58 protein-coding genes and 2 pseudogenes are annotated in these 54,878 nt (G+C 69.3%); 40 read left to right on the plus strand and 20 right to left on the minus strand.

Going from position 1 to position 54,878, the window contains the following annotated elements; all coding sequences use genetic code 11:
- Positions 1-905: MFS transporter (locus BGN97_RS06055; RefSeq protein ID WP_292699037.1), on the minus strand; the 905-nt coding region annotated here is incomplete at its 3' end.
- Between the two features lie 73 nt (positions 906-978).
- Here BGN97_RS06055 and BGN97_RS06060 point away from each other — a divergent pair.
- Positions 979-1,563, plus strand: coding sequence for a helix-turn-helix domain-containing protein (locus BGN97_RS06060; protein ID WP_292698917.1), 585 nt, complete (start codon positions 979-981; stop codon positions 1,561-1,563).
- A gap of 7 nt (positions 1,564-1,570) precedes the next feature.
- On the opposite strand, the gene BGN97_RS06065 is transcribed toward BGN97_RS06060, so the two are convergent.
- Positions 1,571-2,032, minus strand: a complete 462-nt coding sequence (locus tag BGN97_RS06065) for an SRPBCC family protein (protein WP_292698919.1) — start codon at positions 2,030-2,032, stop codon at positions 1,571-1,573.
- Positions 2,033-2,048: 16 nt separating this feature from the next.
- Here BGN97_RS06065 and BGN97_RS06070 point away from each other — a divergent pair, with 16 nt between their 5' ends.
- A complete protein-coding gene (locus BGN97_RS06070; protein ID WP_292698921.1) occupies positions 2,049-2,372 on the plus strand; it encodes a metalloregulator ArsR/SmtB family transcription factor in 324 nt (107 codons plus the stop codon).
- 175 nt (positions 2,373-2,547) lie between these two features.
- Here the strand turns inward: BGN97_RS06070 and BGN97_RS06075 are convergent, their stop codons facing one another.
- On the minus strand, positions 2,548-4,443 hold the full coding sequence (locus tag BGN97_RS06075; RefSeq protein ID WP_292698923.1) for a DUF5107 domain-containing protein: 1,896 nt from the start codon (positions 4,441-4,443) through the stop codon (positions 2,548-2,550).
- Between the two features lie 163 nt (positions 4,444-4,606).
- Between BGN97_RS06075 and BGN97_RS06080 the strand changes: the two genes are divergently transcribed.
- From BGN97_RS06080 to BGN97_RS06105, 6 genes are all read left to right on the plus strand, one after another.
- On the plus strand, positions 4,607-4,858 hold the full coding sequence (locus tag BGN97_RS06080; RefSeq protein WP_285631246.1) for a DUF4242 domain-containing protein: 252 nt from the start codon (positions 4,607-4,609) through the stop codon (positions 4,856-4,858).
- A 22-nt stretch (positions 4,859-4,880) separates the two neighbouring features.
- Positions 4,881-6,089 carry a methyltransferase gene (locus tag BGN97_RS06085; protein ID WP_292698925.1) on the plus strand — a complete coding sequence of 403 codons (1,209 nt, stop codon included), beginning with the start codon at positions 4,881-4,883 and terminating at the stop codon, positions 6,087-6,089.
- Between the two features lie 351 nt (positions 6,090-6,440).
- Positions 6,441-7,751, plus strand: a complete 1,311-nt coding sequence (locus tag BGN97_RS06090) for a glycine betaine/L-proline ABC transporter ATP-binding protein (RefSeq protein ID WP_292698927.1) — start codon at positions 6,441-6,443, stop codon at positions 7,749-7,751.
- Positions 7,751-8,674: an ABC transporter permease subunit gene (locus tag BGN97_RS06095; protein ID WP_285631254.1), complete on the plus strand. Its 924-nt coding sequence runs from the start codon at positions 7,751-7,753 to the stop codon at positions 8,672-8,674. Before BGN97_RS06090 ends, BGN97_RS06095 begins: the two co-directional genes overlap by 1 nt.
- 52 nt (positions 8,675-8,726) lie before the next feature.
- The gene (locus BGN97_RS06100; RefSeq protein ID WP_292698930.1) at positions 8,727-9,644 is read left to right on the plus strand and encodes a glycine betaine ABC transporter substrate-binding protein; all 918 of its coding nucleotides are present in this window, start codon (positions 8,727-8,729) and stop codon (positions 9,642-9,644) included.
- A 142-nt stretch (positions 9,645-9,786) separates the two neighbouring features.
- Positions 9,787-11,250, plus strand: a complete 1,464-nt coding sequence (locus BGN97_RS06105) for a lipase maturation factor family protein (protein WP_292698932.1) — start codon at positions 9,787-9,789, stop codon at positions 11,248-11,250.
- A gap of 66 nt (positions 11,251-11,316) precedes the next feature.
- Here the strand turns inward: BGN97_RS06105 and BGN97_RS06110 are convergent, their stop codons facing one another.
- Positions 11,317-12,642, minus strand: coding sequence for an FAD-binding oxidoreductase (locus BGN97_RS06110; RefSeq protein ID WP_292698934.1), 1,326 nt, complete (start codon positions 12,640-12,642; stop codon positions 11,317-11,319).
- Between the two features lie 70 nt (positions 12,643-12,712).
- On the opposite strand from BGN97_RS06110, the gene BGN97_RS06115 reads away from it, so the two are divergent.
- Positions 12,713-13,627: a LysR family transcriptional regulator gene (locus tag BGN97_RS06115; RefSeq protein WP_292698936.1), complete on the plus strand. Its 915-nt coding sequence runs from the start codon at positions 12,713-12,715 to the stop codon at positions 13,625-13,627.
- Here BGN97_RS06115 and BGN97_RS06120 read toward each other — a convergent pair.
- From BGN97_RS06120 to BGN97_RS06140, 5 genes are all read right to left on the minus strand, one after another.
- The gene (locus tag BGN97_RS06120; RefSeq protein WP_292698938.1) at positions 13,552-13,749 is read right to left on the minus strand and encodes a hypothetical protein; all 198 of its coding nucleotides are present in this window, start codon (positions 13,747-13,749) and stop codon (positions 13,552-13,554) included. The genes BGN97_RS06115 and BGN97_RS06120 overlap by 76 nt on opposite strands.
- A 59-nt stretch (positions 13,750-13,808) precedes the next feature.
- Complete coding sequence (locus BGN97_RS06125; protein WP_292698940.1) at positions 13,809-14,750, minus strand: Gfo/Idh/MocA family oxidoreductase; 942 nt, start codon at positions 14,748-14,750, stop codon at positions 13,809-13,811.
- Positions 14,751-14,780: 30 nt separating this feature from the next.
- Positions 14,781-14,996, minus strand: a complete 216-nt coding sequence (locus BGN97_RS06130) for a hypothetical protein (protein ID WP_292698942.1) — start codon at positions 14,994-14,996, stop codon at positions 14,781-14,783.
- On the minus strand, positions 14,997-15,317 hold the full coding sequence (locus BGN97_RS06135) for a winged helix-turn-helix domain-containing protein (protein ID WP_292698944.1): 321 nt from the start codon (positions 15,315-15,317) through the stop codon (positions 14,997-14,999).
- Positions 15,318-15,394: 77 nt separating this feature from the next.
- Positions 15,395-16,150, minus strand: coding sequence for a hypothetical protein (locus BGN97_RS06140; RefSeq protein WP_292698946.1), 756 nt, complete (start codon positions 16,148-16,150; stop codon positions 15,395-15,397).
- A 142-nt stretch (positions 16,151-16,292) separates the two neighbouring features.
- Here BGN97_RS06140 and BGN97_RS06145 point away from each other — a divergent pair, with 142 nt between their 5' ends.
- The 7 genes from BGN97_RS06145 to BGN97_RS06175 all read left to right on the plus strand — a co-directional run bounded on the left by BGN97_RS06145 (position 16,293) and on the right by BGN97_RS06175 (position 23,124).
- Positions 16,293-18,491 (plus strand): MMPL family transporter, encoded by a 2,199-nt coding sequence (locus BGN97_RS06145; RefSeq protein ID WP_292698948.1) that lies wholly within the window; start codon positions 16,293-16,295, stop codon positions 18,489-18,491.
- Positions 18,457-19,764 carry a sensor histidine kinase gene (locus BGN97_RS06150; protein ID WP_292698950.1) on the plus strand — a complete coding sequence of 436 codons (1,308 nt, stop codon included), beginning with the start codon at positions 18,457-18,459 and terminating at the stop codon, positions 19,762-19,764. Before BGN97_RS06145 ends, BGN97_RS06150 begins: the two co-directional genes overlap by 35 nt.
- A complete protein-coding gene (locus tag BGN97_RS06155) occupies positions 19,761-20,378 on the plus strand; it encodes a response regulator transcription factor (protein WP_292698952.1) in 618 nt (205 codons plus the stop codon). Before BGN97_RS06150 ends, BGN97_RS06155 begins: the two co-directional genes overlap by 4 nt.
- A gap of 20 nt (positions 20,379-20,398) precedes the next feature.
- A complete protein-coding gene (locus BGN97_RS06160) occupies positions 20,399-20,854 on the plus strand; it encodes a DUF2871 domain-containing protein (protein WP_292698954.1) in 456 nt (151 codons plus the stop codon).
- A 140-nt stretch (positions 20,855-20,994) separates the two neighbouring features.
- A complete protein-coding gene (locus BGN97_RS06165; protein ID WP_292698957.1) occupies positions 20,995-21,159 on the plus strand; it encodes a hypothetical protein in 165 nt (54 codons plus the stop codon).
- 4 nt (positions 21,160-21,163) lie between these two features.
- Positions 21,164-22,855: an FAD-dependent oxidoreductase gene (locus BGN97_RS06170; protein WP_292698959.1), complete on the plus strand. Its 1,692-nt coding sequence runs from the start codon at positions 21,164-21,166 to the stop codon at positions 22,853-22,855.
- Positions 22,852-23,124, plus strand: a complete 273-nt coding sequence (locus BGN97_RS06175; RefSeq protein ID WP_292698961.1) for a metal-sensitive transcriptional regulator — start codon at positions 22,852-22,854, stop codon at positions 23,122-23,124. The genes BGN97_RS06170 and BGN97_RS06175 overlap by 4 nt, the downstream gene beginning before the upstream one ends.
- 7 nt (positions 23,125-23,131) lie before the next feature.
- On the opposite strand, the gene BGN97_RS06180 is transcribed toward BGN97_RS06175, so the two are convergent.
- The 4 genes and pseudogenes from BGN97_RS06180 to BGN97_RS06195 form a co-directional block, all read right to left on the minus strand.
- Complete coding sequence (locus tag BGN97_RS06180) at positions 23,132-23,833, minus strand: SGNH/GDSL hydrolase family protein (protein WP_292698963.1); 702 nt, start codon at positions 23,831-23,833, stop codon at positions 23,132-23,134.
- 178 nt (positions 23,834-24,011) lie between these two features.
- Positions 24,012-24,239 (minus strand): annotated as a pseudogene (locus BGN97_RS06185) (NAD(P)-dependent oxidoreductase); the annotation flags it as partial.
- 148 nt (positions 24,240-24,387) lie between these two features.
- A complete protein-coding gene (locus tag BGN97_RS06190) occupies positions 24,388-25,434 on the minus strand; it encodes a LacI family DNA-binding transcriptional regulator (protein ID WP_292698965.1) in 1,047 nt (348 codons plus the stop codon).
- 2 nt (positions 25,435-25,436) lie between these two features.
- Positions 25,437-25,769: a hypothetical protein gene (locus BGN97_RS06195; protein ID WP_292698967.1), complete on the minus strand. Its 333-nt coding sequence runs from the start codon at positions 25,767-25,769 to the stop codon at positions 25,437-25,439.
- Between BGN97_RS06195 and BGN97_RS06200 the strand changes: the two are divergent.
- A pseudogene (locus BGN97_RS06200) lies at positions 25,735-25,923 on the plus strand (glucuronate isomerase); the annotation flags it as partial. The gene BGN97_RS06195 and the pseudogene BGN97_RS06200 overlap by 35 nt on opposite strands.
- A 149-nt stretch (positions 25,924-26,072) precedes the next feature.
- On the opposite strand, the gene BGN97_RS06205 reads toward BGN97_RS06200, so the two are convergent.
- Positions 26,073-26,423, minus strand: a complete 351-nt coding sequence (locus BGN97_RS06205; RefSeq protein ID WP_292698968.1) for a TraR/DksA C4-type zinc finger protein — start codon at positions 26,421-26,423, stop codon at positions 26,073-26,075.
- Positions 26,424-26,444: 21 nt separating this feature from the next.
- On the opposite strand from BGN97_RS06205, the gene BGN97_RS06210 reads away from it, so the two are divergent.
- From BGN97_RS06210 to gnd, 3 genes are all read left to right on the plus strand, one after another.
- The gene (locus BGN97_RS06210; RefSeq protein ID WP_292698969.1) at positions 26,445-26,624 is read left to right on the plus strand and encodes a hypothetical protein; all 180 of its coding nucleotides are present in this window, start codon (positions 26,445-26,447) and stop codon (positions 26,622-26,624) included.
- A gap of 4 nt (positions 26,625-26,628) precedes the next feature.
- Complete coding sequence (locus BGN97_RS06215) at positions 26,629-26,883, plus strand: hypothetical protein (RefSeq protein WP_292698970.1); 255 nt, start codon at positions 26,629-26,631, stop codon at positions 26,881-26,883.
- An 84-nt stretch (positions 26,884-26,967) separates the two neighbouring features.
- A complete protein-coding gene (gnd, locus tag BGN97_RS06220; protein ID WP_292698971.1) occupies positions 26,968-28,023 on the plus strand; it encodes a phosphogluconate dehydrogenase (NAD(+)-dependent, decarboxylating) in 1,056 nt (351 codons plus the stop codon).
- A gap of 112 nt (positions 28,024-28,135) precedes the next feature.
- Here gnd and BGN97_RS06225 read toward each other — a convergent pair whose 3' ends face one another.
- From BGN97_RS06225 to purL, 3 genes are read right to left on the minus strand one after another with little or no spacing between them, the layout of a single operon-like run.
- A complete protein-coding gene (locus tag BGN97_RS06225; RefSeq protein WP_292698972.1) occupies positions 28,136-28,372 on the minus strand; it encodes a hypothetical protein in 237 nt (78 codons plus the stop codon).
- A 7-nt stretch (positions 28,373-28,379) separates the two neighbouring features.
- Positions 28,380-28,517 (minus strand): hypothetical protein, encoded by a 138-nt coding sequence (locus BGN97_RS06230; RefSeq protein ID WP_292698973.1) that lies wholly within the window; start codon positions 28,515-28,517, stop codon positions 28,380-28,382.
- Between the two features lie 8 nt (positions 28,518-28,525).
- Positions 28,526-30,850, minus strand: coding sequence for a phosphoribosylformylglycinamidine synthase subunit PurL (purL, locus tag BGN97_RS06235; protein WP_292698974.1), 2,325 nt, complete (start codon positions 30,848-30,850; stop codon positions 28,526-28,528).
- 134 nt (positions 30,851-30,984) lie between these two features.
- Between purL and BGN97_RS06240 the strand changes: the two genes are divergently transcribed.
- The gene (locus BGN97_RS06240; RefSeq protein ID WP_292698975.1) at positions 30,985-31,155 is read left to right on the plus strand and encodes a hypothetical protein; all 171 of its coding nucleotides are present in this window, start codon (positions 30,985-30,987) and stop codon (positions 31,153-31,155) included.
- 28 nt (positions 31,156-31,183) lie between these two features.
- Here the strand turns inward: BGN97_RS06240 and BGN97_RS06245 are convergent, their stop codons facing one another.
- Positions 31,184-32,023 carry a CoA ester lyase gene (locus BGN97_RS06245; RefSeq protein ID WP_292698976.1) on the minus strand — a complete coding sequence of 280 codons (840 nt, stop codon included), beginning with the start codon at positions 32,021-32,023 and terminating at the stop codon, positions 31,184-31,186.
- A gap of 104 nt (positions 32,024-32,127) precedes the next feature.
- Between BGN97_RS06245 and BGN97_RS06250 the strand changes: the two genes are divergently transcribed.
- Genes BGN97_RS06250 through BGN97_RS06270 form a run of 5 tightly spaced genes read left to right on the plus strand, consistent with a single transcriptional unit; the run spans position 32,128 to position 36,864 of the window.
- Complete coding sequence (locus tag BGN97_RS06250) at positions 32,128-32,826, plus strand: GntR family transcriptional regulator (protein WP_292698977.1); 699 nt, start codon at positions 32,128-32,130, stop codon at positions 32,824-32,826.
- Positions 32,827-32,844: 18 nt separating this feature from the next.
- Positions 32,845-33,540: a creatininase family protein gene (locus BGN97_RS06255; protein ID WP_292699039.1), complete on the plus strand. Its 696-nt coding sequence runs from the start codon at positions 32,845-32,847 to the stop codon at positions 33,538-33,540.
- Positions 33,528-34,277, plus strand: a complete 750-nt coding sequence (locus tag BGN97_RS06260; protein ID WP_292698978.1) for an SDR family NAD(P)-dependent oxidoreductase — start codon at positions 33,528-33,530, stop codon at positions 34,275-34,277. The genes BGN97_RS06255 and BGN97_RS06260 overlap by 13 nt, the downstream gene beginning before the upstream one ends.
- Before the next feature lie 8 nt (positions 34,278-34,285).
- Entirely contained in the window at positions 34,286-35,689 is a 1,404-nt protein-coding gene (locus tag BGN97_RS06265) for a M20/M25/M40 family metallo-hydrolase (protein ID WP_292698979.1), read from the plus strand.
- On the plus strand, positions 35,689-36,864 hold the full coding sequence (locus BGN97_RS06270; RefSeq protein ID WP_292698980.1) for a membrane dipeptidase: 1,176 nt from the start codon (positions 35,689-35,691) through the stop codon (positions 36,862-36,864). The genes BGN97_RS06265 and BGN97_RS06270 overlap by 1 nt, the downstream gene beginning before the upstream one ends.
- A gap of 98 nt (positions 36,865-36,962) precedes the next feature.
- Here the strand turns inward: BGN97_RS06270 and BGN97_RS06275 are convergent, their stop codons facing one another.
- Positions 36,963-38,261, minus strand: coding sequence for an amidase (locus tag BGN97_RS06275; protein ID WP_292698981.1), 1,299 nt, complete (start codon positions 38,259-38,261; stop codon positions 36,963-36,965).
- 131 nt (positions 38,262-38,392) lie between these two features.
- On the opposite strand from BGN97_RS06275, the gene BGN97_RS06280 reads away from it, so the two are divergent.
- The 14 genes from BGN97_RS06280 to BGN97_RS06345 all read left to right on the plus strand — a co-directional run bounded on the left by BGN97_RS06280 (position 38,393) and on the right by BGN97_RS06345 (position 53,650).
- Complete coding sequence (locus tag BGN97_RS06280; RefSeq protein ID WP_292698982.1) at positions 38,393-39,643, plus strand: methylaspartate ammonia-lyase; 1,251 nt, start codon at positions 38,393-38,395, stop codon at positions 39,641-39,643.
- Positions 39,644-39,686: 43 nt separating this feature from the next.
- Positions 39,687-41,357 carry a DUF885 domain-containing protein gene (locus BGN97_RS06285; RefSeq protein ID WP_292698983.1) on the plus strand — a complete coding sequence of 557 codons (1,671 nt, stop codon included), beginning with the start codon at positions 39,687-39,689 and terminating at the stop codon, positions 41,355-41,357.
- A 61-nt stretch (positions 41,358-41,418) separates the two neighbouring features.
- Positions 41,419-42,618, plus strand: coding sequence for an MFS transporter (locus BGN97_RS06290; RefSeq protein ID WP_292698984.1), 1,200 nt, complete (start codon positions 41,419-41,421; stop codon positions 42,616-42,618).
- A 105-nt stretch (positions 42,619-42,723) separates the two neighbouring features.
- Positions 42,724-44,286 (plus strand): ABC transporter substrate-binding protein, encoded by a 1,563-nt coding sequence (locus tag BGN97_RS06295; RefSeq protein WP_292698986.1) that lies wholly within the window; start codon positions 42,724-42,726, stop codon positions 44,284-44,286.
- A 96-nt stretch (positions 44,287-44,382) separates the two neighbouring features.
- Positions 44,383-45,336 carry an ABC transporter permease gene (locus BGN97_RS06300; RefSeq protein WP_292698988.1) on the plus strand — a complete coding sequence of 318 codons (954 nt, stop codon included), beginning with the start codon at positions 44,383-44,385 and terminating at the stop codon, positions 45,334-45,336.
- Positions 45,333-46,217, plus strand: a complete 885-nt coding sequence (locus BGN97_RS06305; protein WP_292698990.1) for an ABC transporter permease — start codon at positions 45,333-45,335, stop codon at positions 46,215-46,217. Before BGN97_RS06300 ends, BGN97_RS06305 begins: the two co-directional genes overlap by 4 nt.
- Positions 46,217-47,209 carry an ABC transporter ATP-binding protein gene (locus tag BGN97_RS06310; protein ID WP_292698992.1) on the plus strand — a complete coding sequence of 331 codons (993 nt, stop codon included), beginning with the start codon at positions 46,217-46,219 and terminating at the stop codon, positions 47,207-47,209. The genes BGN97_RS06305 and BGN97_RS06310 overlap by 1 nt, the downstream gene beginning before the upstream one ends.
- On the plus strand, positions 47,206-48,267 hold the full coding sequence (locus BGN97_RS06315) for an ABC transporter ATP-binding protein (protein ID WP_292698994.1): 1,062 nt from the start codon (positions 47,206-47,208) through the stop codon (positions 48,265-48,267). The genes BGN97_RS06310 and BGN97_RS06315 overlap by 4 nt, the downstream gene beginning before the upstream one ends.
- Positions 48,264-49,172 carry an isoaspartyl peptidase/L-asparaginase gene (locus BGN97_RS06320; protein WP_292698996.1) on the plus strand — a complete coding sequence of 303 codons (909 nt, stop codon included), beginning with the start codon at positions 48,264-48,266 and terminating at the stop codon, positions 49,170-49,172. Before BGN97_RS06315 ends, BGN97_RS06320 begins: the two co-directional genes overlap by 4 nt.
- A gap of 4 nt (positions 49,173-49,176) precedes the next feature.
- Complete coding sequence (locus BGN97_RS06325; RefSeq protein WP_292698998.1) at positions 49,177-50,070, plus strand: MurR/RpiR family transcriptional regulator; 894 nt, start codon at positions 49,177-49,179, stop codon at positions 50,068-50,070.
- A gap of 31 nt (positions 50,071-50,101) precedes the next feature.
- Complete coding sequence (locus BGN97_RS06330; RefSeq protein ID WP_292699000.1) at positions 50,102-50,959, plus strand: alpha/beta hydrolase; 858 nt, start codon at positions 50,102-50,104, stop codon at positions 50,957-50,959.
- Positions 50,956-51,924, plus strand: a complete 969-nt coding sequence (locus tag BGN97_RS06335) for a 2-dehydropantoate 2-reductase N-terminal domain-containing protein (protein ID WP_292699002.1) — start codon at positions 50,956-50,958, stop codon at positions 51,922-51,924. Before BGN97_RS06330 ends, BGN97_RS06335 begins: the two co-directional genes overlap by 4 nt.
- The gene (locus BGN97_RS06340; RefSeq protein ID WP_292699004.1) at positions 51,921-53,114 is read left to right on the plus strand and encodes a CoA transferase; all 1,194 of its coding nucleotides are present in this window, start codon (positions 51,921-51,923) and stop codon (positions 53,112-53,114) included. Before BGN97_RS06335 ends, BGN97_RS06340 begins: the two co-directional genes overlap by 4 nt.
- Positions 53,111-53,650: a MaoC family dehydratase gene (locus BGN97_RS06345; protein WP_292699006.1), complete on the plus strand. Its 540-nt coding sequence runs from the start codon at positions 53,111-53,113 to the stop codon at positions 53,648-53,650. Before BGN97_RS06340 ends, BGN97_RS06345 begins: the two co-directional genes overlap by 4 nt.
- A gap of 147 nt (positions 53,651-53,797) precedes the next feature.
- Here BGN97_RS06345 and BGN97_RS06350 read toward each other — a convergent pair whose 3' ends face one another.
- The gene (locus BGN97_RS06350) at positions 53,798-54,793 is read right to left on the minus strand and encodes an SDR family NAD(P)-dependent oxidoreductase (protein ID WP_292699008.1); all 996 of its coding nucleotides are present in this window, start codon (positions 54,791-54,793) and stop codon (positions 53,798-53,800) included.
- Positions 54,794-54,878 lie beyond the last annotated feature (85 nt).

Below are 54,878 nucleotides of genomic sequence, written 5' to 3' on the forward strand. Positions count from 1 at the left end.
GCGCCGATGCGCGAGACGAGGGGAGTGGCGAGCAGGGCGCCAGTGAGCATCGTCACGCCAATCCCGGCGCTGATCAGGCCGATCACCGCGGGGGAGTGCCCGGTCTGCTGCAGCGAATAGACGATCGTGGTCATCACCGTGTTGATCCCGAGGTTGATGATGGTCAGGATCAGCAGCACGCCGCGCAGGTCGGGCCGCGAGAACAGCCAGGCGAATCCCTCCCGGATCTCGCGGAGGGCGTTCGGCTTGGAGGAGGATGCCGCATCCCCATCGGGCTCCGCGCCCGTCGCCCTGCCTTCGGTCGGCTCAGCCGGCCCGGTGGCGGCATCCGCCCCGCGCAACCGAGGGATGGTCGCGGCCGACACGGCCGAGACCAGATGGCAGAGCGTCATGACGGCGCCCACGAGCCACCCGCCGGCCACGAGCAATGCACCGCCGATCGGGCCGCCGGCCAGTTGCAGCGCGGCATCCCTGGCCTGGTTCGCGGCCTGGGCGCGGCCCATGGTGTCGGGGGCCACGATGTCCTTCAGCGCGCTCTCGCCGGCGACGTCGAACAGCCCGGAGCGCGCCGCCAGCAGCACGTCGATCACCAGCAGCGTGGAGAACGTGAGCGCGTCCCCGAGGGCGAGCACGGTGAAGGCGGCGGAGAGCGCGACGCCGATCGACCCGCCCAGCACCATGAGCGTGATGCGGCGGTGACGGTCGGCCAGCACACCGCCGAACAGGATCAGCGCCACACGCACAGCGGTTCCGGCGGCGCCGATGATCCCGGCCTGAGCGGGGTCGTTGGTGACGATCAGGGCGATGAGAGGGATCGCGAAGCCGAACAGCGCGCCGGCGAGGCCCTTGCTCGTGTCGCTGACGAGCCAGGACACGTACTGAAGGTTGCGCCACAACGAGGTCATGACACTCAATCTAACCACGCAACTAAACTTGCGCAAGTAAAGTCGCGCAAATTCATCTGGATATACTGCGGGCATGACCGAGCAGCAGGAGGAGCGTCCTTCGCGGACCATGACCACCGCGATGCTCAAGGCATTCGCCAACCCCCTGCGGCGCGACATGATGCGGGTGTTCGCGAAGCGCGAGTTCCTCCGCGCGGCCGATCTCGCCGAGGAGCTCGGTCAGCCCGCCAACAAGATCAGCTTCCATCTGAGGGTCATGGCGGATGCCGGGCTCATCGTCGAAGCGCCGGAACACGCCCGGGACGGTCGGGACCGGGTATGGACGCCCATCCGGGAGTCGCTGAACGTCGGCTGTCCCGAAGCGCCTGTCGCCGACGTCGCGCTCGGGAACGTCGTGATCGCGGCACTCGCCGAGGACCATCAGAAGCTCGTCCAGCGGGTCGTGTCCTATGCCCTGGAGAACCTCGCAGGCGGGCGCGACGACGTCGAGCACGGCACGCTCGCCATCCACAATCTTCGCCTCACCGACGCGGAGTACGAGCAGCTCACCAAGAAGCTGGGGCGCGTGATCTCGGAGGCCGAGGCGGCGCACGACCGCTCCGCGCCGGACTCGCGGTTCTGGCAGATCGACATCGTCGCCGCCGACGAGGCGATCTGAGGCGGGCTTACTTGTAGAAGCCCTCGCGCAGGTTGATGCCGTGCTCGACCCACGCCTTCAGTGCGGCGAGCATGCCGGTCCAGCCCTCGCAGTTGCCGAAGGCGCTCTTCGCGCCGGCATCCGTCGCGCGCCACGAGCTCTCGGTGATCGTCACCAGCGTGCGCGTGCCATCGTCGATCGGCGCGAACTCGAAGACGACGCGGGTGCGATCGTCGACGGTCTCGTTGCCGTCCCACTCGATCACGATCCGTCGCGGGGCCTCGGCCTCGACGACCCTCACCGGGAATCGGCCAGGGAAGTCCGCGAAGTCCCAGCTGACCTCGGCGCCGGGCTCGAGCCGGCCACGGGCGCCGCCGGTGGTGAAGTACTTCGAGAGGCGATCCGGATCGGCGACCGCCTCGTAGACCTCCGCGACGGGGCGGGAGATGCGGCCCGACACGGTGAACGACAGTTCGGTGAGCTCAGACATGTTATAAGATTACAACATGTCATCGAGAGATCAAGCCCCCGACGATGACGACCTCGTGTTCAAGGCGCTCGCCGCCCCCGTGAGAAGGCGGATGCTCGACGCGCTGCGCCCCGCGGAGCTGACCACCGGCGAACTGTGCGGCCGCTTCCCCGAGCTGGACCGCACGACCGTGCTGCAGCATCTGCGCGTGCTCGAGCGCGCCGACCTGGTGATCGGACGTCGCGTCGGGCGGGAGCGGCGGCTGTCGCTGGCGCCCCTGCCCATCAAGCGCATCCACGACCGCTGGATCGGCGACTACGCCCGCGCTGCGGTGGAGCTGCTCGACGACCTCGACGGCTGAGTCGGCCAGCATCCGCTCGCCGACCTCCAGGTCGCATTTCGTGATGGAACCGACGGTCACCCGCTGTCCAGGTCGCGCTTCGTGCCGGAAAGACCGCCGGAAAGCGGGACGAACTGCGACCCGAAACGCCGGTGGAGCCGAGGAACGGGACGAACTGCGACCCGAGCGACCGCGCTCAGCTCATCGAGAAGTCGTACCGCGGCGGCACCGGGCGGTCGGGGAACGCCTGCCGCCACAGCTCCGACATGCTCAGCTCGCCCTCTCGGATATCGGGCACCTCGATGCCGTCCTCGAGCAGTCGGCCGGCCTCCGCGAGGTCGTCGGATGCCAGCGCTGCGCGCACGGCCAGCACGCGGAACCGCCCCAGCTCCCGCATCGACAGGGGCAGCGAGGAGACCAGGTCGCGGGCATCCTCTGCCCGCCCCGCGGCGAGCAGAGCTTCGCCGAGCTCCAGCGCGAGAGGTGCGACCTCGGGGGCCAGCATCCGGGCATCCACGAGGTCGGCGAGACCGGCATCCGTCTCGCCCGACGCGAGCTTCACCAGACCGAGTCCGCGCAGCGCCCACGCCGAGCGGCGCAGCCGCAGCGACGCCTCGTATCCGGCCGCGGCAGCCCGGAGCTCGCCGCGCGCGTGCGCCATCACGGCCCGGTGGTAGTGCGTGAGCCAGCTCGCCGGCACCTCGGCCAGCAGTCGTTCCCAGAGCTCGCCCGCCACGTATGACGACGGCGGCGCGGACGGGTCGTCAGTCGCGTCCGCCGACCCGAGCAGTGAGCGCCAGTACGCGGCCTCCGCTCCGGCATCCGCGTCGAAACGCACGCCGGGAAGACCCTCGAACGTGACGCCGTACCGGGTCGACAGGGCCTCCTCCAGCGCTCCCCACGGCGACCCCGCCTGCAGAACGCGCCGCGGTGCGAGATCGGCGACGGCCTCCAGCCGAGCGGGGCCGTCGGACGCCCGCGATGCCGCCGTGCGCACTGCCGAAGCGACCCGATCACTCGCCGCGGCCCACGCTCCGGACGGATCACCGGCGTGCACAGGAAGGAAGGTCTCCTGCCACTCCCACGTCGCACCGCCCGGCATCCGCAGGTGCTCGTACTGCGTGGTCGCCAGCCCGCCCTGGATCTCGAAGTAGTCGCCGCCCAGCCAGTCCTGCCAGTGGCGCCCGCCCGCGTTGTCGCCCCAGACGAACAGCTTGCGCCCCTTCAGCCGGGCGGTCGAGACGTGACCGAGGCCGGACCCGTCCGCCTCCAGCGCCGCGATCCACGGCAGCTCGCCCGCCGGGAGCACGTGGAACCAGTCGGCGGCCACGGGGGCGGACGCCGGGTACGACACGTCGTCGCTGACGAGGTCGACCAGCGACAGGCGGCCGTCGTAGTCGGTGCGGTACGCCTGCGTCGCGCTGGTGAACACCCGCGACTCCGCGGTCTGCGCCACGGCGATGTTCGTCCACCAGTACATGCCCGTCTCAGCCGGGTGGGGGTTGCGCACCCGCACCTGCACGTGCAGCGCGGGAGCGTGTGCGTCCAGGGTCGCATCGAGCTGCACGATCAGTCCCCGGACGCGCTCGTACTCCCACATCCGAAGCACCGGCTCGCCGTCAGGCCCGGTCACGTCGGCCGCGTACAGCGGATCGCAGGTGAGGGGCCAGTGGCCGCGCATCCCGATGTTCCACTCCACGCCGCCCGAGAACCAGGCGTTGCGCAGCGCGAGGTTCGCCGGCTGGAACACGTCGTTGCGGTAGACGAGGTCGCGTCCGTCCGCCTTGTCCAGCAGGCGCACCAGCCGGCCGCCGAGATCGAGCGCGAACTCCGCCCGCATGTGCCCGTTCTCCAGCACGGCCACCCGCATCGGGGCGGTACGGCGCTCGCGACCGTACCGGTCCTGCAGGAGGTACGGGTGGATGCTGTCGACCCGTCCGTACGCGATGTTCGACGCGATCTCGGCCGGAAGCCCCTCGGTCGACGCCTCGTACGGAGCCTGCGGCATCGTCGCCACCGCGGGCAGCGGATTCACCTCGCCGACGGGTGCGGAGGGAAGCGAGACCGAGGCGATCGTGAGCGTTGCAGTCATGATGATGCTCACGCTAGCCAATGCGCGCGCCCGCGCCCAGCATCCGGTGCAAGCGGCTCTGTCGCGGCGGCCCGCACCGGCGTAGCATCGCTTCTCACAAGCCGTTGGGGGCGCACCCCGACCACCGGCCGAGGCGGCGGCGATCACAGATGGGGATTCGATCATGCCGCTCTACATGGATGTCCATTCGCTCGGCGACGCCGTCAGTCTCGACGATGTCGCCAAAGCGCATGCCGCCGACCTGGCTCTGCAGGACCAGCACGGCGTGCAGTACCTGCGCTACTGGGTCGACGAGGCGGGCGGGAAGATCTTCTGCCTGGTCGACGCGCCCGACCCCGAGGCCGCGAACACGGTGCACCGCGAGGCGCACGGCCTGGTGGCCGACGAGATCCACCTGGTCAGGGAGGGCGCCTAGCCGGTGTCGGTAGGGTGAGCGGGTGCCCGACTTCGACTTCCGCGCGCTGCGCCGATTCCCCGACGTCGAGGCGCCGAATCTGCAGGCCTGGGACGCCACCGACGAACTGCTCGTGCGATGGGCGCTCGACTCCGGTGTCCCGGGCGCTGAGGTCGCCGTCATCGGCGACGAGTACGGGGCGATCGCGCTCGCCCTGGCGGATGCCGGGATCTCCGGCATCCGCGTGCATCAGGACCTGGTCACCGGCCGCAGGGCGCTGGCGCACAACGCCGCCGCGCTGGGCCTCTCCGGCTGGACGTCGCACGAACTCGGCGCCGATCTGCTGGCCGGCGCTCGCCTGGTGCTGCTGCAGCTGCCGAAGGCGCTCGCCGAGCTCGAGGAGATCGCGGATGCCGTCGCCCGCTGGGCCGCGCCCGATGCGACGCTGGTCGCCGGCGGACGCGTGAAGCACATGACGCTCGTGCAGAACGAGGTGCTCGCGCGGCGCTTCGGCGTCGTCCAGCCGCAGCGCGCGGAGCGCAAGTCGCGGCTGATCGTGGCATCCGAGCCCCTCGCCGTCCCGACGGAGCCGCCCTTCCCTGTCCGACAGGTGCATGACGGCCTCACGCTGTGCGCGTTCGGCGGTGCGTTCGCCGGCGCGCGGCTCGACATCGGCACGCGCGCGCTGCTCGACGCGATGCCCGGTCTCTCGGCGCACTTCGCGCCACAACTCCGGAGAAACGGGGCAGATCGGGTGGAATCAGCCGGAGGCGGGCAGGGCAGTGGGCAGATCTCCGGAGTTGTGGCCGGAGATGCCATGCAGGTCGTCGACCTGGGCTGCGGGACGGGTGCACTCGCCGCGGCATTCGCCCTGAGCCATCCGGATGCCGTGGTCATCGCGACCGACCGGTCCGCCGCGGCCGTCCGCTCCGCCCGCGAGACCATGGCCGCCAACGGCATCGACGGCCGCGTTCAGGTCACGCTGGACGACGCCGGCTCCGAACTGCCGGACGCCTCAGCCGACCTGGTCCTGCTGAACCCGCCCTTCCACCTCGGCGCGAGCGTGCACGAGGGAGCCGGACAGCGCCTCATCCAGGCCGCCGCGCGGCTGCTGAAGCCCGGCGGCGAGGTGTGGACGGTGTTCAACTCGCACCTCGACCATCGTCGTGCCCTCGGCCGCGACGTCGGGGCGACGGAGCAGGTCGCGCGTACCCCCAAGTTCACCGTCACCCGCAGCGTCCGCCGGGGTTGAAATCCGTCGAATCACCACCGGAAACCTCACAGCGATCGACTTTCCGACACGCGCATAACCCCCGGTGAGGCCGCGAAACCCGAGCGCGGATTTGCCACCCGACCAGCCATTCGTTAGCGTGGAAAGGTGGTCGAGGGGCCACAAACACCAGTCCGCGGCCGCGTCCTTCTTTCGACTCGAGCTGTACACGAAGAGGCGCGGGCGTACGGTCGATGTTCTTTGCGGGGATCCGAAATCCCCGACCGCGCCGCCAGTACAGCGATTGTCGAAACGGCCCTGTGATCATCACCCGGGCGTTACCGAAGCCGGCTCACACGCACCCTGGCGACAGGTGAGCCGCGCGGGGGAAACGTGTCCGAAATCGCTCTTGAAGCGCACCATCTCTACAAGGTCTTCGGCCGCAATCCGCAGCAGGCGGTCAAGCGGCTCAAGACCGGGGAATCCCGAACCGACGTGCTGGACGCCGGCACCGCGGCCGTGATCGACGCGAGCTTCACCGTGAACCGCGGTGAGATCTTCGTGATCATGGGACTGTCCGGATCCGGCAAGTCCACCATCATCCGCATGCTCAACGGCCTGCACGACATCACCTCCGGCGAGGTGGTCATCGGCGGCGACGACATCGCCAAGGCGAACCCGGCCGCCCTGCGCGAGATCCGCCGCGACCGCGTCTCGATGGTCTTCCAGCACTTCGCGCTGCTGCCGCACCGCACGGTGGCCGCCAACGTGGCATACCCGCTCGAGCTCAAGGGCGTCGGCAGGGCCGAACGGCTCGCCAAGGCCGAGGAGATCCTCGCTCTGGTCGGGCTGGAGGGCTGGGGCGACAAGCTGCCCAGCGAGCTGTCCGGCGGCATGCAGCAGCGCGTCGGCATCGCCCGCGCGCTCGCCGCGGACACCGACATCCTGCTGATGGACGAGGCCTTCAGTGCGCTCGATCCCCTGATCCGCCGCGAGATGCAGGAGCAGCTCGTCGAGCTGCAGGCCAAGCTGCAGAAGACCATCGTGTTCATCACGCACGACCTCAACGAGGCCATGTTCCTGGGCGACCGGATCGCCGTGATGCGCGACGGACGCATCGTGCAGATCGGCACGCCCGAGGACATCCTCACCGACCCGGCCAACGACTATGTCGAGCAGTTCGTGCAGGACGTCGACCGCGCCCGCGTGCTCACCGCGTCCAACGTCATGGAGCGTCCGCGTCCCGTGGTCGCCGAGACCGCCGGCCCGCGCACGGCGCTGCGCCAGATGCGCGACGCCTACATGTCGGCCACCTACGTGGTCGGCCGCGACCGCAAGCTGATCGGGATCGTCACCGACCGGGATGCCGTGAAGCTGGTCCGCAAGGGCGAGACGTCGCTGTCGAGCATCCTCAAGCCGGTGCCGCAGGCGGTGGACGTGGACGAGGTGCTGATGAACCTGTTCATCCCCTCGGTCGAGTCGCCGCTGCCCCTCGCGGTGACGGATGCTGCGGGCCGCCTGGTCGGCGTCATCCCGCGCGTGACCCTGCTCGCCGCGCTCGGCCCCGGCCCGGGCGCCACCGGTGAGCTGACCCTTCCGCTGAACCCGATGCCGCAGGCGGTGATCGACGAGGTGCTGGCCGAGGCTCAGGACGCCGTGGAGTCGGCCGCCTCGGAGACCGACCACACCGAGGAGGTGCGCTGATGCCCCGCATTCCACTCGGCGACTGGGTCGAGACCGTCGTCTCATGGATCCAGATCAACCTCGAGGGCGTCCTCGACTTCATCTCGATGGTCGTCGGTGCTCTGGTGAACGGCTTGATCGGCGCTCTGCTGTCGGTGCACTTCGTCGGCATCATCGCGATCCTCGCGCTGATCGCCTGGCTGCTGCGCTCCTGGCAGCTCGCCGTCGGCACGATCGTGTCGTTCGTGCTGATCCTGGGCCTCGGTCTGTGGGTGCCGACCATGCAGACGCTCGCCCTGGTGCTGGTCGCCGCCGTCCTGGCCGTGCTGATCGCGGTGCCGCTGGGCATCTGGTCGGCTCGCAATCCCACTGTCCGTGCCGTGCTCAAGCCGGTGCTCGACTTCATGCAGACCATGCCGGCGTTCGTGTACCTGATCCCGGCGATCGTGTTCTTCAGCATCGGCTACGTTCCCGGCCTCATCGCGACCGTGATCTTCGCGCTGCCCCCGGGAGTGCGGCTCACCGAGCTCGGCATCCGCGGAGTCGACTCCGAGACGGTCGAGGCCGGCCACGCCTTCGGTGCGACGCCGGGGCAGATCCTGCGCGGCGTGCAGCTGCCTCTGGCGATGCCGACCATCATGGCCGGCGTTAACCAGGTGATCATGCTCGCCCTGTCGATGGCGGTCATCGCCGGTATGGCGGGCGCCGACGGGCTGGGCAAGATCGTCGTCGAGGCGATCGCCAACGTGCAGATCGGCAAGGGCGTCGAGGCGGGCCTCGCCGTGGTGCTGATCGCCATGTTCCTCGACCGCGTCACCGCGGCACTGGGCGCGCCCGCGGGCAGCCGCTCTTCGCTGCTCGGCATCATCGCGCGTCGTCGGGATCAGCGGCGCCGCGCCGCGGCATCCGCTGTACCGGCGGATGCCGCCCTGCAGCCCGCCTGATCCACCTGCGTCACACCTGCATTCACACATACGGAACCGGAGAAGCATCATCATGAAGAAGAAGTTCACAGCACTCGCGGCGCTCGGCGTCGCATCCGCACTCGCCCTGACCGGGTGCGCGGGCGACGCCTCCGGCGGCACCGGCGCACCCGGCGCGGACGGCCCCTCGTCGGGCGGCGGCAAGGGCACGATCACGCTCGGCTTCCTGCCGTCGTGGACCGACGGTCTGAGCACCGCCTACCTGCTCGAGAACAAGCTCGAGGAGATGGGCTACAACGTCGAGATGAAGACGCTCACCGAGGCGGGCCCGCTTTACGCCGGCCTGGCCAAGGGCGACGTCGACATCTACCCCTCGGCGTGGCCCGAGCTCACGCACAAGTCCTACATGGACAAGTACGGCGACAAGATCGAGGACCTCGGCGCCTACTACGACAACGCCAAGCTCACGATCGCGGTGCCGGAGTACTCCGAGCTCACCTCGATCGAGGACCTCAAGGGCAAGGCCGCGCAGTTCGACGGCAAGATCATCGGCATCGAGCCGGGCGCGGGGCTCACCGAGCAGACGAAGAAGATGCTGCCGGAGTACGGGCTCGACAGCGAGTACGAGCTCGTCACGTCGTCGACCGCCGCGATGCTCACCGAGCTGAAGAAGGCGACCGAGGCTCAGAAGGACATCGTCGTCACGCTGTGGCGTCCGTTCTGGGCCAACGACGCGTTCCCCGTCAAGGACCTCGAGGACCCGAAGGGCGCGATGGGTGAGCCCGAGGGACTGCACTTCCTGGCCACCGAGGGCTTCACCGAGAAGTACCCCGAGGCCGCGGAGTTCATCGAGAAGATCAAGCTGGACGACGAGCAGTACGGCGCCCTCGAGGGCCTGGTCACCTCCGACGAGTACAAGGACAAGTCCGCCGAGGCCGTGAAGAAGTGGATCTCGGAGTACTCCGACAAGATCGACTGGCTGAAGAAGTAATTCTCCGCAGAGACCCGTCTGCCTGTCGAGGCCTCCTCCGTGTGACACCGCTCGGAGGGGGCCTCGATGCGAATGCGGGCGCTGTCGCAGCGGGCTGTCAAGGCCTCTGCCGCGTCAGGCCGCCGCGGCCTAGCCTGGTCGCATGGACGGGTTCGCGGCCATCGACTTCGGGTTCGCGCGCGAGATCGTGCAGCGCGGCATCGCGGCGCTGTACCTCGTCGCGTTCCTGTCGAGCCTGAACCAGTTCCGTGTGCTGCTGGGTGAGCGCGGGCTGCTCCCCGCCCCCGAACTGCTGAGCTGGGCGACCTCGTCGAAGGCGAGGAGGCGGATGCTGCGCCCGACGCTGTTCACGCGGATCCGCTACACGGACCGGCGCCTGGCGGCGCTGTGCTGGACGGGCATGGCGATCTCGGCGCTGCTGGTGATCGGCATCCCGCAGTTCGGGCCGCCCTGGGTGCCGATGATCGCCTTCCTGCTGCTGTGGGGCGGGTACATGACGGTGGTGAACATCGGCCAGACCTTCTACGGCTTCGGCTGGGAGATGCTGCTGCTCGAGGCGGGGTTCCTCGCGGCGTTCCTCGGATCCCGCGACCAGCCGCCGCCGACCGTGGTGATCGTGCTGCTGTGGTGGCTGGTGTTCCGGCTGGAGTTCGGTGCGGGGATGATCAAGATCCGCGGTGGACGGGAGTGGCGCGACCTCACCGCGCTGACCTATCACCATGAGACGCAGCCGATGCCGGGGCCGCTCAGCCGACAGGCGCACCTGCTGCCCCGCTGGTTCCATAAGGGCGAGGTGCTGGGCAATCACTTCGCGCAGCTGGTGGTGCCGTTCTTCCTGTTCGCGCCGATCCTCGGGCTGTGGACACCCGGGCCGATCCCCGCTCTCGTCGGCACGATCGCTGCGGCGATCGTCATCCTCACCCAGCTGTGGCTGATCGTGACCGGCAACTTCGCCTGGCTGAACTGGGCGACGGTCGTGATCGCGTTCTCGGCGGTGTCCTGGCCTGGCCTGCGCAACCCGGTCGTTGAGCGAGCGCAGCGAGACGAAACGCCGCTGTACTGGCTCGTCGTCACCTCGGCGGTCGGCATCCTGTACCTCGCGATCAGCTGGCCGGCGCTGCGCAACCTGTTCGCGCGCCGTCAGCTGATGAACGCGAGCTTCAACCGCTGGCAGCTCGCCAACGCCTACGGCGCCTTCGGCACGGTCACGAAGCAGCGCATCGAGTTCGTCGTCGAGGGCACGACGGATGCCGATCCGGATGCCGCCCGCTGGCGCGAGTACGAGTTCAGGGGCAAGCCCGGTGACCTGCGCCGCATCCCGCGGCAGTTCGCCCCGTATCACCTGCGACTGGACTGGCTGATGTGGTTCCTGCCGCTCGGGCGCTCGCTGGAGGACTGGTTCGCGATGTTCCTCGTGCGGCTGCTGGAGGCGGACGCGCCGACTCTGCGGATGCTGCGGCACGATCCGTTCGCGGGCGAAAGCCCCCGCTGGGTGCGCGTGGTGGCGTACCGCTACCGGTTCACCACGCGCACCGAGCACCGGGCATCCGGCGACGTCTGGACGCGCGAGCGGCAGGGGCTGGTGGTGCGCCCGCTGGGTGGGTGATCCCCCACGATCAGTGCCGTCGATCAGTGCTGTCGAGCGGCAGGTGCAGTCGCTTCGCGCGGTCTGTCACGCCAGTCCGTGGTGCGTGCGGAACAGGTTCTCCGGGTCGTACGCGCGCTTGATCCGCGCGAGCCGCTCGACGTCGTCCGTCAGGTACCCGGTCGCGAGCTCCTCGGCCGTGACGTCCGGGCCGGAGAGGAAGTTCACGCACACTCCGCCCGTCGCCCACGGCTCCATCGCGGCGAACAGCTCCGCGAACCGCCTCTGCAGCGCCGGAGCCTCGTCCGGTCCCGCAGCCCCGCCGACGTAGAGCACGAACTCGCCGTCGCGACGTCCGAGCGCGCTGGGCCGCTCCGTCGGTCGCGCCAGTGCCCCGCCGGCGTGACGGAGTTCCAGCAGGAACGGTGCCGCGGCATCCGGTCCGGCGTACCGGAGCACGGTCTGCACCGCGCCGGCGTCGAGCGTCCGCAGCATCCGATTCCGCGCATGGAAGGCGACCGGGATCGTGGGCTCGGCGTGGATCGAACCGACAGCCGAGTACGGCATCTCGGTCACCGTGTCGGTGACCGAGCCGAGCGCGCGGAACGGCGCGATGAGCCGCTCGCCCTGTTCGGTGGACCCGGTGAACAGGATGCGCAGGTGCATGACGTACTGGCCGCGCAGCGGCTCGGGGAGCACGGCGATGTCGGGCATCCGGATCAGCAGAACGGAGGAGGCCATCGTCTCCGGCACGGTGCGCGTCCACTCCGCCCAGAGCGTGAGCGCCTCTTCGACGCGATCGGCGGCGAAGTGCAGGCCGCCGCCGTAGAGGCGGGCGATCGGATGCAGGTCGATCTCGATCGCGGTCACGACGCCGAGCGTTCCCTTGCCGCCGCCGCGGAGCGCCCAGAACAGGTCGGACTCGCTGTCGGGTGTGGCGCGGCGCAGCACGCCGTCGGCGGTGACGACCTCGATCGCCCGCACGTGGTCGACGGCCCAGCCGAGGCTGCGGCCGAGCAGGCCCAGGCCGCCGCCGAGGTGGTACGAGACGACGCCGACCTCGGGCGACGAGCCCGAGAGCGGGGCGAGTCCGTTGATCGCGGCGGCCTGCACGAGGTCGCCGCCGCGCACGCCGGCCTCGACGCGGGCCCAGCGCGCGGCCGGATCGATCGTGATGCCCTTCATGGCGGAGGTGTTGATGAGCAGCTGCCCATCGGCCGGGCGCGACGGGCCGTGGCCGGTGGCGAGCACGGCGATGCCGAGCCCGCGACGGCGGGCCTCCCGCACGGCGTGCACGACGTCGTCCGCGGTCCGGGCGACAGCGATGGCCGTGGGGTGGTGCTCGACAGCGAGGTTGTAGCCGCCGCGCGCGGAGTCGTAGGCGGCATCCATTTCGGTGAGGTAATCGGTCATGTGTCCATCGTCAGCGGCACGGAATGGCCGAACAAGGACGGATCGCAGATAGATCGTTAATGTAGAGCGCATGGAACGTCGTGAGATCGAGATCTTCCTCACGCTCGCCGAGGAGCTGCATTTCGGGCGGACGGCCGACCGTCTGCTGATCTCGCCGTCGCGGGTGAGTCAGACGATCGCGAACCTCGAGCGCCGATTCGGTGTGACGCTGTTCGACCGCACGAGCCGACGAGTGGAGCTTTCAGCGGTGGGTGCGGCGCTGTATGCCGACGTGCGTGCGGGGCACGACCGCATTCAGCGCGGGATCACCGGGGCGCTGGCGGCCGGGCGGGGAGTGGTGGGCACGTTGCGGATCGGGTTGGAGGCTCCCGCGATCGCCGAGTTGGCGGCGCCGGTGTTCGATCGGTTCCGGGCGGAGAACCCCGAGGTGGAGCTGATGTTCCGTGAGGCAGGCTTCTCCGATCCGCTCGACCTGCTGCGTGCCGGCGAGGTCGACGTCACGGTCACGAACGGGCCTGTCGACGAGGAGGGCTTCCAGGAGGGGCCGCTGGTGCACTCCGAGCCGATGGTGCTGGCGGTGGGGCGGAAGCATCCGCTGGCCGCGCGCTCGACGGTGTCGGTCGGGGATCTGGCCGGCGAGACCGTGTTCCGGGCCGGGCGCCGAGCCGCGCCGTACCGGCCCGAGCCCGACCGCACGGCGCCGACGTTCCTCGACCTGCTGACGCTGATCGCGGCCGGCGAGGGCGTCGTGCCGCTCGCCACTCACGCCGCGGACTACTTCGCGCGGCCGAGCCTGGTGATGGTGCCGTTCGAGGTGGGCTCCCCGCCGGTGCGCTGGGTGCTGTGCTGGCGCCGCGGTCACGCGACGGCGCGGGTGGCCGCTCTCGCCGGTGCGGCGCGCTCGGTCGCTCAGGGGGCCTCGGCCGTGACCAGCGGATCCGGCGCCGGGCGCGTCACCGTCCCGTCGGCGGTCTCGGTCGCGTAGCCGTTGCGCACCCAGAACTCGTACCCGCCGAGCAGCTCGCGGAGGGCCGTCTCGCGGCGGCGTATCTTGTCGAGTCGATCGCCGGTGCCGGCTCGGCCCGAGACCATCACCAGCGGTTGCATACCGTTCTTCTTGTGCGGGAGTCAACTGGTCCTGCGCCGAATCGCTGAGCGATTCGAAGTCAGATGAGCACCGGATGCCCGGTCGCGAGCGACGCGTACGCGGCCTCCACCAGTGCGACGGCGGCGACGCCGTCGGCGGGCGTGACGCGTGCGTCGCGACCGGTGCGGATGGCGTCGAGGAAGTCGGCGAGCTGCGCCCGGTACGGATCCACGGCGGATGCCGGTGGCAGGTACCCCTCCCGTGCGCCGGACAGCTCGTCGGTGTCCACCGACAGCTCGCCGGCCGATCCGACCACGGACGCGCTCGAACGGAACCGGGTGTCCGGCCCGAACCAGTCCGCGCGAACGTGGCTGATGGCGCCGTTCGCGTGGGTGAGTGCGACGTGCGCCGACACCGGTGGCTGCACGACTCCGTCGATCGCCGGCGGATCCTGCGTCGCGGACACCTCGACCACGGGACCCGCGAGCCACAGCGCCTGATCCAGGTCGTGGATCATGAGGTCGCGGATGAGGCCGCCTCCGGCATCCTGCGAGTAGAACCAGGCGGATGCCGGGGCCGCGACCGTCCGGCGGAACGTCAGCTCCAGCAGGGTGCCGACCTCGCCGACCTCCTCGTGAACCTGCTCGTATCCGGAGAAGTAGCGCACCACGTGCGCGGGGAACACGCGAACGCCCGCCTCGTCCGCGGCATCCGAGATGGCCTGTGCGTCGACGACGGTGACGGCCAGCGGCTTCTCGCACACGACGTGCCTGCCGCGGGCGAATGCGGCCTTCGCGATGTCGAGGTGCGTCGCGGTGGGGCTGACGATGTCGATGATCCCGCAGGCGTCGATCAGCTCATCGAGGGTGTCGACGACGCGGAGACCGTAGCGCTCGGCGGGGGCGTCAGCGCCGGTGCGGCCCAGGATGTCGACCTCGGCGCCGAGCGCGAGCCATCCCTCGATGTGCGGCGGGGCGATGCCGCCGGCGCCGACGATCCCGATCCGCGGAGTGTCATCCATACGGCCGAGCCTACGTCGCGGGGCCCAGGACTACTCGGGGATCTCGTTGAGCGTCTTCTCGACCGAGGTGAGGCGCAGGTCCATGCCGTCGAGCCGGGCGACCAACTTCTCGTTTGCCTCGGCGTTCTGCTTGAGTGCCTGGGCGAGCTCGTTCCTGCCGGTGCCGCGGCTGGTGGACACGGTGACGATGGTGCCTGCGATGATCGCGGCGATCACGATCCAGACGAACCAGGGAATGTATTCCATCTACTCTTCTCCGTCAGTGGGGTCGGCCGCTATCGCGTCGACGATGGTCTCGGTGCTGATGACGAGCTCGAAGGGCAGCAACTCGAAGTACTTGTGCGCCTTGCCCTCCTCGCTCAGTTCGAGCCGGCCGGCTACGAATCCGGCCTCCTCGAGCTTGGTGAGGTGCATGTACAGCAACGGGCGGGACATGCCGATCCGGCGGGCCAGCTCGCTCACATGCAGTCGCTCCTCCGCCAGAAGTGCGATGATGCGCATCCGCTGGTGGCTCGCGATGGCGGCGAGTCTGCTGGTGAGTTCCGCCCCCGTGGTGGGTTCCTGCACGTCCGATCCGCCTCCTCTCGACTGCCTGTAAGAAGATTGTTTCAGGTGTCAGAGTCGTATGTCAATGACGGGTTGTGTCAGGCCTGCGTTCCCCGCGGCAGTTCGCCGGCGACCTTGGTCTCCAGCACCTGCACGGCCTCGTCGGAGAGCAGGATGAGGCCCTCGAGCTCGTCGCGCACGCGCTTGTAGGCGACCTGGCGCTCGGCCTGGGTCGCCGACTCGTCGAGGGCGACCTTCAGCATGTGCTGCGCGCGATCGAGGCGCTTGCGCTCGTCCTCGCTGAAGGTCGAATCGCGCAGGCGGCGGGCGTCGCGCTCGGCGACCTCGAAGGCCACGGCGTAGTTGCCGACGGCGTCGAGGTACTCGGTGACGCGCTGCTCGCTCACCTTCGCATCGGCGGATGCCGGACGCAGGGCGTCGGCGGTCTTCTTGGCGCGCAGGAACGCGGCGGTCAGTGGCTGGCGGCCGTCGCTCATGGCGGGGAAGGCGATGAGCTTGGCGACGTCGAGCTCGTAATCCAGCCAGCGCGCCGTGATCTCGTCGTGCTCCTTGAACAGGCGCTCCAGGAGCTCGTTCGGAGGGACGGATGCCGCCTCCGGCGCCGGCTGCGCGCCGCGCTTCGTGCGCACGGGACCGGTGAGCGCGCGGGCCTGCAGCTCCGCGGTCTTGAGCTCGCTCTTCAGACGCAGGGTCTCCAGGCGGCGCTCGTGGCGCTCGCGGGAAGCGATCTGCCAGCGACGGCCGATCCCGCCGGCGACGCCCATGATGGGGAAGATCAGCCACCAGTAGCTGCCGACGGCGTGCCAGAAGCCGGTCCAGAACGTAGGGTCCATGATGTCGCCAGCCTAATCTCGTCGCCTTGGATCCGCTGTGACGGATGTCATGCACGTCCCCGGCTTCTCATCCTTTCGATTGACACCGGGTTCACTCCCGTTCGCGATGTGCGCGGAAGCCGCCGCTGGTGGACTCGATGTCATGGCAGAACTCCGCTCTCGGTATCCGCTCTCCGACCGACTCACCTCGCGCCGCGGCGCATGGGTGTCGCTGGGACTCGTCCTGCTGGTGATGGTCCTGCTGTTCGGGGCGTTCGGCTCCGCGAAGGCGCCCGCGGGCAACGCGCAGGCGCCGGCGGCATCCGAGTCCGCCCGCGTGAGCGAGCTGCTCGCGAAGTTCCCCGACGCCGACCGGCAGTCGGTGCTCGTGGTCGCATCCCGCGACGACGGGGCGAAGCTCACCGACGCGCAGGTCGGCGAGCTGAAGGACCTGCTGCCCGTTCTCGACGAGAGTGCGGACGCCGATTCCACCGGCCCTCTGATCAGCGAGGACGGCGAGGCCGCCGTGCTGATCACCCCGATCAGGGTCGGCGAGACCAATGCCGGCACCGCCGAGGTGATCACGGCGCTGCGCGCGGACATCGCGGGCCCCGCGCCGGACGGCGTCACGCTGCAGGTGACCGGCGGTCCCGCGTTCGGCGCCGACGTCGCCTCGTCGTTCGAGGGCGCCGACTTCACGCTGCTGCTGGTGACGATCCTGATCGTCGCGCTGCTGCTGATCGTCACCTACCGCTCACCCGTGCTGTGGCTGATCCCGCTCGTGGTGGTCGCGCTCGCCGACGGTCTGGCCGGGCGTCTCACCGCCGCCGCCGGATCGCTGTGGAACCTGCAGTTCGACGCCGGGATCATCAGCGTGCTGGTCTTCGGCGCCGGCACGAACTACGCCCTGCTGCTGATCTCGCGCTACCGCGAGGAGCTGCAGCAGACGGAGGACCACCGTGCCGCGCTCAGCGACGCCTGGCGCAGCACGGCGCCGGCGATCGTCGCCTCGAACGTCACCGTGGTGCTGGCGCTGCTCACCCTGGTGCTGGCCGTGATCCCCGGCACGCACGGCCTGGGCGTCTCGTCGGCGATCGGCCTGCTGATCGCGCTGTTCTCCGTGCTGTTCCTGCTGCCGCCGCTGCTGGCGGTGTGCGGCCGGAAGGTGTTCTGGCCGTTCGTCCCCCGTCCGGGCGAGGCGTCCCCGGGTGAGGCGCCGCGGCAGGGCCGTGCCTGGCGGCGGGTGGCCTCCGGCGTGGTGCGTCGTCCGCTCGCGAGCCTGCTGGCCGGAGCGGCACTGCTCGCGGTGATGGCGGCGGGGGTGCTCGGCACCTCGGTCGGGCTCGACCAGCTGGAGAAGTTCCGCGTGCAGTCCGAGTCGGCCGCGGGCCTCGAGACGCTCTCCGCGCACTTCCCGCCCGGGGAGGCGCAGCCGATCCTCATCGTCGCAGACAGTGCGGCATCCGACGCCGTCGTCGCCGCGGCCGAGGGCGTCGAGGGCGTGGTCCGGGTGAGCCCGATCGGGCGGACCGACGACGGCGAGCTCACCCAGATCATGGTGACCAGCGAGTACGCGCCCAGCACGCCGCGGAGCCTGGATCAGATCACCGCGCTGCGCGACGCCGTGCACGCCGTCCCGGAGGCGGACGCCGTGGTCGGCGGCGCCGTCGCCACCGATCTGGATGCCAGAGCGGGGAATCAGCGCGACCTGCTGCTCGTCGCACCGCTCGTGCTGGGTGTGAGCCTGCTGGTGCTGATCGTGCTGCTGCGCTCGCTCGTCGCGCCGGTGCTGCTGCTGATCGTGAACCTCGCCAGCGCGCTCGCCGCGATCGGCGCCGGGGCATGGCTGAGCCGGATGCTGTTCGGCCAGCACGCCCTCGACCTGCAGGTGCCGCTGCTGTCCTTCCTGTTCCTGGTGGCGCTCGGCATCGACTACACGATCTTCCTGGTGCATCGTGCCCGCAGCGAGGCGGCCGCCCGTGGCACGCGGGCGGGGATGGTCGAGGCGATCGCGCACACCGGCGGCGTGATCACCAGCGCGGGCATCGTGCTCGCGGCGGTGTTCGCGGCGCTCGGGGTGCTGCCCCTGGTCACGCTCGGGCAGCTGGGCCTGATCGTCGGGGTCGGCGTGATCGTCGACACCCTCGTGGTGCGCACCGTGATCGTGCCGGCGATCTTCGCGCTCGTGGGCGATCGGATCTGGTGGCCGGGGCGGCCGCCGAAGGCTCCCGGCAAGGACGGCGCGCCGGTGCGCGCGGCATCCGCCGCGGGCGCACTCGCCACGCACGAACCGGGTGATCTGCCCGACGCGCAGGGAGAATCGACACATGAACGTCGTGAAAGCGCCGCTGGCGCGCGCTGAGCGGACGGGACGCGGTCAGGTCGAGCGTCCCGCGCACACGAGCCCGGTCGTGCGGGCGATGGAGATCGGCCAGCACGTCATGGCCGCGGTCCTCACCGTGATCGGCGTGGTCCGCGCGATCGGCGACGGCACGCCCGTGCCCGTCGCGGTGGTCGCCGGGCTCGCGATCCTCGTCGCGCATGCCACGGGCAGCGTGCTGCCGTTGCGCTCGCGCCGTCTCGCGGTGGGGTGGCTGATCGGATTCGCCGTCATCTGGCTGGCGGCTGTGGCCGTCTCGCCGGAGTTCATCTGGGTGGCGTTCCTGCTGTGGCTGCTCGCCGGTCATCTGCTCCCGGTGCCTTGGGGGCTGCTGTTCTCGGCGCTGGTGCTCGCAGTGGTGATCGTCGCGCCGATCGTGCATCACGGCGTCACCAGCTACGCGAACGTGTTCGGGCCGCTGATCGGCGGCGTCTTCGCGTACGGCGTCTCGCGCGGGTATCTGCAGCTGCTGCGCGACGCGACGGAGCGCGAGCGGCTGGTCGATTCGCTCACCCGCGCGCAGCACGAGATGGCCGACCTGCAGGACGAGCTCGCGCTCGCGCAGCGGGAATCCGGCGCGGTCGCCGAGCGCACCCGCATCTCCCGCGACATCCACGACACGGTCGCTCAAGCCCTCTCCTCGATCCGGCTGCTCGCGCACGCGGGTGCCGACAGGACGGCGGATGCCGATGCCGCGCGCGCCCTGTCGCAGGTCGAGGCGCTCGCGGGCGACAGCCTGGCCGACGTGCGCAGGATCGTCGCCGCGCTCGCTCCCGCCGAGCTGGAGGACGGCGTGCTGGCGGCGGCCCTGCGCCGCATGCTGGACCGCGCGCACGATGAGGCCGGCCTGAAGGCCGAGCTGCACGTCGACGAGTCGCTGCCCGTGCTGCCCACCGAGGTGGAGGTGGCGCTGCTGCGCACCGCGCAGTCGGCGCTGGCCAACGTGCGCCTGCACGCCGCAGCGAACCGGGTGGTGATGAGCCTGATCGATGACGCGCGCTCCGTGCGGCTGGACATCATCGACGACGGGGCGGGTTTCGACCTGGCCGCGTGGGAGGCGGATGCCGGGAGCGGTTCGTCCAGCTACGGTCTGCGGTTCATGCGGGCGCGGCTCCGCGAGCTCGGCGGCGGACTCGACATCGAGAGCGCCCCGGGCGAGGGGACGGCGATCTCGGTGCAGCTGCCGATCCGGCCGGAGCCGGCACCGCCGGCATCCGATTCCGCATCCCCGACCACCGAGGAGGAGAAGCGATGACCTTCACCGTGCTGCTCGTCGACGACCATCCGGTCGTCCGCAGCGGACTGCGCGCCGTGCTCGACACCGACGACGTGCAGGTGATCGGAGAAGCGGCGACCGGCGAGGAGGCGCTCGCACTGGCGGCCCACCTGCATCCGGACGTCGTGCTCTGCGACCTGCGACTGGGCGCCGGCATCGACGGCATCCGGACCACCGTCGCGCTGCGCGCGCTCGATCCCGCACCCGCCGTGCTCATCCTCACCACCTTCGACCGGGACGCCGAGATCCGCGGCGCCATCGAGGCGGGCGCCGCCGGCTACCTGCTGAAGGAGGTGGCGCCGGAACTGATCCTGGACGGCATCCGCCGGGCCGCCGCAGGCGGAATGGTGCTCGCGCCGGACCTGGCCGCGCGGCTGCTGGAAGGCCTGCGCAGCCCGCTGCCGCGGCTCACCGACCGCGAGACCGAGGTGCTGCGGCTGCTCGCCACGGGCGCCGCCAACCGCGAGATCGCCCGCACCCTGTTCGTCACCGAGGCGACCGTCAAGAGCCACCTCGCCCACATCTTCACCAAGCTCGACGTCGACAGCCGGTCGCGTGCGATCCACGTCGCCCGCGAAGCCGGGCTGATCTGACCCATCCTGGAGGACCCATCATGAAGAGACTCGTCAACGCCGCGTTCGCGTACATGCTCGCCGGGGTCGCATCCGGCCTGTTCTACCGCGAGTTCACCAAGGCCAACGACTTCACCGACGCGACCTTCACCCAGCTCAGCGTCGTGCACACGCACCTGCTGACGCTCGGCTTCATCGTGCTGCTGATCGTGCTCGTCATCGAGAAGGTGTTCGCGATCTCGCGCAGCCCGCGGCTGTTCGCCTGGTTCCTCTGGCTGTACAACGCCGGAGTGATCCTGACCGCGGGCATGATGACCTGGCACGGCATCCTCACGGTGCTCGGTCAGGAGTCCAGCGCGATGATCGCCGGGATCGCGGGCCTCGGGCACATCCTGATCACCGCCGGCCTGATCGTGTTCTTCATCGCGCTGCGGCGCGCGGTGGCTGCCGACGCCGGCACCACGGCCCGCCCCGCGGGCGCCGCGCTCGCCGAGTGACCATGAGTGCCGGCCGGCCGGGAGCCTGACCCGCGCCGGGCGCGCTGGGCGGGCGCGGACGGGGGCGATCGGCCGTGCTCAAAATACCCCCAGGGGTATCTGATAGGGTGTGATCCGACCGACCGAGAGGACCCGAAGCGATGTGTCGAGCCGTCACCTGCCGCACCTGCGGCAAGACCACCTGGGCCGGATGCGGCCAGCACGTGGACAGCGTCATGGCCGGAGTGCCGGCAGCGCAGCGCTGCCGCGGCCACGAGGACGAGCCGCGCACCGGCTTCCTGGCGAAGCTGTTCGGGAGGTCCTGAGCGCATGCGCGTGATCATCATCGGGGGCGTCGCCGGCGGCATGTCCGCCGCGACGCGCCTGCGCCGGCTCGACGAGACGGCCGAGATCATCGTGATCGAGCAGGGCGACCACGTCAGCTTCGCCAACTGCGGCCTGCCCTACTACGTGGGTGGTGTGATCGCCGACCGCGACGCCCTGCTCCTGCAGACGCCCGAGTCGCTGCGCTCGCGCTTCGCGCTCGACGTGCGCACCGGCCACCGCGCGGTCGCGATCGACCGGGATGCCAGGACCGTCAGCATCCGCGACCTGTCGACCGGAGACGTGACGGACGAGCACTACGACCACGTGGTGCTCGCCACTGGCGCCGTGCCACGGGACGAACTCGCATCGGCCGAAGGCGGCCCGGTCGTGTCCACCCTGCGCACGATCGACGACGTCGACCGCATCACGCTGGCGCTGGCCGACCTGCTGGAAGCAGGCCGCGCCGTCGTCGCGGGCGGCGGGTTCATCGGGCTCGAAGCCGTCGAGAACCTCGTGCACCGCGGTCTCGCCGTCACGCTCGTGCAGCACGGCGGGCATCCGCTCAGTTCCCTCGACCCGGAGATGGCGTCGCTCGTCATGGACGAGCTGACCGCCCACGGCGTGGATCTGCGCACGCACAGCTCCGTCGAGCTGCTGGACGCCGAGGGCGTGCACCTCGACGACGGCACGGTCGTCCCCGCCGACATCGTCATCGACGCCAGGGGCGTCCGTCCCGCGGCATCCCTCGCGGTCGACGCCGGTCTCGCCGTCGGTCCCACGGGCGGCATCGCCGTGGACGCGCTGCAGCGCACCGATGATCCGCGGATCCTCGCCGTCGGCGACGGCGTCGAGAAGGTCGACGCGCTCTCCGCCGAGCCGACCCTCGTCACCATGGCAGGACTCGCCAACCGGCACGGCCGCACCGCGGCCGACACGATCGCCGCCGCCGAGGGACTGCTCGAGGCTGCTCCCGCGGACGCGGTGCCCGCCCTCGGCACGGCTGTCGTCGGCGTCTTCGGGCTGACCGTCGCGATGACCGGCTGGAGCGAGAAGCGGCTGAAGGATGCCGGCCGCCCGCACCGCGTGATCCATGCGCATCCCTCGGACCACGCCGGCTACTACCCGGGCGCGGAGCGCCTGACCATGAAGCTGCTCGTCGACCCCGCGACCGACCTGATCCTCGGCGCCCAGGTGATCGGCCGGCGCGGGGCGGACAAGCGCATCGACGTGATCGCCACGGCCATGCACGCGGGGCTCACCGCCTCGCAGCTGAGCAGGCTCGAGCTCGCCTACGCGCCGCAGTTCGGCTCGGCCAAGGACCCGGTGAACATGCTCGGCTACATCGCTGACAACGCCGCGACCGGACTGACCGACAGCATCCAGTGGCACGAGGTCGACGATGCCGTCGCGGCCGGAGCCACCGTGATCGACGTGCGCACCGCCGCCGAGCACGCGGCGGGCGCCATCGACGGGGCGCTGAACATCCCGGTCGACGATCTGCGCGCGCACCTCGGCCACCTGCCCGCAGGCGAGCTGATCGTGCACTGCCAGGTCGGACAGCGCGGCCACACCGCCGTGCGCCTGCTGCGCCAGCACGGCCGGTCGGCGCGCAACCTCGACGGTGGGTACCTCACCTGGTCCGCCGGGATGCGGATGCTCGCGGCGTCCCGCCCGAGCGTGAAGGAGAACGCATGAGCACTGCACGAGACGACGAGATCCGCAAGGTGGTGAACCGCCTCAAGCGGGCGCGCGGCCAGCTGACCGCCGTGATCGACGCGATGGAGACCGAGGCCGACTGCCGCGAGGTGGTCATCCAGCTGGCGGCGGTCGGCAAGGCCATCGACCGCGCCGGCTTCGCGGTGATCAGCACCGCGCTGCGCCACTGCGTGACCGATGGCGAGGATGCCGAGGAGGGCGCCCCGAGCATGCAGGAGCTCGAGAAGCTGTTCCTCACCCTCGCCTGACGCGACGTCAGCGGGCGATCAGCATCCGATCACGCAGATGCGTGAGCACCCGCGACTCGCTGCCGGCGCCCAGCCCGAGCGCCTCGGCGACGCCGAGGGCCAGCGCGGCGTGCCCGGCGGCGTTCGGGTGGAAGGGATCGTTCATCATCCCCCACGGGATGCCGCCGGGACGCTCCTGGCCGAGCTCGGCGAAGCGCGCGAACTGATCGATGAGGATCACGTCCTGCGCGGCCGCGACATCCCTGATGGCCTGGGCGAATTCGGCGATCCGCGCCCGCTCCGGGGCGTTGCGCACGTCGATCGCAGGCTGGGTCTGCAGCACGGGGATGGCGCCGAGGGCGCGCACCCGTGCGACGAACTCGGTGACGGATGCTGCGAACTCGGCCGGCTCGATCACCGGGAAGACGCCCGCGGTGGAGCAGTCGTTCGTGCCGATCATGAGCGTGACGACGTGCGGATGCCAGGCGGCCACGCGCCGGTCGAAGTCCTCGAGCAGCTGCACGATGCGCCAGCCGCTGATGGCGGTGTCGATGATGACGTCCTGAACGCGGGACATGTCGCCGCGGATCAGCTCGTGCAGGTGGTCGACGTAGTTGCGCGCACCCTGGGTGTGGATGAGTCCGTGCGTGATGGAGTCGCCGGTGCACACCCAGTTCACGGGCGTGCCCTCGTCGAGCAGGGTGCGCAGGCGGGTCAGGTCAGTGGTCACGCGGATGCTCCTGTCGGGATGGTGCTTCCATCCTGGCGCATCCGGGCTGCGGGCCCCGCCGGGCACGCCCCCGATGGTCATGGATTCTCCGGATGCTGAGGGCACGCTGCTGCGCGCGTCGGTGCTGGCATCGACATGAAACCATGGATCACCACATCAAGGCAATCGGTTGCCAACGCTACGCCATGCGAGCCAGCTGATCGCGCCCCACCCGGTGCTGCAGCGGCAGGCCCTGCGCGAGTCGTCCGAGCTCGTCCGCGACCAGCCTTCCCATCGCGCCGCGGTCGTCGCACATCGAGCCCGCGACGTGCGGCGTCAGCTCGATGTTCGCCAGCTCCCACAGCTCCGAATCGGCTGCCGGCGGCTCAACCACGGTGACGTCCAGCTGCGCCGTCAGAGCATGGCGGCGCCGCGTCGCAGCCCGCTCGCGGCAGCCGAGGTCGGCCCACGCAGATTCGCGTCATTCGCGTGGTGGCTCGGAGGTACCTTGGTGGCTCGGCGAGCTGGGGTGGCGCGGCAAAATGAAGCCGCGTAGGGGGCCGAGCGGGCGCGCGTCAGGCGGCGGGGCCCGTGGAGCCGCGGACGACCAGGGTCGTCTCGAGGTCGAAGCCCACATACGGGGCGGCGTCGCCCGCAACTCGCGCCAGCAGGGCCGACAGGGCGTGGTCGCCCGCCTCGCGCAGCGGCGACTTCACCGTGGTGAGCGAGGGCGAGGTGAAGTCCGCGCCGAAGATGTCGTCGAAGCCGATCACGCTGAGGTCGGCGGGAATGCGGATGCCGGTCTCGACCAGCTCCTGCATCAGGCCGATCGCGATCAGGTCGTTGTAGGCGACCACGGCCGTCGCACCGCTGTCGCGTGCGGCGCGTGCGGCGCTGCGGCCGCCGGCGACGGTCGGGGCCACGGGGTCGAGTGCGATGAGGTCGATGTGCGCCCACTCGCAGCGCTGGGCGAGCAGCTCCCCGCGTCGCCGCGCCATCCATGACAGGGCGGGTCCCGGCAGGTACGCGATCCGCGAGTGGCCCAGACCGCGCAGGTGACGCACGGCCTCGGCGATGCCGTGCTGGGCGTCGGGGACGACCGAGAGGACATCCTCCACCTGGCGGTTGACCACGGCGACGTGCTTCTGCCCGGCGAGGGCGCGGATGTGCTCGTCGGGCATGCGCGGCGTGGCCAGCAGCAGGCCGTCGACCATGCGCAGCATCCGCTCGGCGCGCTCGTACTCGCGCTCGTCCGACTCCTCGGACTCGGTGAGCACCAGGGTGTATCCGGCGCGGGTGGCGGCGGTCTCGGCGCCGCGGACCACGTCGAAGAACACCGGGTTCGTGATGTCGGAGACCACCAGGCCGATGATCGAGGTGCGCCCGGTCGGCAGCGCGCGCGCCATCGGATTCACCTGGTAGTGCAGGGTTTCGGCGGCGGCGCGAATACGGCGCTCGGTGGCGGCGCTGACGCGCCCCGGACGGTTCAGCGCGCGAGAGACGGTGGAGGGGTTCACGCCGGCGAGGCGGGCGACGTCGTAGATCGTCGCGCTCTCCCCGGGGCGCACGTGCTCGCCCGCGGGCGCGCCCGTCGCGGCGTCGACGGTCTCGTCGTCGGCCATCGTCAGCTCCTCACTGCGCCGGCGCGCGGAACCGCGCCGGCGGACATCTCCCCCAGCCTACGGATCTCGTGCTCGATCGCCGCACGCATCGCGGCGGCGACATCGGCATCGTGCCCGGTGAGAAGGGTGTCGAGCGGATGCCCGGATGCTCCGCTCCACCGCATCCACGCGGCGATGGCGGATGCCGGTGCCGACGCGCTCCCGCCGGTGCGCACGGCATGCGCGAGCACGGGGACCACGCGATGCCGCAGCTTGATCTCGCCGTCCAGGGCGATCTGCGCCAGCGCGTGCCGGATCCGGGGGTTCGCGAACGACACCCGCGCGTTCTGCTCCATCCCCGCCCGGCACGACATGGCCCGCCGCGTGGATGCCTCGTATCTGGCATCCCTGGTCGTCACGCACCGGATCACTGAGGAGGACGCCGCCGAGATCGCTGACGACCTCGTGCGCCGGGTGCCCTACGACACGTTCCGCATCCCGCGGCCCTGACCCGGTCTCGCCCGGTGGCCTGTCCGGCCCGTCGCACTCCGGGGGCCGACACGCCACATTTCGGACGTTTCCCGCGAAATCGTCCGCGATCTGGCGTGTCGGCCCCCGATCTGTACCTGCCCCGGGCCGTAGGCCCGCACAGTGCCGCCTCAGGCCCCGGCCTTCTCCGCGCACGGCACGCACAGCTCCGCCGAGGGCCTGGCTTCCAGGCGTCCTTCCGGGATCGGCCTGCCGCAGGACGCGCAGATGCCGTACGTTCCGGCATCCCAGCGCTGCAGCGCCTCGTCGAACTGCCGCACCTCCTGGTCGGCGGCCTCCGAGAGCGCGGTCAGCCGCGACCACTCCGACGACAGGGTCACGCCCTCCGGGTCGTGCTCGTCGTCGTCGTTCGAGCCCTGACGGTCGTGCACCAACTCGGCCAGGGCGGATGCCGCGGAGGCGGCGCGCGCGACGGCATCCGCTCTCCGTGAGACGAGCGCCTCGCGACTGATCCGGCTCATCGACTCACAGTAGCGTGAGGGGTGGCACGGGAGGCCGGATGGCACGACGAGGCGCGGATGGCGTGGTCGCGCGGACGCCGTCTGGAGCGCCTCGGTCCGCTCCTGCGCGAGGAGTTCGGCTGTGACGTGCCGGTGCGCACGGCATCCGGCGACTCGTCGCCGAGACATCCGCTCCTCGGCGACGGCCGTTCTCGAGGGTGACACGGTGCGCCTGCCGCTGGACATGAACTCCTCGATCGGCGAGGTGATGGCGCACCCGTTCGCCGGTCCCATCGTGCAGCAGGCGCTGGCGGGGCTCAGCGAGCCGCAGGACGCCGCGGGCGCCTCGATGATGGAGGGCGACGGCATGGAGAAGATGATGGCGTCGTTCCCGATCGGGCGGATCGTCGGATTCCCCGGCATCCCGGTGACCCGCGAGCAGATCGAGCAGCTGATCGCCGGAGCGAACGCGCAGGGCTGATCCCCGTCCTCTCTGTGCGTTCTCCTCCCCAACGCGCGCCGCAGGGAGGATGATGGGAAGGCTGGAACGACGCGAGGAGAAGACATGCAGTTGGGAATGATCGGACTCGGCCGGATGGGCGCGAACATCGTGCGCCGACTGATGAAGGACGGCCACGAATGCGTGGCATACGACGTGAATCAGGATGCCGTGGCGGCGCTCGCCGCGGAGGGTGCGACCGGGGCATCCGATCTGAAGGACTTCGCAGCCAAGCTGCAGACCCCGCGCGTCGTGTGGATGATGGTTCCCGCTTCGCTGACCGGAAAGGTCGTCGACCAGATCGCCGAGGTGCTCGAACCCGGCGACATCCTGATCGACGGCGGCAACTCGAACTACCGCGACGACGTGCGTCGCGCCAAGGCGCTGCGCGAGAAGGGCATCGAGTACGTCGACGCCGGCACCAGCGGCGGCGTGTTCGGCCTGGAGCGCGGATACTGCCTGATGGTCGGCGGGTCGGATGCCGCGGTGAACCACATCGAGCCGCTGCTGAAGACCATCGCGCCGGGCGTCGGCGAGATCGAGCGCACCCCGGGCCGCACCGGCGAGCTCACCCCGGAGGAGCAGGGCTACCTGCACTGCGGCCCGTCGGGTGCCGGTCACTTCGTGAAGATGGTGCACAACGGCATCGAGTACGGCATCATGGCGTCGATCGCCGAGGGCCTGAACATCCTGAAGAACGCGGATGCCGGTGTGCGCGAGGCCGAGCACTCGGCCGAGATCGCCCCGCTGGAGGAGCCGGAGTACTACCAGTTCCCGATCGACACCGCGAAGGTCACCGAGCTGTGGCGCCGCGGTTCGGTGATCTCGTCCTGGCTGCTGGACCTGACCGCGACCGCGCTGAACGAGAACCCCTCGCTCGACGGGCTCGCCGGCCGCGTCTCCGACTCGGGTGAGGGCCGCTGGACGGTCAAGGCCGCGGTCGACGTGGGCGTGCCCGTGCCGGTGCTCGCGGCATCCCTGTTCGAGCGCTTCGCCTCGCGTGACGAGGACCAGTTCGCCAACCAGGTGCTCTCCGCCATGCGCCTGCAGTTCGGCGGTCACAAGGAGCTGCCGGCGGGCGACTCGCTCGAGGCCGGCGGACGCAAGTCCGAGGTCGGCTGAGCGCGGCTCTGGTACTGCGTTTCGCGGGTCCCAAGTGGTCGCTTCCTGAGAGTTGAGGCGACCATTCGGGCCCCGCGAAGGTCGGGTTCGGGTGAGCGGATGGACGTCCCGCCTACTCGTCGTCGACGGGGCGGTTGCGCGGGTCCTCCAGCGGCACCTTCGGGCCGGTGAAGAACAGCAGCGTCCCGGCGATGAGCACGAGCACGCCGATCGAGATGCCGATCGGTGCGAAGGCCTGCGCGCCCGGGGTGCCTGACGCCAATGGCAGCAGCGCGGGCAGTGTCAGCATCACGCCGAGCGCCCACAGCACGATCGCCGTGCTCTTGTACGGTCGCTTGCGTCGGGTCATCGCAGCCTCAGCCGAACAGCAGCGTGACCGCGGTCGCCCCGCCACCGCCGACGATGAGCGCGATGATGGTCACCCAGGCGACCAGGCGGATGCGGCGGTTGCGGCGCTCGCCGAGATCGCCGTAGTCCTCGTCGGTGCGGTTCATCGTGCCCGTCACACCGCCGCCGGCTCGGTGACGGTCGGACCGAAGACCGCAGGCAGGGTCGCCTTCGAGGCCTCGCGCAGCTCGGCGACGGTCGCGGTGAACACGTCCTGCACCTCGAGGGTCGGCTCGGAGTCGGTCACGCCGATGCGCAGCACGGGGTAACCGCGACCCTCGCACAGCCCGCGGAACTTCACGTCGTCCTCGCGCGGCACGGTCACGATCACGCGGCCGGTCGACTCGGAGAACAGGGCGGATGCGGCATCCACCCCGTCGCGCTCCATGAGTTCGGTGAGCCAGACGCGGGCGCCCAGGCCGAAGCGCATGACGCCCTCGGCGAGGGCCTGGCCCAGGCCGCCCTCGGAGAGGTCGTGCGCGGAGGAGATCAGCCACTCGTCACGAGCGGCGGAGATGAGACCTGCGAGATCCTTCTCGCGCGCCAAGTCGACCTTCGGCGGGAGACCGCCGAGGTGGTCGTGCACGACGTCGGCCCAGGCGGAGCCGGACAGCTCGGTCGAGGTGGTGCCGAGGAGGTAGATGTTCTGCCCCTCGTCCTGCCAGCCCGACGGGATGCGGCGGGAGACGGCCTCGATGATGCCCATCACGCCCACGAGCGGGGTGGGGTGGATCGGCACGTCGCCGGTCTGGTTGTAGAACGAGACGTTGCCGCCGGTCACGGGGGTGCCCAGCTCGTAGCATCCGTCGGCCAGGCCGTCGACGGTCTGCCCGAACTGCCACATGACCTCGGGGTTCTCGGGGGAGCCGAAGTTCAGGCAGTCGGTGATGGCGGTGGGGTTCGCGCCGGTGACGGCGACGTTGCGGTACGCCTCGGCGAGGGCCAGCTGCGCGCCCGCGTAGGGGTCGAGCTGGCAGTAGCGGCCGTTGGCGTCGGTGGCGATCGCGAAACCCAGGCCGGACTCCTCGTCGACGCGCATCATGCCGGCGTCGTCGGGGAAGGCGAGGGCGGTGTTGCCGCCGACGTAGTAGTCGTACTGGTTGGTGATCCAGCTGGTGTCGGCCAGGTTCGGCGAGCCGAGGATCTTGAAGAACTGCTCGCGCAGGGTCGCGGCGTCATCCGAACGGGGCAGCAGCTCCGCGGCATCCGCCTGCAGCGCGTCGATCCACGTCGGGTAGGCGACCGGGCGGTCGTAGACCGGGCCGTCGACCGCGACGGTGGACGGGTCGACGTCGACGATGCGCTCGCCCTGCCAGTCGATGACGAGTCGTCCGTCGCCGGTGACCTCGCCGAGCACGCTGGTCTCGACCTCCCACTTGTGCACGACGGCCATGAAGGCGTCGAGCTTCTCGGGGGCGACGATCGCCATCATCCGCTCCTGCGACTCCGACATGAGGATCTCCTCAGCGGTCAGGGTGGGGTCGCGCAGCAGCACGTTGTCGAGCGAGACGCGCATGCCGGAGTTGCCGTTGGCGGCCAGCTCGCTGGTGGCGCACGAGATGCCGGCGGCGCCGAGGTCCTGGATGGCCTCGACCAGCTCGCCCTTGTACAGCTCGAGGCAGCACTCGATGAGCACCTTCTCGGCGAACGGGTCGCCGACCTGCACGGCCGGACGCTTGGTGGGTCCGCCGTCGTCGAAGGAGTCGGATGCCAGGATGCTGGCGCCGCCGATGCCGTCGCCGCCGGTGCGGGCGCCGAACAGCACGACCAGGTTGCCGACGCCCGTGGCGTTGGCGAGCTTGAGGTCCTCGTGGCGGAGCACGCCGACCGCGAGCGCGTTGACGAGCGGGTTGGCCTGGTAGACGGCGTCGAAGACCGTCTCGCCGCCGATGTTCGGCAGGCCGAGGCAGTTGCCGTAGAAGCTGATGCCGGCGGTCACGCCGTGCACGACGCGCGGGGTGTCGGGGTGGTCGATCGCACCGAAGCGCAGGGCATCCATGACCGCGACGGGGCGGGCGCCCATCGAGATGATGTCGCGGACGATGCCGCCGATGCCGGTCGCCGCACCCTGGAAGGGCTCGATGAAGGAGGGGTGGTTATGCGACTCGGCCTTGAAGGTGACCGCCCAGCCCTCGCCCACGTCGACGACGCCGGCGTTCTGGCCCATGCCGACCATGAGGCGCTGCTTCATCTCGTCGGAGACCTTCTGGCCGAAGCGGCGCAGGTAGTTCTTGGACGACTTGTAAGAGCAGTGCTCCGACCACATCACGGAGTACATCGCCAGCTCGCCCGAGGTGGGGCGGCGGCCCAGGATCTCCTTGATGCGGGCGTACTCGTCGTCCTTGAGGCCGAGCGCCGCGTACGGCTGCTCCTTCTCAGGGGTCGCGATGGCGTTCTCGACGGAGTCGGGGACGTGGGTGGGGAGGGTGTTTGCGGTCACGCGTACTCCAAGGAGGGGGCCGAGCGGGCGACTCCAGTCTATCCGCGTGCGGACGGGATGACGGGATGACGGGGTGACTGCGGTGCGGGTCGGGGTGGCGGCTGGCCGGGATAAGCGTGAGGATGCTGGAGCTGGTGCCACTGGCCGAATACATCGACGAGGCCATGCGTCTGCTCGAGGACGAGCCGGAAGAGGGCGAGATCCTCGTCGAGCGGGTGAAGTTCCTGCGCTACGGCGAGGTCCGCGGCGACCAGAAGCAGGTCATCGCCACGCTGAACGGAGATCATGCCGCAGAGGCGGCGTGATCTCCGCAGCGCACACGGGCTCCGACGGCTACTGGGAGGCGACCGTCGGATCGACGGCGCGCTCGAGGATCGCCTGCGCGCGGAGGAGGACCGGACGATCCACCATCGCGCCATCGACCTGCGTGGCGCCGTTGTCGCCCTGAGCGCGCACGACGCGCTGCGCCCATGCGATCTCGTCGTCCGTCGGGCGGAAGGCGGAGGCGACGATGGGCACCTGGAGCGGATGGATGCACAGCTGGCCGCCGAACCCCAGATCGCGGGCGCTCGTGGCGCCGGCGTGCACCACTTCGCTCCGGCGGAACTCGGGTGTCGGGGAGTCCAGCGGTGCCGCGAGACCGGCGACCCGTGAGCTCACGACGATCTGGCAGCGAGCGAAATCGAGGATGGTCCGGCTCGATGAACCCAGATCTGTGGCGAAGTCGAGTGCTCCGAACGCCAATCGGGCGACCTGAGGGGATCGAGCGATCGCCTCGCACGCTGCGATCCCGACCGCGCTCTCGATCAAGGCGATGATTCCGACGCCGGGCAGTCCGTGCGCGATCTCCGCGATGTCCTCGGGCGATTCGGCCTTCGGCAGGATCACCGCACGCAGGCTCTCGGCTGCGTCGCGCGTGATCGTGGTCAGCATGGCGAGGTCCGCTCGCCCGCCCGCGTCGAGGGCGTTGATGCGCACCGCCGCACGCAACCCCGCTGACATCGAGTCGAGGACGGCGTCGCGCGCGACGCTCTTCGCGGCCGTCGACACGGCATCCTCGAGATCGAGTATCACGAGGTCGGCACCCGAGGCGGCCGCTGAGCTGAACCGATCGGGACGATCGCCCGGCACGAAGAGGGCCGTGCGCACGGTCGCGCTCGCGATTGGGTCCATGGGTCTCCTCGACTCTCCTGGTCACCGATTTCGGATCGTACCGATGCATGTTCTTCGCATCTTGAGTACTGTATACTGACAGCACGTTCTGAGAGGCAGGCAAGATGACCACGGTCGGCGGTTCGTTGCAGCAGCACCCGTCTCTCGCGGTGGCCGCCCAGGATTGGATCACCAACGAGATCCTGGCGGGTCGGATCGCTCCCGGCCAGAAGCTCGCGGAAGTGCCTCTCTCCGATCAGATGGGAATCAGTCGATCCCCGGTGCGTGAGGCTCTGCGTGCGCTTGCCGCCCAGGGCCTCATCGTCGTCGAGCCCCGCCGCGGCGCCTTCGTCGCGGACATCGACGCGAGTCAGGCCGCGGATCTGTACGCTTGTCGGCTGCTCATCGAACCGGAGTGCATCAACCAGGCCGCCGCTTCGCTCAGCGATGCGGCCCTGAACGGGCTGGTCGATGCCTTCGCGCGAATGGAGAGCGCAGTGCGGCAGGGCCTTCCCGAGGCCTATGTGACCGCCTTGGAGACCTACAATCGCGAATTGCTGGACGCGTGCCCCAATCGCCTCCTCTTCGGTTTCGCGGAGTCGACCTGGCGTCAGTCGCTCCGCTACTGGGGACTGCTGGCCCGACACTCTCCGACCTATCTGGGGGAGTCGCTGCGCCGCAACACGGCGATCCACGATGCGGTCCTGGCGCGCGACGGAATCGCCGCGGCCGCCGCGCTCACCGAGCTGCTGACATGGAGCCGTGACGGACTCGCCGGCATCATCGCCACCTTGCCACCGAGAGAAGCCTTGGAAGGGAAATAACGCATGCGATTGCACGACATGAACTGGCAGGCCGTCGACGAGTACCTCCAGCATGATGATCGGATAGTGATCCCTGTCGGTTCGACCGAGCAGCACGGATTCCTCTCGCTCGGCACGGACGCGATTCTCGCCGAACGCGTCGCCGTCGAGGCGGCTGAGCCACTCGGAATCCCCGTGCTTCCCGTGCTCCCGTTCGGAGTGACGCCGTACCTGGCGGCCTTTCCGGGCAGCATCACTCTGCGGCTTCGGACCTTCCTCTCCGCAGTGGAGGACATTCTCGACTGTCTCGAGGGGCAGGGATTCAGGCGGTTCGCGATCGTCAACGGGCACGGCGGCAACACCGCGGCGGCTGATCTGTGCAAGGAATGGACCGCCAAGACGCGGCCCCACCGCGTTCAGGCGCAGTTCCTGAGCTGGTACAACGCTCCGCGCACCTGGGCCGTCGCCGAGAAGTACGAATCCGATCCGGGGCACGGCAGCTGGTTCGAGAACTTCCCGTGGACGCGCATCCCCGGCGTCGAGATGCCCGGCGGACGCAAGCCGGCCCTCGACCGCCGCAAGATCGCCCAGTTCAGCCCGGCCGACGTGCGCGAGCAGTCCGGCGACGGGAACTTCGGCGGGTCTTATGAGCTTGGCGACGATGCCATGAACGAAATCTGGGAAACGGGAGTGAACGAAGTGCGAGACATGCTGACAGACGGATGGGCCTTCTGATGATCGGGAGCGGGCTGGCGGGCAAGACCGCCCTCGTGTCCGGGACGGCACACGGCATCGGCCTCGCCATCGCGCAGGTGCTCGTCGAGGAGGGGGCGGTCGTGCACGGCGTCGACCGGCTGGTCGGAGACCCGATCGACGGCGTGACGCAGTCCGTGCTCGATGTGTCGGATGCGGCGGCGGTGACCGCGTTCGTCGAGTCGATCGGGCACGTCGACGTGCTCGTCAACTGCGCGGGCGGCGTCGTCGGACAGGTGCACCATCCCATCGAAGAGGTCACCGACGAGCAGTGGGCGGCGGTGGTCAACGCCAACCTGACGTCGACCTTCGTGATGACGCGCGCCGTCGTGCCCGGCATGAAGGAGGCGGGCTGGGGGCGCATCGTCAACATCTCCTCCGGCGCCGGCCGCTCGGTGAGCCTCACCGGGATCCAGGCGTATGCGAGCTCGAAGGCCGGGCAGATCGGCCTCACGAGGCAGACCGCCCATGAGCTCGGCCAGTTCGGCATCACGGTCAACTGCATCGCCCCGGGCTTCGTCCTGTCCAACCCCACGTCGCAGGCGCAGTGGGACAGCTACGGTCCGGAAGGGCAGGCCGCGCTCGTCAAGGACATCGCGACCCGGCGCACCGGCTCGCCGTTCGACATCGCCAACGGCGTGCGGTACTTCACGTCCGAGTGGGCCGGCTGGGTCAGTGGGCAGACGCTGTCCATCGACGGCGGCCACTCGATGTTCTGAGGCCGACGATGACACTGGCTTTCGAACCCGACGACCGTCGCTACCTCGCCGAGCTGGCCGAGTACGTCGCGATCCCCTCCGTCAGCCGCGACGCCGACGCGGACGCGATGCGTCGAGCGGCCGAATGGATCGCCTCGCGCATCGATTTCGCCGATCCGCAGATCGTCGAGACGGGCGGGCATCCGGCCGTCGTCGGCTCCTGGCTCGGCGCTCCCGGAGCCCCGACCGTGCTCATCTACGGGCACTACGACGTGCAGCCCACCGGCTCGCTCGACGAGTGGATCACACCGCCCTTCGACCTCACGCCCTACGTCGACGAGGCGACCGGCGAGGAGCGGGTGCGCGGACGCGGCGCGGCGGACGACAAGGGACCGGTGTATCTCGTCGTCGAGACGTGCCGCCAGTTCCTCGCGCAGGAGGGCGCCCTGCCGTGCAACCTCCGCTTCCTCTTCGAGGGGGAGGAGGAGATCGGCAGCCCGAACCTGGGATCTTATGTGCGTACCCATGCCGCGGACCTGAGCGCCGATCTGGTGGTCTCGGCCGACGGCGCGCAGTGGCGGACCGACGAGCCGTCCTTGTCGATCGCGTCGAAGGGGCTCCTCGCCCTCGACATCACGGTCACCGGGGCGAACCGCGATCTGCACTCGGGCCGTTACGGCGGCACCGTCGCGAATCCGACCCACGCGCTGGCCGCCCTCCTCGCGTCGCTGCACGACGAGGAGGGGAGGATCGCCGTCGACGGCTTCGGCGACGGGATCCCCGCCCTCACGCCGCAGCGCCTCGCCGAGATCGACGCGGTCGCCTTCGACGAGGAGGCCTACCGCGCCGACCTCGACGTCCCGGCACTGCACGGCGAGCCGGGGATGTCGACGCTGGCCCGTCTCTGGACGCAGCCGACGATCGAGGTCAACGGGATCGCCGGCGGCGGCGCGTACTCGGTCATCCCGCATGTGGCCTCGGCGCACGTCACGTGCCGTCTGGTGCCGGGCCAGCGCCCGGAGACGGTCGCCCGCGCACTGGACGCCCACATCCGGGCGCACGCGATGCCCGGGGTGCGGGTCGAGGTGCGGTTCGAAGACGGTGCGGTTCCCGCGTACACGATCGACCCGGGGCATCCCGGAATCCAGATCGCGCGGGACGCGCTCGAGCAGGTGTATCCGGGGGAGGAGGTGCTGCTCGCGGTCATCGCCGGCACCCTTCCGGCGACGGTCCTCTTCGAGGAGGCGCTCGGCGCGAAGACGATGTTCTTCTCCTTCGCCGTCGCCGACGAGTGGCACCACGCGCCCAACGAGTTCTTCCGGGTGCGTCGTCTGCGCGAGGGGATGCGCGCCTGGGAGATCCTGCTGCGCGGGTTCGGCGCGACGGAGGGACTTGGGGACCGCGGTCTGGCCGCGGCGGGGGCGGTGCGCTGATGGCCTACACCTCTTACTCCTATCTGCCGGACGGGACGATCCCGCGCTTCGAGCTCGACCCGGAGGTCGACCGGGTTCCGCCCTACGACCTGGGTCTCACCCCGGAGCAGGCGGCCCGCGCCGCCGCGCTGCTCGAGGAGAGCCTGGTCGTCTCCCTGCACGATCATCCGACCGTGTTCCCCAAGGACGTGACGGAGATCCCCGCGTACAACCGCACCGGGCGCCAGCACACCGCCTTCGAGGGACTGCGTCGATCGGGCGTCACGGCGGTCTTCGACAACATGGCGGACGGGACGGCCTGCATCACCGGTCACGCGCCGTGGCGATGGGACGACGTCATCACCGATCTCGGGATGAGGCAGGTCGACATCGCGCATCAGGGCGATGTGGTCGTGGCACGGTCGGTCGCGGACATCGAGCAGGCGCGTCGGGACGGGACCGTCGCGATCGTCTTCGGCCTCGAGGCGGCCACGCCCATCGAGAACGAGCTCGACCGGCTCGACGTCCTGTTCGGTCTGGGGCTGCGGCAGATCGGGATCGCCTACTCCGAGTCGAACTCGCTGGGCGGCGGACTCGTCGACGGCGACGACGGCGGGCTGACCCGCTTCGGCGTCAAGGCGGTCGCCCGCATGAACCAGGTCGGCCTCGCCATCGACGTCTCGCATTCGAACGATCGCACCGGGATCGAGACCTGCGAGGCATCGGAGAAGCCGGTCTTCATGACCCACGCCGGCGCGCGCGCCCTCTGGGACATCCCGCGACTCAAGCGCGACCCCGCGCTGCGTGCCATCGCCGAGACGGGTGGCGTCGTGGGCATCTCCGCGGCGCCGCACACGACGATCTCCTACGAGCACCGGGCGCACTCGCTCGACTCGGTCATGGATCACTTCGAGTACATCGCAGACCTCATCGGGATCGAGCACGTCGCCTTCGGGCCGGACACACTGTTCGTCGACCACGTCGGACTGCACACCCAGTTCGCGAACCTGCTCTCGGGGGCGATGGCGGCGGCACCCGAGCATCCGCGCGTGAAGTACGTGGCTGGCCTGGAGAGCATGGAGGAGTCGTTCCACAACATCACCGGATGGCTCGTCGCGCACGGGTACAGCGACGATGACATCCGTGCGGTCCTCGGCGGCAACATCCTGCGTGCGCTGCGCGAGATCTGGCCGTGAGCGGCGAGGGGTGAGGGGCCGGTCCGACCGGGCCCTCACCACTCACCCACGCCCGGGCGGTTCGCTCGACGCGCCTGCACGCGACGCGAGCGCGTTCGTCAGGGCGCGGGGGAGGCGAGAACGGATGCCGCACGAGCGGCGAGGCGGAGCAGAGCCACGTCATCGCCGGGACGTCCGGCGAGCTGGAGCCCGACGGGCAGCCCGTCCGCGGTCATGCCGCAGGGGATGACGACGGCGGGCTGACCGGTGACGTTGTACGGGCCGGTGAAGATGCCCTCGATCTCGCCCTCGGGTGTGTCGACCGGCGGCGTGAGCTCGGGCGCCGGGTACGGCACGACGGGGCCGACGAGGGCATCGACGCCGTCGAGGAGGGCATCGACATCCGGGCGGAGCCGTTCGCGGCGTTCGAGGGCCGCGAGCCGGGCGGCCGGTGCGGCGTGCTCGGCCTCGGCGAGCAGCCGTCGTGTCGTCGCGCCGAAGTGCTCGGGACGGGTCTTCATGATCGCCTCGTGCACCCGCCACGCCTCGACCATGAGGATCGGGCCGAGCAGCTCGTCCATCGCCGCCAGAGGCGCCGCGTCGCGCGGCTCCAGGTCGAAGCGGCCGGCGGACGCGAGACGGTCCAGGGCGCCGCGGGTGATGGCGGCGATCTCGGGATCCAGCCGCGGGTCGGCGAGCTGGCCGTCGAGCACGCCCAGGCGGTAGCCGGCGCGCGGCGCGGCCTCGTGCGAGGCGACCTCCGATGCGAGGGCGGGGACGATGGACGGCAGCACGGAGAGGCAGTCGTCGACCGTCGCGGTGATGAGACCCACATGATCGAGCGACGGCGACAGGGGTGTCACGCCTTCGGCGGAGACGAGACCGAAGGTGGGCTTGTACCCGACGACGCCGCAGTACGCCGCGGGGATGCGGATCGATCCGCCGGTGTCCGTTCCGACGGCCACGCGGCACACGCCGGCAGCGACGAGCGCTGCTGATCCCCCGCTCGAGCCGCCGGCGGTGCGATCCGGCCGCACCGGGTTGCGAGCCTCCGGAAGATCCGGGTGTGGTGCGCCCGCGGCATACTCCAGCAGAGAGGTCAGCGCGAACACATCGGCCCCGGCGGCACGGAGGAGCGAGATGACCGGGGCGTCGTGCTCGGCGGGCGGGCCGACCATGTCCTCCGGGTTGCCGTTGCCCACCGGGTGTCCGGCGACGGCGATGATGTCCTTGACCGCGATGGGGGTCCCGACCAGCGGTCCGGTGGTCGCCCTGCGTGGGTGAGCGATCGCGGAGACGACCGCGTTGAGAGGCCGGCCGAGACGGTCGAGTCTGTCCAGCGCTGCGGACAGTTCGCGTTCCGCCAGTGACCGATTCCGGTGTTCTGAAGACCAGTTCTCGTCCTCTGCGTCGAGCATGGTGACCTCCGAGCGGAAAAGTGGAGAAGTTCTGGCGTCGTGTCCAGTGTACGCACTACAGTAGATTGAATACAATGCACTGTAGCTCGCGAAGCTGCCTGCCTCTGAAGGATTATGGAAGGAACGTCCGCATGGAAGTCCAGGACCTCATCGCCGTCCCCGCGCGCTCGGGCTTCTATCGTGACGATCAGGCGGCCATCGGCGGCGGAGCCGAACGCGACGGATTCCTCTACACGGGGCGACCCCGCACCGAGGGATTCTCCCGCGTCCGCGAGCCCGGATCTGCGGTCTCCCTCATCCTCGTACTCGAGGACGGGCGCATCGCGCTCGGGGACTGCGCTGAAGTCCAGTACGCGGGCGTGGGTGGTCGTGGCGCGGTCATGACGCAGCAGGCGACGATGTCCGAGGTCGAGAGTCTGCTTCGACCGCATCTCATCGGAACGGATGTCTCCGAGTTCCGCTCGGTCGCCGAAGCTGTGGACGGGATGGACCTGTCCATCCCGTCCCGCTACGGCATCTCGCAGGCCCTGCTGGACGCCACCGCTCAAGTGCAGCGACGGACGATGGCCGAGGTCATCCGGGACGAGTACAGCACGGGGATCGAGATCGAGCCGGTCCCTCTCTACGCCCAGAGCGGCGATGATCGCTTCCTCAACGTCGACAAGATGATCATGAAGGGCGTCGACGTGCTTCCGCACGGCCTCATCAACGCCGTCGACGACAAGCTCGGCTATGACGGCGGTCTTCTGCTCGACTATGTCGGATGGGTCGCCGAGCGCATCGGCGCGATCGGTGGTTCTGCCTACCGCCCCGTGATCCACATCGACGTCTATGGAATGCTCGGCGTCATCTTCTCAGGGGACCTCGGGCGCGTGGTGGCCTACCTCGGCCGACTCCGCGAGCGGGCCGCGCCGTACCGACTGCGCGTCGAGCATCCGGTGGATGCCGGCAGCCGCGAGGGGCAGATCGCTGCCGGCGTGCAGCTGCGACGTCTTCTGCGCGAACGTGACATCGACCTCGAGATCGTCGCGGACGAGTGGTGCAACACGCTCGACGACATCCGGGAGTTCGTCGCCTCCGGTGCCGCGGACATGGTTCAGGTGAAGACCCCTGATCTCGGCGGGATCGGCAACACCGTCGAGGCGCTGCTGACGGCACGCCGAGGCGGCGTCGGTGCGTTCTGCGGGGGAACGTGCAACGAGACGGACGTCTCCGCGCGCGTCAGCGCCCACATCGCGATGGCGTGCGGTGCCGACCAAGTGCTCGCGAAGCCCGGAATGGGCGTGGATGAGGGCCTGATGATCGTCGGCAACGAGATGGCGCGGATCTCTGCTCTGATCGCGGCCCGCGACCGCCGCGCCCACGCGGCCGAAGTGCATTGAGAACACACGACACCACCCTCCCGGACACAGATCAGGAGTCCTCATGAATGACACCCTCGCGGCCCTCGGTGAGACCTACTTCGAGGCGAAGCACACCTACGATCCGTTCAACGCGACGCTCCTCGGACTCACAGAGTTCGATGGGATCCTCGGCTCGCCGAGCGCCGAGACCTCCGACTCGGCCCGCGCGGTCTTCGCTTCGGTGCGCGAACAGGCCGAGAGCCTGGATCCCGCGACGCTCGATGCCGCCGAGGCCGTCGACCGGGACGTGCTGGTCGCCCTGGCACGGGGGGCGGAGACGGATGCGCAGCATTCGCTGTGGGCGGCGAACATCTCCGGCAAGGGGTACGTGAGCAGGCAGGGCACTCTGCTGCAGGCGCTTGCCGCGACGACGGTCAATGAGGCCTCAGGCGCCGAGCAGTACCTCGACCGACTGGCAGCCCTTCCTGACTATCTCACCCAGCTCGGCGAGCGATACCGTCATGAGCTCGCATCGGGGCGCACTCCGACGGCAGTCGGAGTGCGCAATGCAGCGCGACAGCTGCGCGAGGAGGCCGACGGAGAGGACGGGACGCTGCTGCGACCGGTCGCGAGTCCGGCGGGCGCGGCCTGGCGTGATCGCGCCGAGGCGCTTGCCGCACGGGTCGTCCCCGCGTTGGGCGAGCTGGCTGAACTGCTGGACCGCGAGGCGATGCCCTTCGCCCGTCCCGACGACAAGGCGGGGGTGTGCTGGATGGAAGGCGGCGAGGAGGCGTACGCCGATGAGCTGGCCAAGCACACCACGACAGACCTCTCCGCGGAACGTGTGCATGAGCTGGGTCGCGAGGCGCTGCGCGAGCTGGACCAGCTCTGGAGCGAGATCGGGGAACAGGCCTTCGGCGTCACGGATCGCGTCACGATCCAGCAGCGTCTCCGATCGGACCCCGAGCTGCGCGCGACATCGCGACAGCAGCTCGTCGACATCGCCGAGGGCGCCCTGCGTCGTGCTGAAGCGGCGCTTCCGGAGTACTTTCCCACGGACTGCCCGATCGGTCCCTGCGACATCGTGGAGCTGACGGCTGCGGAGTCCGCCAACAGCGCGATGGCGTACTACCGACCGCCGACGGTCGATGGCAGCCGCAACGGCGCACAGTGCCTCGCCACGGCCGACCCCACGTCGCGGTATCGCTATGAATACGAGGCGCTCTCGTTCCACGAGTCGGTCCCCGGGCATCATCTGCAGCTCGCGACCTCGCAGCTTCTGAACGTGCCGCGATACAGGCGCCACCTGGATGTAGAGGTGTGCGGGTTCAACGAGGGATGGGGTCTCTACTCCGAACAGCTCGCCGACGAGCTCGGACTCTACAGTGATGTCTTCGCGCGTCTCGGAAGGCTCTCCTTCCAAGCGCTGAGGGCCTGCCGGATGGTCGTCGACACCGGCATGCACGCGATGGGATGGAGCCGGCAGCGGGCCATCGACTTCATGTTCGAGAACACCGCCACGACCCTGGACCACGTCGTCCACGAGGTGGACCGCTACCTCGCCTGGCCCGGGCAGTGCTGCGCGTACGGCGTCGGCAAGAGGGAGATCCTGCGGATGCGCGCCCATGCCCGCCAGGAGCTCGGCGACGCATTCGACCTCCCGGGGTTCCACTGGGCCGTCGTCTCGAACGGGGCGGTTCCGGTGTCCGTGGCCTTCGCGTCGGTCGATCGATGGATCGCCTCGCAGCGCTGAGTAGGAGCACCCGTACGCGGGGTGCGGCCGCTCGACTCCGTTCCGAACGACAGCTGAGACCATGAGGGCGTACGTTGATCTGCTGCGCATGCCGGCAGTGCGGGACATGTTCGTCCTCACGCTGTTCTCGCGCACACCGATGTGGGCCGCCAATGTCGTGCTGACACTGCACGTGGTGGGGCGGCTGGAGGAGAGCTATGCGATGGCCGGCCTCGTCACGGGGGTTCAGGCCGTGTGTCTGGGCATCTCGGGGCCGTACCGCGGGCGGCGGCTCGACCGGCTGGGCCTGCGCAGATCCGCCCTCCCGTCTCTCATCGTCGTGCCCGCGTGCTGGGTGATCGCACCCTGGTTCGGATACTGGCTGCTTCTGCCGCTGGCCGCCATCGCGGGGCTGTTCGCCGTACCGACGTTCGCGATCACTCGATCGGTGCTCATCGGCAACAGCGACGCGAGTCAGCGCAACAGCGCCATGGCGCTGGACGGCATCCTGTCCGACATCACCTACATCCTCGGACCCATCATCGGAGTCGCTCTCGCATCGATGCTCCCGACGTCGGTCGTGCTGTTCATCCTCCAGATCGGCGCCGTGGCAGCCTGCCTGGCGATCTGGGTCGTCAACCCGCCGCTGCACGATGCGGACGGACCCCCGCCTCCCGTCATCGAGACGTCGAGCCGGTGGTGGCGCACGGTGCTCCCCGGTTGGCTCGGCGTGCGGGTCGTGATGCTGCTCGGGATCGGATTCGCGGCGAGCTTCACGCTCAGCGGTCAGAGCCTGAGCATCGTGGCCGCGATGATCGGATGGGGCAGCCCGCAGTCCGTCGGATGGGCGCTGGCCCTCTGGGGGTTCGGATCCCTCATCGGAGGATTCGTCTTCGGCATCCTGAAACGCCCCCCGCGGGCGGTCTTCATGCTCGCCGCGCTCGGTGTTTCGGCGCTGCTGGTCCTGCCCTCACCCGGGCGCGGATGGTTCGCCGTCCTCGTGACGCTGACCGGGGCGTTCTCCGCTCCTGTGGTCATCAGCGTGTCCAGCGAAGTCTCGCGCATCGTGCCGTTCGCGCATCGTGGTGAGGCGATGAGCTGGCTCGGCACCGCGACGATCTTCGGTAGCGCGGTCGGAGGCCCTGCGGCCGGCCTGGGGCTCGATGCCCTCGGCTGGCAGGGCGGGATGCTCGTCGCTGCGGCGGGCGCCCTGGTCATCGCGGGGATCGGACTGTGGGGAAGGAGACAACCGCGTTACATAAAAGTTACAGGCCTGTCATGACTTCGTCATCAGTGAGCCATATGGTATCGAACAGTACAAAGCTTCATATCTCGTAAAAAATGTATCGATCAGTACAACCCGGATTGACCTACGAAGGGATACAGCATGCGCAGGGCATTAGTGGCAAGCGCGGTCAGCTTGTTTATGGTGGCGGCACTCACCGCTTGCAGCGGAACCGCGAGCACGCCGAAGGATGAGCCGACATCGGCCAGCGGGGGAGACCTCGTCATCGGCCGAGACGGCGAGGGATCGACCCTCGACAACACGAACACGAACTTCGAGAACTACTCGATCTCGATCTTCCAGCAGATCGGCGAGTCGCTCTACGAGACGACGAAGGACGGCCAGACGCTCAAGCCCCTGCTCGCAGCCGACATGCCGGAGATCTCGGCGGATGGCCTCACCTACACGGTGAAGCTCCGCGATGACGTCACGTTCAGCGACGGCAGCCCCATGACGGCGAAGGACGTGAAGTTCTCGATCGACGCGGACACGGCCGGCGCGGGCGAGGGCGGCTGGGGATTCGTGAACCTGGCGATCGACACGGTCACCGTGGTCGATGACACCACGGTGAAGTTCCAGCTGAAGCATCCGTGGGCGCCGTTCGTCGCCGACCTGTCGATGTTCTCGAACGCGATCCTCCCGGAGAACTACGGGGGAAAGACGAAGGACGAGTTCTACGCGGCACCGGTCGGGACGGGTCCCTTCATGTTCAAGGAGTGGGTCAAGGGAGACCACGCCACGGTCGTGAAGAACCCGAACTACTGGCAGAAGGGGATGCCGTCGCTCGACTCGATCACGTGGCGCGTCATGCCCGACGCGAACACCCGCAAGCTGGCGCTCAAGAGCGGCGAGATCCACGCCGAGCAGATCACGGACTGGTCCAGCTGGAAGGAGCTGTCCTCCACCGCGGGCATCACCGCGGCTTCGTTCCCCTCGACCGAACTCCGCTACGTGGGCATGAACGTCGACCGTGCGCCGCTCAACGACCCGCACGTGCGGCTCGCGATCGCTCACGCCCTCGACCGTGAAGCGATCATCTCGGCGGTGCTCTACGGCAACGGCGAACCGGCGAACTCGATCATCCCGAAGGGCGTCCCGTTCTACAACCCGGACAACAAGGGACCCGTGTTCGACCTGGCGAAGGCGAAGGAGGAGCTCGCGGCATCGAGCGTTCCCGGAGGATTCACCACGACGATGCTCATCAAGTCGGGCGATGCCACCGAGGCGGCCATCGCTCAGATCCTGCAGAGTCAGTTGAAGGAGCTCGGCATCACCCTCGAGATCGAGCAGCTCGAGGCGACGGCGCAGAAGGCGCGCCGATTCGCCACGGACTACGACATCGCCATCGGCGGGTGGACGATGGACATTCCCGACGCCGATCAGTGGATGACAGCGGCTCTCGACCCTGAGGGCGGGCTCAAGTCGGCGTACACGAACTACGACAACCCCGACATCACAGCGCTCAACGCGAAGGCGCAGCAGGAGAACGACACGGCCAAGCGCGGGGAGCTGTACAAGCAGATCCAAGCCGACGTCGCGAAGGACTCGTCGCTGGCACTCATGTACTACGTGCCCTACGGCTGGGCTCACTCCGACAAGGTGAAGGACTTCTTCGTCACGCCCCTCGGGTATGTCGATCTGAAGAACGTCACACTCGCGAAGTGACATCCCTGAAAGAAATGGTCTGACACTCGGGTGCGGGTGCTGCAGGCAGCACCCGCACCCGAGCTCCCCCCACGCAACGAGAGAGGAACCGCAGATATGCTTCAGCGTCTCGGCTTCATCCCAGGGCGCCTGCTGCAGGCGATCCCGATCGTCTTCGGCCTCACCATCATCGTGTTCTCGCTCTCCAAGCTGATTCCCGGCGACGCGGCGGTCGCGATGCTCGGCGAGCGCGCCGGCCCCGATGCGCTCGACGCCCTCCGCGAGAAGCTCGGACTCGACCGCCCGGCGATCGAGCAGTACTTCCTGTACATCGGGCGGCTTCTTCGCGGAGATCTCGGCGACAGCCTCATGTACCACGTGCCGGTGATCGATGTGCTTCCGAATGCACTCCCGGTGACGCTGTCCCTGGTCCTCTACGCTGTCCTCCTCGCTCTGATCATCTCGATCCCGCTGGCTGCTCTCGCGGCTTCGCGCCCCAATGGCGTGCGGGATCTGGTCGTCCGGGGCTACACGCTGGTCGCGCAGGGCATGCCGCAGATGTGGGTGGGCATCATGCTCATGCTGCTGCTGTCGCTGCAGTTCCCGCTCTTCCCCATCGGCCGGTACGGCTCAGGGCTCGAGAACATCCGCAATCTCTTCCTGCCGGCTCTCACTCTCGCCATCGCCCTGACGCCGACGCTGATCAGGAGCCTGCGGCAGTCCATGATCACGGTGCTCGAGGCCGACTACGTCGCCACGGCGCGGTCCAAGGGTTCCGCCGGTTTCCCCCTCTTCCGCGACCACATCGTCCGCAACGCCATTCTTCCCACGGTGTCGGTCGTCGGCGTGCACCTCAGCTACATCGTCGGCGGCTCGATCGTCGTCGAGCGGGTGTTCAATCTTCCAGGAATCGGGCAGCTGATGGTCCAGGCGATCCTCAACCGCGACTTCCCCCTCATGCAGGCGGTCACGCTCACGGTGGGACTTCTCGTCATCGTCGTCGGCATCGTCACGGATGTCGTGTACAGCCTTCTCGACCCACGAGTCGCAGCCGGAAGGGCAAAGGCATGAGCGTCGTATCGGTCATCGTGCGGGGCAAGGCCCCCTCCAAGGCGCGTCCGCGCACGCGGCAGCTGCGCCCCTGGTACCAGAACCCACCGCTGGTCGCCGGCCTGATCGTCACCGGACTGCTCGTGCTGATCGCGGTGTTCGCGCCGTTCATCGCGCCGCATGATCCGCTGGCGCAGGACCTGCTCAACGCGCGCCAGGGCCCGAGTCCCGAGCACTGGTTCGGAACGGATTCGCTGGGGCGCGACATCGCCTCCCGCCTCATCTGGGGCGCGCAGGTCAATCTGCGCATCGGCTTCCTCGCCGTTCTCATCCCCTTCGTGTTCGGGACGATCGTGGGCGCGATAGCCGGCTATTTCGGCGGCTGGTTCGACATCGTCATCATGCGCATCGTGGACATCTTCTACGCGCTCCCCTTCTACGTCATCGTGATCGCGCTCGTCTTCGCCCTCGGCTCAGGAGAGGCGAGCATCTATCTGGCAATCGCGATGGTGTCCTGGACCGCCTATGCGACGATCGTGCGCGGCGAGGTGATCGTCGCGAAGCAGCTCGACTACGTGCGCGCTGCACGCCTGGGCGGCCTGCCCAAGTGGCGCATCCTCGTTCGCCACATCGGTCCGAACGTCATGAGTCAGGTCATCGTCTACGCCATGAGCGACGTCGTGATGAACATCCTCGCCGTCGTCACGCTGGGATATCTCGGGCTCGGGATCACGCCGCCGACTCCCGAATGGGGATCCATGATCGTGGAGGGTCAGACCTTCATCACGACGAACTGGCTCATGGCGACCATACCCGGACTCGCCGTGGTGGTCGCCAGCCTCGGCCTGTCGTGGCTCGGAGATGGGCTGTCCGATCTGCTCAACCCTGATAGGAGGAAGTGATGGCTGGCGAGAACCTCCTCGAGATCGAGGACCTTTCCATCGGCATCAAGCGCGGCGGTCGGCAGGTGCGCATCGCCGAGGACGTCAATCTGACTGTCGGCGTCGGCGAGCGCGTCGGACTCGTCGGCGAATCGGGCGCGGGCAAGTCGATGGTGCTGCGAGCGATCGCGGGACTGCTGCCGCGCGGTGTCGAGGTCCTCTCCGGTGCGATCCGATACGACGGGAAGAACCTGCTCGATCTGAGACCGTCTCAGCGTCTGCGACTCATGGGTCCCGAGATCGCCATGGTCTTCCAGGAGCCGATGACCGCACTCAACCCGCTCATGCGGGTGGGAGAGCAGATCGCGGAGGCATCCATCCGCTACAAGGGCATGTCCCGCAGAGCGGCACTGGCCCGAGCGGTCGAGCTCATGAGCTACGTCGGGATCCCCGATCCGAAGACGAGAGCGACCGCTTTCCCCCATGAGCTGTCCGGCGGCCTGCGTCAGCGCGTCATGATCGCCATGGCGATCTCGCTCAAGCCCCGCCTGCTGCTCTGCGATGAACCGACCACCGCGCTCGATGTCACCGTCCAGCATCAGGTGCTGCGTCTTCTGGAGGAGATGTGCGATGAGGTCGGTGCGGCACTTCTCTTCGTCACACACGATCTGGCGGTCATCAACCAGACGTGTCGACGTCTGGCGGTGATGTACGCCGGTCACGTTATCGAGACGGGAACGACCGAGCAGGTGCTGCACGATCCGCGCCATCCGTACACGCGAGGCCTGCTGGAATCCGCGCCGGACTTCGATCGTCCCGAGCGGCTTCTCGCCGCGATCCCCGGGTCTGCCCCGAATCTCGCGGATCGCCAGCCCGGCTGCGCCTTTGCCCCGCGCTGCCGTGACGCCGTGGAATCGTGCTTTGCGGGGGAGCCGACCCTGCATGCGACGATCGACGGACGCCAGACCGCGTGCTTCCGCGCCGACGAGCTCTTCCAGAAGGTGAACGCATGAGTTCTCAGACACCAGACGTGCAGCAGCCCGTGTTGCGCGGAGTCGACCTCACCAAGAAATACCAGGTCGGACGGTCGGTCGCCGATCGGCTGGCGAAGCGCGAAGGGCGGGCGCTGACAGCACTGGACGGCGTGTCCATCGAGGTGTTCCCGGGCGAGGTCCTCGCGGTGGTCGGCGAGTCCGGGTCGGGGAAATCGACCCTCGCGAAACTTCTGGTGGGCAGTGAGACCGCGTCCTCGGGCGAGGTCGTCTTCGAGGGCAAGGCCCTCTCCCCCCATCGGGATTCCGTCGAGGCGCGCCGTATCCAGATGGTCTTCCAGGATCCGTACTCCTCACTCAATCCACGATTGACGATCGGCAGCGTGCTGACCGAGCTCATCCGGTACCACCGGATCGTCCCGCGTGACCAGGTGAAGGCAGAGGCCAGTCGTCTGCTCAAGCTCGTGGGGCTCGACGACGACGCGCTGGAGGCCTACCCGAGTCAGTTCTCGGGCGGACAACGACAACGCGTCGCGATCGCGCGAGCGCTCGCCGTCCGCCCCGATGTCCTGATCGCGGACGAGCCGGTATCGGCGCTCGACGTGTCTGTTCAGGCGACGATCCTCGAGCTGATCGCCGACCTGCGCGACCAGCTGGGCCTGTCCGTGCTGTTCATCGCCCACAACCTCGCGGTCGTGCAGCACCTCAGTCAGCGCGTCGCAGTCATGTATCTGGGCCGGATCGTCGAGATCGGCACGGCGGCCGAGCTGTTCGCGAACCCCTCTCACCCGTATACGCGCGCGCTCATCGCGTCGATCCCGCGGATGAAGGCGGGCAGCTTCAACAGCGAGTTCCAGGTGAAGGGCGAACCTCCGAGCCCCTACTCGGTTCCGCAGGGGTGCCGATTCCACCCGCGGTGCCCGTTGGCCACCGACGAATGCCGCTCCGTCGATCCCGCACTCATTCCTGTGAGTGCGGGCGACACGGAGAGCATGCACCTCAGTGCCTGCCTGCGGATCGATGCACTGCCGCCGATGCCCGAAGCTTTCCAGCCGCCTGCCGAAAGGTCTTCCTTATGAACGTTTTCGAGTCACCCGGCGGGCATGCGTGGTCGTTGGCCATTCACGGTGGAGCCGGAGGCCGGGTCGAGGAGCTCGGCGTCCAGGGCGACGGCGAGTACGAGCAGGGCCTGGCCGACGCGCACCGCGTCGGCGCACGCGTGCTGGAGGACGGGGGCAGCGCCCTGGACGCCGTCTGCGCCGCTGTCGCCGCGCTGGAGGACAATCCGCTCTTCAACGCGGGTCGCGGGTCGGCGCTGCGGCGCGACGGGTCGATCGAGACCGACGCCGCCGTCATGTTCGGCGGGCGGGCGGGTGCGGTCGCAGCGCTCGGCTCTGCGCGCAACCCGGTCGCGGTCGCCCGACGCATCATGGAGGACCATGCGGCCGTGCTGCGCACGGGCGTGACCGAGGAGGCCGTGCGCTCGTGGGGTCTGGAAACGGCCGACACGGATTACTTCCTCACTCCCGGCCGGATCGCGCAGCTCGACAACGTGCAGGCCGGACGGATTCCCGCTCAGACGCACGGCACGGTCGGCGCAGTGGCGATGGACAGGAACGGCCGGCTGGCCGCCGCGACGTCGACCGGCGGCATGGTCAATCAGGTTCCGGGCAGGATCGGGGACACTCCGCTGGTGGGTGCGGGGACCTATGCGCGAGACGGTGTCGTCGCCGTTTCCTGCACCGGAAGCGGTGAGGCGTTCATCCAGGGCGTGGTGGCCCATGAGATCGCGGCACGGGTTCGCCACGCCGGCGCCGACCTCGCGGATGCCGTTCGTGATGTTCTGCACGAGGAGGTAGGCGGCAGGGGCGTGACCGGTGGGATCATTGCCGTCGGCGCGGATGGGCGCGTCGTCGTCGCCCACAACTCGCCCGCGATGTTCGCCGCCACCGGTCGCGGCGCCGATGTCACCGTGTGGTCCTGATCTGATGGACGACATCCGCGACATCGTGTCGAGTCGGGTCGGGGAGCTCTCTCCGGCGGAGAAGCGAGTGGCACGCGCGCTGCTCGCGAGCTACCCGGCTCTCGGCCTTGGGACCGCGACGGCATGGGCTGAAGCCGCCGGCACCTCGATGCCGACCGTGCTGCGCTTCGTGACCCGACTCGGCCTCGGGAGCTACCGCGAGTTGCAGCTGCGGCTCCGGGAGGAGTCCACGCAGCGGGCCATGAGTCCGGTCCAGCGCGCGACGCGCAGCCGCACGGATGAGACGGCGAGCGGGTACGAGGAGCTGATCGAGCGCCGCCTGACGATAGCACGGGAGCTGTTCCGCACCGTTCCCGCCGCGGAGTTCGAAGCGGCGGTGCGTCTGCTGGCTCGGCGTCCACGACGGATTCATCTCGCCGGCGGTGTGTTCACCACGCATCTCGCGGCACTGCTCGCCGCGCAGCTCGGAGAGCTGTTGAGCGGAGTGGTGCATACCCCGGACCCCCTCGCCCGGGACCTCGCCAAGTACCTGGACCTCGAGGCGGAAGACGTCGTCATCATCTTCGACTTCCGGCGCTACGAAGAGTCCGCCTACAAGGTCGCCGAACGGGTCAAGCGCCGCAAGGCACGACTGATCGTCTTCACGGACCACGAGTTGTCGCCGTCGGCGGAGCTGGCGGACGTCGTCCTTCCGGTGTTCGTCGACGGGATCCCCTTCGACTCGCACAGCGGCGTGCTGGTGCTGCTCGAGAGCCTCGTCGAAGGCGTCTTCCACGCGCTCGGAGCGACCGCGATCGAACGGATGGCGCTGTGGGAGCAGGACGTGCTGCTCACCCGCGTGCCCACCGGTTACACGTCCGACAACCGCAGATCATCACGGCGACGGCCCGTCACGTGATGCACGACTCGCAGAAACGAAAGGGAGACTCATGGAACTGACGATCAACGGATGCCGCCTCAATATAGAGGACCTGGGGCCGCGTGATGCACCCCTCATCATCGCCCATCACGGAGGTGGCGGCATCGGGTCATTGGAGGAGCCGAAGTCCACCTTCGGCACCCTGGCCGACGAGTACCGGGTCATCGTCTTCGACGCCCGCGGTTGCGGGCGCAGCGAGGCCGTGGAGCCGTATTCGCACGCCCAGTGGGCGGCAGACGTCGACGCGCTCCGGGAATGGGCCGGCGCCGAGAAGATCACGGTCGCAGGGGGCTCCTACGGCGGATTCATCGCGCTGGAGTACGCGGTCCGCTATCCGGAGCACGTCAACGCCGTCATCCTCCGCGACACTGCTCCAGACGGCACGAAGCTCTCGCTCGCCTTCGAGAACGCCCGCAACCAGGACCGCATCGAGGTCAAGTGGGACGACTTCAATCGCTATTGGTCAGGTCAGATCCGCGACGACGCCGACCTGAAGCAGTGCTGGGCCGACATGATCGGCCTCTACGATCACAACTACGACCCGGCCAGGTCGGCCGCGCGGGTCGAGGCGGGCTTCTATCGTCACGAGGCGCACAACTGGTGCTTCCAGCACAACTGGAACTCCTACGACGTCAAGGATCAGCTGCCCTCGGTCACCGTGCCGATGCTCGTCACGGTGGGACGCTACGACTGGGTCGTGCCTGTGTCGTGCTCGGAAACGATCGCCGAGCTCGTGCCGAACTCCGAGCTCGTCATCTTCGAGGAGTCGGGGCACTCCCCGCAGATCGAGGAGCGGGAGCTGTTCCAGCAGACCATCCGCGACTTCATGCACCGTGCCGTGCCGGTGACGGCAGAGGTGGTCGCGTGAGGTACGTCGTCATCGGAGCCGGCGCCATCGGCGGCACCCTCGGCGCCCATGCCGTGCGTGCCGGGCACGACATCCTGTTCTGCGACGTCGCGGCCGACCACGTCGACGCGATCAACGAGCGCGGGCTGGAGATCACCGGACCGGTGGAGCAGTTCACGGTGCGGGCGCCGGCGGTCACGCCGGCCGACCTCCCGGACCGGATCGACCGGGCCGTCGTCGCGGTGAAGTCCCTGCACACGGCCGCGGCGGCCGAGCTGCTGCGTGACCGTCTCGCTCCCGACGGGTTCGTGCTGTCCGTGCAGAACGGGCTGACCGCGCACCACCTCATCGATGCCGTGGGCGACTCGCGCGTGTTGTCCTCCTTCGTCAACATCGGGGCGGACTACCTGGAGCCCGGCAAGGTCATCCAGGGCAACGTCGCGACGTTCCGCATCGGCGAGCTGGCGGGCGGGGCCATCACAGATCGCGTTCGTGAGATGGTGTCGGTGCTGCCGTACGCGCAGGCGACCGACAACGTGCTCGGCTATCTGTGGGGCAAGGAGGCGTACGGCGCCATGTTGTGGGCGGGGGCCGTCTCCGATCTGGAGATCGCGGACACGCTCGACACCCCGCGGTATCGGCCGCTCATGGTCGCCCTCGCCCAGGAGGTGCTCGCCCAGGCGCCGGTCCCGGTGGAGAGCTTCGACGGGTTCGAGCCCGACGACCTCGACGGGTCGCTCGACCGCCTCGCGCTCTTCAACCGCAACAGCGCCAAGAAGTACAGCGGCATCTACCGAGACCTCGCCGTGCGCAAGCGGAAGACGGAGATCGACGAGATGCTGTCCGAGCTCCACGGCCCGATCTTCGCCAAGATCGGGGAGCTCATCCACGACATCGAAGACGGCAGGCGGGTCAACTGCGTCGAGAACCTCGACGAGCTGGCCGACTACGCCGCGTCCTTGAGCCGGGACGGGGCCGTGTCGTGAGGCCGCTGGAGGATCTCCGGATCCTCGCCGTCGAGCAGTACGGCGCGGGGCCGTTCGGGAGCCTCCACCTCGCCGATCTCGGCGCGGAGGTCATCAAGATCGAGGAGCCCGCGTCGGGTGGCGACGTCGGACGCTATGTGCCGCCGTACCAGGAGGGCGAGGACTCGCTCTTCTTCGAGTCGTTCAACCGCAACAAGCGCAGCATCAGCCTGGACCTCGGCACGCCCGAGGGCTGGGAGGCCTTCAGCCGGCTGGTCGAGGTGAGCGACGTCGTCTACTCGAACCTGCGGGGCGACGTCCCCGAGAAGATCGGGATCACCTACGACCAGCTCAAGCACCTCAACCCGCGGATCGTCTGCTGCGCGCTCACCGGGTTCGGGATGTCCGGGCCTCGTCGGGCCGAGCCGGGCTACGACTACGTCCTGCAGGGCATGGCCGGATGGATGGACATCACCGGCGAGCCCGATGGCCCGCCGACGAAGTCGGGGCTCTCGCTGGTCGACTACTCGGGCGGTCTGGTGGCGGCCATCTCCATGCTCGCGGCGGTCCACGCCGCACGGCGCGACGGCGTGGGCGGGGATTGCGACGTCTCGCTGTTCGACACCGCGGTCTCGATGCTCACCTATCCCGCGATCTGGGCGCTCAACGGCGATTTCGAGCCGCAGCGGATGCACAACTCCGCCCATCCCTCGCTGGTGCCGTTCCAGGCGTTCCAGGCGGCGGACGGCTGGCTCGTCGTGGCGTGCGCGAAGGAGAAGTTCTGGCGCCGGCTCGCGGGCGTGATCGGGCATCCCGATCTCGCGGACGACGCCCGGTTCGCGACGTTCGCCGCGCGGAGGGAGAACTCCGCGGCGCTGCTCGAGATCCTCGAAGCGGCCTTCGCGACGCGCGAGGTCGCGTCATGGCTCGCGGAGATGAAGGCCGTCGGCGTTCCGTGCGGTCCGGTCCAATCGGTTCGCGAGGCGCTCGGTGACCCGCACACCCTCGCACGCGGGATGGTCGTGGAGACGGAGCACCCGCGGTTCGGCACGATCCGGCAGGTGCGCAGTCCCGTGCGCGTCGGAGACGGCGACGTCGAGTACCGGCGGGCGCCCCGGCGGGGAGAGGACGCCGCGTACGTGCTCGGCGAGCTGCTCGGCTATGACGAGGAACGGATCCGGCAGGCGACGGCGACGGAGGTGCGACGATGACCGGGAGCGAGAGGGTCAGTCCCGAGGGGTGGGCGGGCCGGTTCTTCGAGGACTTCGAGCCGGGCGACGTCTACTACCATCCGCTGGGCAAGACGATCATCGAGGCCGACAACCAGTGGTTCACGCTGCTCACGCAGAACACCGCGAGGATCCACTTCGACGACGTCGCCGCGTCGGCGACCGAGTACGGTCGTCCGCTGGTGAACTCGACGTTCGTCCTCGCGCTGGTGACGGGACAGTCCGTGATCGACCTGACGTTCAACGTGTTCGCCAACCTCGGCTGGGATGAGGTGCGGATGCCTGCGCCGGTGTTCATCGGCGACACGATCTCGTCGCGGTCGAAGGTGCTGGAGAAGAGGCAGTCCGCCTCCCGGCCTGAAACTGGGGTCGTGGTCGTCGCGACCGAGGGATACAACCAGAGCGGTACGGTCGTGATTCGGTTCCGGCGGACATTCCTGGTCTACCTGCGCGGTCACGCGCCGCAGGCTGTGATCACGCGTCCTTCGGAGGACAGCCTGCCGAGTGCGGCTGGGTGACGGTCCGTCCGCCGATGCCGGGTCTCAGACCTCGAGCCGGGCGGTCGCTTCGAGCGGCACCCGGATGCTGGACGCCCGGGTCGCCGAGGAGCTGAGATGGTGCGGCCGAGTGAGGGGGGGCTCGGCCGCACCGGCGGGTTCCGGTGCTTACTGCACCGACCACCCGCCGTCGGATGCCAGGATCGCGCCGTTGATGTTCACGGCGTCGTCGCTGAGCAGGAAGGTGATGGACGCCGCCAGGTGCTCGGCGGTCGCGACGCTCGGGATCGCCTGCTGGAACGGGGCGAGGCGGGCGGAGCCGTACTCGGACATGTGCGGCGGCATCGGGATGCCGGTGGCGACGCCACCCGGGGCGACCGAGTTCACGCGGATGCCCTTCGGTCCGTACATGACGGCGGCCGAGCGGGTGACGCCGATGATGCCGTGCTTGCTGGCCGTGTAGGCGTTGCCGGACGCGTTGCCGCGCAGGCCGGCCTCGCTGGAGACGTTGAGGATCGCGCCGCGACCGTTCTTCTCCATGATGGGGATGACCGCGCGCATGAGCTTGAACGGCGCGGAGAGGTTGATCGCGATGACGCGGTCCCACACGGCATCCGTGGTCTCTCCGGCGGGCGAGAAGTCGTCGTTGATATCGGCGACGTTCGCGAGCCCGTCGATCTGGTCGCCTGCGGCGGCGATGACGGCGTCGATCGCGTCCTGCTGGGTGAGGTCGCCGGCGACGGTGACGATGCCGGGGATCTCGTCCTTGAGGGCGTCGAGCTTGTCGGCGGAGATGTCCGCGGCGATCACGCGTCCGCCCTCGCGGGCGATGCGGGATGCCGTGGCGCGCCCGATCCCGGACGCCGCGCCCGTGACGATCACGGTCTTGCCGGTGAAGCGACCCGGGGTGATGTTCTCGACCCAGCCGGTCGGGGCGGTGTCTTCGGGGATCTCGCCGCCGTTCGCTGCGCGGACGAGGTCGTCGACGACCGACTGCGGCAGGGCGCCCTGACTCATGGCGACGAGTTGCTGCAGGGGGAGGCCGAGCACGGGGGTGAGCAACTCGGGATCGGCGCCGGTCTTCTCGAACAGGCCCCGGATGAGCAGGCCGCCGCTGGCGTCATTCATCCACTCGCCGATGGTGGAGTGCGCGGTCAGTGCCATGGTGTCTCCTCTGTTGATCGGGTCGCTGAGCCTGTCGAAGCGATAACGCAACGCTACGTCCAGTTATTTCACTCTACGCCCGATA

It is taken from the genome of Microbacterium sp. 69-10, from assembly GCF_001897945.1.
Classification (GTDB): Bacteria; Actinomycetota; Actinomycetes; order Actinomycetales; family Microbacteriaceae; genus Microbacterium.

What these genes read in the sequence shown, in the direction of transcription:
- BGN97_RS06295 (WP_292698986.1), top strand. Translation starts at nt 42,724, where the DNA reads ATGCGCAGGGCATTAGTGGCAAGCGCGGTCAGCTTGTTTATGGTGGCG.
- BGN97_RS06260 (WP_292698978.1), top strand. Translation starts at nt 33,528, where the DNA reads ATGGGCCTTCTGATGATCGGGAGCGGGCTGGCGGGCAAGACCGCCCTC.
- BGN97_RS06270 (WP_292698980.1), top strand. Translation starts at nt 35,689, where the DNA reads ATGGCCTACACCTCTTACTCCTATCTGCCGGACGGGACGATCCCGCGC.
- BGN97_RS06325 (WP_292698998.1), top strand. Translation starts at nt 49,177, where the DNA reads ATGGACGACATCCGCGACATCGTGTCGAGTCGGGTCGGGGAGCTCTCT.
- BGN97_RS06160 (WP_292698954.1), top strand. Translation starts at nt 20,399, where the DNA reads ATGAAGAGACTCGTCAACGCCGCGTTCGCGTACATGCTCGCCGGGGTC.
- BGN97_RS06100 (WP_292698930.1), top strand. Translation starts at nt 8,727, where the DNA reads ATGAAGAAGAAGTTCACAGCACTCGCGGCGCTCGGCGTCGCATCCGCA.
- BGN97_RS06310 (WP_292698992.1), top strand. Translation starts at nt 46,217, where the DNA reads ATGGCTGGCGAGAACCTCCTCGAGATCGAGGACCTTTCCATCGGCATC.
- BGN97_RS06105 (WP_292698932.1), top strand. Translation starts at nt 9,787, where the DNA reads ATGGACGGGTTCGCGGCCATCGACTTCGGGTTCGCGCGCGAGATCGTG.
- BGN97_RS06190 (WP_292698965.1), bottom strand. Translation starts at nt 25,434, where the DNA reads ATGGCCGACGACGAGACCGTCGACGCCGCGACGGGCGCGCCCGCGGGC.
- BGN97_RS06155 (WP_292698952.1), top strand. Translation starts at nt 19,761, where the DNA reads ATGACCTTCACCGTGCTGCTCGTCGACGACCATCCGGTCGTCCGCAGC.
- BGN97_RS06075 (WP_292698923.1), bottom strand. Translation starts at nt 4,443, where the DNA reads ATGACTGCAACGCTCACGATCGCCTCGGTCTCGCTTCCCTCCGCACCC.
- BGN97_RS06320 (WP_292698996.1), top strand. Translation starts at nt 48,264, where the DNA reads ATGAACGTTTTCGAGTCACCCGGCGGGCATGCGTGGTCGTTGGCCATT.
- BGN97_RS06110 (WP_292698934.1), bottom strand. Translation starts at nt 12,642, where the DNA reads ATGACCGATTACCTCACCGAAATGGATGCCGCCTACGACTCCGCGCGC.
- BGN97_RS06150 (WP_292698950.1), top strand. Translation starts at nt 18,457, where the DNA reads ATGAACGTCGTGAAAGCGCCGCTGGCGCGCGCTGAGCGGACGGGACGC.
- BGN97_RS06230 (WP_292698973.1), bottom strand. Translation starts at nt 28,517, where the DNA reads ATGAACCGCACCGACGAGGACTACGGCGATCTCGGCGAGCGCCGCAAC.
- BGN97_RS06130 (WP_292698942.1), bottom strand. Translation starts at nt 14,996, where the DNA reads ATGGAATACATTCCCTGGTTCGTCTGGATCGTGATCGCCGCGATCATC.
- BGN97_RS06060 (WP_292698917.1), top strand. Translation starts at nt 979, where the DNA reads ATGACCGAGCAGCAGGAGGAGCGTCCTTCGCGGACCATGACCACCGCG.
- BGN97_RS06300 (WP_292698988.1), top strand. Translation starts at nt 44,383, where the DNA reads ATGCTTCAGCGTCTCGGCTTCATCCCAGGGCGCCTGCTGCAGGCGATC.
- BGN97_RS06345 (WP_292699006.1), top strand. Translation starts at nt 53,111, where the DNA reads ATGACCGGGAGCGAGAGGGTCAGTCCCGAGGGGTGGGCGGGCCGGTTC.
- BGN97_RS06195 (WP_292698967.1), bottom strand. Translation starts at nt 25,769, where the DNA reads ATGGAGCAGAACGCGCGGGTGTCGTTCGCGAACCCCCGGATCCGGCAC.
- BGN97_RS06245 (WP_292698976.1), bottom strand. Translation starts at nt 32,023, where the DNA reads ATGGACCCAATCGCGAGCGCGACCGTGCGCACGGCCCTCTTCGTGCCG.
- BGN97_RS06175 (WP_292698961.1), top strand. Translation starts at nt 22,852, where the DNA reads ATGAGCACTGCACGAGACGACGAGATCCGCAAGGTGGTGAACCGCCTC.
- BGN97_RS06170 (WP_292698959.1), top strand. Translation starts at nt 21,164, where the DNA reads ATGCGCGTGATCATCATCGGGGGCGTCGCCGGCGGCATGTCCGCCGCG.
- BGN97_RS06315 (WP_292698994.1), top strand. Translation starts at nt 47,206, where the DNA reads ATGAGTTCTCAGACACCAGACGTGCAGCAGCCCGTGTTGCGCGGAGTC.
- BGN97_RS06280 (WP_292698982.1), top strand. Translation starts at nt 38,393, where the DNA reads ATGGAAGTCCAGGACCTCATCGCCGTCCCCGCGCGCTCGGGCTTCTAT.
- BGN97_RS06285 (WP_292698983.1), top strand. Translation starts at nt 39,687, where the DNA reads ATGAATGACACCCTCGCGGCCCTCGGTGAGACCTACTTCGAGGCGAAG.
- BGN97_RS06205 (WP_292698968.1), bottom strand. Translation starts at nt 26,423, where the DNA reads ATGAGCCGGATCAGTCGCGAGGCGCTCGTCTCACGGAGAGCGGATGCC.
- gnd (WP_292698971.1), top strand. Translation starts at nt 26,968, where the DNA reads ATGCAGTTGGGAATGATCGGACTCGGCCGGATGGGCGCGAACATCGTG.
- BGN97_RS06115 (WP_292698936.1), top strand. Translation starts at nt 12,713, where the DNA reads ATGGAACGTCGTGAGATCGAGATCTTCCTCACGCTCGCCGAGGAGCTG.
- BGN97_RS06250 (WP_292698977.1), top strand. Translation starts at nt 32,128, where the DNA reads ATGACCACGGTCGGCGGTTCGTTGCAGCAGCACCCGTCTCTCGCGGTG.
- BGN97_RS06070 (WP_292698921.1), top strand. Translation starts at nt 2,049, where the DNA reads ATGTCATCGAGAGATCAAGCCCCCGACGATGACGACCTCGTGTTCAAG.
- BGN97_RS06305 (WP_292698990.1), top strand. Translation starts at nt 45,333, where the DNA reads ATGAGCGTCGTATCGGTCATCGTGCGGGGCAAGGCCCCCTCCAAGGCG.
- BGN97_RS06080 (WP_285631246.1), top strand. Translation starts at nt 4,607, where the DNA reads ATGCCGCTCTACATGGATGTCCATTCGCTCGGCGACGCCGTCAGTCTC.
- BGN97_RS06225 (WP_292698972.1), bottom strand. Translation starts at nt 28,372, where the DNA reads ATGACCCGACGCAAGCGACCGTACAAGAGCACGGCGATCGTGCTGTGG.
- BGN97_RS06350 (WP_292699008.1), bottom strand. Translation starts at nt 54,793, where the DNA reads ATGGCACTGACCGCGCACTCCACCATCGGCGAGTGGATGAATGACGCC.
- BGN97_RS06255 (WP_292699039.1), top strand. Translation starts at nt 32,845, where the DNA reads ATGAACTGGCAGGCCGTCGACGAGTACCTCCAGCATGATGATCGGATA.
- BGN97_RS06140 (WP_292698946.1), bottom strand. Translation starts at nt 16,150, where the DNA reads ATGGACCCTACGTTCTGGACCGGCTTCTGGCACGCCGTCGGCAGCTAC.
- BGN97_RS06095 (WP_285631254.1), top strand. Translation starts at nt 7,751, where the DNA reads ATGCCCCGCATTCCACTCGGCGACTGGGTCGAGACCGTCGTCTCATGG.
- BGN97_RS06275 (WP_292698981.1), bottom strand. Translation starts at nt 38,261, where the DNA reads ATGCTCGACGCAGAGGACGAGAACTGGTCTTCAGAACACCGGAATCGG.
- BGN97_RS06065 (WP_292698919.1), bottom strand. Translation starts at nt 2,032, where the DNA reads ATGTCTGAGCTCACCGAACTGTCGTTCACCGTGTCGGGCCGCATCTCC.
- BGN97_RS06120 (WP_292698938.1), bottom strand. Translation starts at nt 13,749, where the DNA reads ATGCAACCGCTGGTGATGGTCTCGGGCCGAGCCGGCACCGGCGATCGA.
- BGN97_RS06125 (WP_292698940.1), bottom strand. Translation starts at nt 14,750, where the DNA reads ATGGATGACACTCCGCGGATCGGGATCGTCGGCGCCGGCGGCATCGCC.
- BGN97_RS06165 (WP_292698957.1), top strand. Translation starts at nt 20,995, where the DNA reads ATGTGTCGAGCCGTCACCTGCCGCACCTGCGGCAAGACCACCTGGGCC.
- BGN97_RS06330 (WP_292699000.1), top strand. Translation starts at nt 50,102, where the DNA reads ATGGAACTGACGATCAACGGATGCCGCCTCAATATAGAGGACCTGGGG.
- BGN97_RS06265 (WP_292698979.1), top strand. Translation starts at nt 34,286, where the DNA reads ATGACACTGGCTTTCGAACCCGACGACCGTCGCTACCTCGCCGAGCTG.
- BGN97_RS06290 (WP_292698984.1), top strand. Translation starts at nt 41,419, where the DNA reads ATGAGGGCGTACGTTGATCTGCTGCGCATGCCGGCAGTGCGGGACATG.
- BGN97_RS06145 (WP_292698948.1), top strand. Translation starts at nt 16,293, where the DNA reads ATGGCAGAACTCCGCTCTCGGTATCCGCTCTCCGACCGACTCACCTCG.